The organism is Bradyrhizobium erythrophlei (genome assembly GCF_042430365.1).
Lineage (GTDB): Bacteria > Pseudomonadota > Alphaproteobacteria > Rhizobiales > Xanthobacteraceae > Bradyrhizobium > Bradyrhizobium erythrophlei.
Map to the genome: position 1 here is coordinate 1 of NZ_JBHMET010000032.1, position 57671 is coordinate 57671.

Here is a 57671-nt window from a genome sequence, read left to right on the forward strand (position 1 = left end):
TGCTGTCCTAACGCTCGCTGCAACCATGCTCTGGTTGCGGTAAATGTCCACAGGACCTAGAGCATGATCCGGAAAAGTGTGAAGCGGTTTTCCGAAAAGATCATGCTCAAACAAGAAGCTAAAGCGCGATGACAATTCAACCTAATCTCATCGCGCTTTAGAGGGGAGCGTCTTACGCGCCGTGCGTGGCCGAACGCTCGCTGCTTCGGGCGTCCCGGCCGATGGCCTGTGATGCCGCCGCGTACTTCCTCAGAAGGTGATCGAATAGTATCGATCCAAGTTCGACGCCGTCGCGCTCTCGCAAGGCGACGAGCATCTGCTCGTGCTCCCGCATGGCGTCGCCCCAACGGTCCTGGTCGACGGTGTTGGCCGAGTATCGGAATTGGCGCATGCGCGCGGTGAATCCCGTGTACGTCTCCGTCAAGGCGGGATTGCGCGCAGCTTCGACAATGCTGAGATGGATCGCCTGGTTGAGGCGGAAATAGGCGGGCAGCTCGCGCCGCATGTAGTGGCCATACATTTCGTAATGCAGGCGCTCGATCGCGGCGATTTCCGTATCCGTTATGCGCGCGCAGGCAAGCCGCCCGGCCGCGGCTTCGAGGGCGGCGAGCACTTCAAACATGTTCCGCACGTCCTGTTCGGTGAACCGGCGCACGTGGGCCCCCCGATTGGGCCGCAGCTCGACCAGGCCTTCGGCGGCCAGGACTTTCAAGGCTTCCCGCAGAGGCGTTCGCGACACGCCCAACTCCGCGCAGAGCTCCTTTTCAGGTACGCGTGCGGCCGGCGGCAGCCGTCCCTCGACGATCAAGTCGCGCAGGCGCGACAGCACCTCGCCATGAAGGGTATCGCTCTCGCGCTCCTTCGAATCATGCGCGAAGGGGTCGGAGGCCTCATCATAATGCAAAGTGGTCTGGGCCACGGTCGCGGCGCTCCGGCGGAAGAGTCCCAATTTTATCCTGTCATGAAAGATCGTTCGCGACATTGGACAAGATGGCGAAAATCCGGGCGATTGTCGCGGACTTGTATTCGACTCTTCTGTTCTTCGACGCAGGAATGCATGCAAAGTTTTTGACAGAGCGACGACAGCTCGACGCGAAGGAATTCCAATGAACCGACAGCCCGGCCGGTCCGGGCGGCGTCGATATAGCCATCAAATACCCTGCCGGCAACTGCAGGCAGCTTAGGACACGGAGAGAAAGAGACATGCGGTTGCTGCTTCCTTCCAACTCTTTCACCCGTCCCTTGCATGCGATCGTGGATTTCGTCGCCATTGCGTGCGGCTGGTGGCTCCTTGGGCTGTCGATCCTGACATGCGTCGAGATGCTTGGGCGCAAGGTGTTCGGCTTCAGCCTGCAGGGTGTGGACGAGATAGGCTCCTACACCTTCGCAGCCGTCGGCGCGTTCGGCTTCTCCTACACCCTGATCACGTGCGGACACACCAGGGTCGACTTTCTGCTGTCGCGATTCTCGGAAGCGCAGCGCGCGGTGCTCAACTTTGCCGCCATGCTCACGCTTGCCGTGACGGCGGTGTTCTTCACCTATCGCGCCTACCATGTGCTGATGGAGAGCGTTGACCTCCGCAGCACTGCGGCCAGCCCATTGGGCACGCCGCTCTGGTTGCCGCAATCGATCTGGCTTCTGGGTTACGTCGTGTTCTCCGCAACCGCGCTGGCGGGCGCAGGCTATGCGACCCGGCTGCTGCTGGCGGGCGCCTGGACGAAACTCAACGCGCGCTACGGCCCGCAGACCCTCGAAGAGGAAATCGAAAGTGAATCGACGGTCCATATCGACCGTCGCGCGACAGCCTCCCAGGAGATGAAGTGATGATTGGCGGATTGGATATCTTCATTGGCCTCGCCATCATGCTTGGGCTGATGTTCCTCGGCCTGCATGTCGCGGTGGTGATGTTTGTCGTCGGCCTGCTCGGCGCGGCGGTCTACGTCGGAACGCCGGCGATCGCCGCGGTCGGCGAACAGTTGTGGGGTGCCTCCGACGATTACCTTCTGCTCTCTATCCCGCTCTATATTCTCCTCGGCGAGATCCTCGTTCGCGGCGGCGCCACGGACAAGATGTACTACTCGCTGTCCGACTGGCTCAACCGGCTTCCGGGCGGTCTTCTTCACACCAATATCGGCGCCTCGGCGCTGTTCTCGGCGGTCTCCGGATCATCGGTCGCGACGGCGGCGACGATCTCCACGGTTGCGCTGCCCTCGTTCCGGAATCGCGGTTACGATCAGCGGCTTGTTCTCGGATCGATCGCGGCCGGCGCAAGCCTCGGCAATCTCATTCCGCCGGGCGTCGCTTTCATTATCTACGGCTCGATGACCAACACCTCGGCATCCCGTCTCTACATGGCGGGCGTCATGCCGGGGATCATCATGACGCTGCTGTTCATCCTGACCATTTTGCTGATCAGCTTCTGGCGGCCAGATCTGACGGGCAAGAAGGAAAAGCCCACGCCGCTGCGCGACAAGCTGGCGCGCTCCGTTCATCTCGCCGGCCCGATCGTGATCTTCGGCGTCGTCATGGGCAGCATCTATAGCGGCTGGGCGACCGTCACCGAGAGCGCCGCGCTCGGCGTCATCGTCTCGATCCCGATCGCCGCCCTGTACGGGAAGCTCTCGATCTCACTGCTGCACGATTGCTTCCGCGCCACGATCAGGCTCACGGCTATGACGGCTTTCATCCTGGTGGCCGCGTTGTATCTGAATTTCGTACTCGCGCTGTTGGGCGTTCCGCAATCGCTTGCCTCGCTGGTGAAGTCCCTGCATGTCTCTCCGACCATGCTGCTTTGGGTGCTCGCGGCCATGTATCTGATACTTGGCATCGCGCTCGAGACATTGCCGATGTTGGTCGGCACCGTTCCGGTGGTGTTTCCGCTCGTTGTTGCAGTCGGAATCGATCCGGTCTTCTTTGGTGTCTTCATCGTTCTGATGTGTGAGCTTTCGTTGCTCACGCCGCCGATCGGGATGACCCTGTATGTGATTCAGGGCGTGCGCGGCGAAGGCTCGATCAACGACGTGTTCCAGGGCACATATCCGTTCGTTGCGGCGATGATCGTGATGACCGGCATCCTCATTCATTTTCCCCAGCTCGCGACCTACTTGCCCAACGTGCTGTTCGGCCAGTGAGCGCGGGAGACGATCGATGACAACGCTTCAGAGAGGGATGATTATGCTTCAACGCATCGTGACCGGTCTCGGCGTCGCCGGAGCCGTGGCGCTTGGAATTTCGGCGGCTTCGGCTGCGGAAACCGTCAAACTGCGCGTTGCCGGCAATTTGCTTGCGACGGGCTTGATCCAGCAGAAGAAGGAGCAGCCGTTCTTCGAGAACATGGCGAAGATCACCGGTCTGCCGGTCGAGGTCGATTACAAGTCGCAGGATGTGCTGGGCGTCAAGGATGCAGACGGGTTGCGCGTGCTGAAGTCCGGCTTGTTCGACATCGTGTCGCTGCGACTGGCGCAGGTGTCGCGGGACGAGCCTTTCTTCCTCGGCCTGGATATTGTCGGCCTCAATCCGGATTACGCGATTGCGCGGAAGGTTGTCGACGCCTACCGCGATGCGTTCGACAAGCGTCTGCAGGAGCGCCACGGCGCCAAGCTGCTTGGACTTTGGCCGTTCGGCCCGCAGGTCGTGTTCTGCAAGGTTCCAATCTCCGGCCTGAGCGATCTCAAGAGCAAGAAGGTGCGGGTGTACGACGCCTCGCTTGCCAAGTTCGTCGAGAAGCTTGGTGGCATTCCCGTGACGATCCCGTTCGGCGAGACGCAACAGGCGTTGGAACGTGGCGTGACCGATTGCGCGATCACCGGCCCGAGCTCGGCGAACACCGCGGGGTGGCCGGAGGTCACCTCGCATTTCATGCCGATCGGTTTCCAGATCGCACTGAACGCCTACGGCATGAACCTTAACAAGTGGAAGAGCCTTTCCCCCGAACTGCAGGCTCAGTTCACCCAGGCCTTCCGCGCGCTGGAAGACGACATCTGGACGTACTCCAAGAACATTTTTGACGACGCGGTGCGTTGCAACGTCGGCAAGGACCCGTGTGAGACGGTCAAGAAGTTCAGCATGGTCGAAGTGCAGGTGAAGCCGGAGGATCAAACGCTGATCCGGGAAGCTCTCGTGAACATTTCGCTGCCGACCTGGGCTGAAGTGTGTGACAAGTCGTATCCGGATTGCTCGGCGACCTGGAAGAAGCTTGTCGGTCCGATCGTCGGCGTGAAGTAACTGGCTGCTCGAGATGGCATGGCGACGCGACGCTGAGCTCTGGTCGCTGACGGCGGGTGAACTCGCGCGAGCCTATCGCGCGCGCGAGTTGTCGCCGGTCGAGGTCCTCGAGGCGGTCCTTGGTCGCTGCGAAATCGTCAACCCACAACTCAACGCGATCATCGCTTTCGATGTCGAGGGTGCCCGGCAGGCCGCTCGCGACAGCGAAGGCCGCTGGAGTAAGGGGGAGGAACTTGGCTCCCTCGATGGCGTGCCGCTGACGGTCAAGGACAATATCCCCGTGCGCGGCCTGCCCACGACATGGGGCAGTCGCCTGCTGGCTGGCCAGATGTCCTCGGACGATGAGCTGCCAGTTGCGCGGTTGCGAGCCCAGGGTGCGGTGATTTTCGGCAAGACCAACGTTCCTGAGTTCACGCTGCAAGGCTACACCCACAGCGCTCTGTTCGGGACTACCCGCAATCCCTGGAATCCGCGGTTGACACCGGGGGGCTCGAGCGGCGGCGCAGTCGCAGCGGTGGCGGCGGGACTAGGTCCGTTTGCGATCGGCACCGATGGCGGCGGCTCGATCCGCCGTCCGGCCGGTCACGCCGGGCTGGTCGGACTCAAGCCGTCGATCGGGCGCGTGGCGCGCGTCAACGGCCTGCCGGCGATCCTGCACGACTTCGAGGTGATCGGCCCGATCGCGCGGACGACAGCCGATGTCGCGCTTCTGTTCGCAACGATCGCCGGACCCGACCCGCGGGATCGCGCGTCGCTGGCATTTCCCGACTGGACCAGCCTGATCGCACCGGAGCCGCAACCGCGGCGGATCCTTTATGTGCCGAACTTCGGCGACGCGCCGGTCGATCCGGAAATCGTGGCCCATGTCGCCGAAGCGGCGTCCGAATTCGCGGCGCTCGGCCATTTGGTCGAGCAGGGCGAGGCCCCGTTCGATATCGAGGCTCTCGATCAGGTCTGGTCCGTCATCGGTCCCGCAGGTCTGGCCTGGTTCCTGCGCGGTCATCCGGGCTGGGAGAACCTCGTGCAGCCGGCGTTGCGCCGGGTCGCGGAGCAAGGCGCCGCCTTGAGGGCCGCCGATTACATCGATGCGCTCGACAAGGTGGCGCGCATCCGCGCCGGGTTCGCCGAGACCTTTGCCCGGTTCGATATCATCCTCACGCCGTGCTTCGCAGCGCTGCCGTGGGATGCCGACGTCACGTATCCGGACAGTATTGACGGGAAGCAGGTCGGGCCACGCGGGCATGCCGTGTTCACGGCCTTCGCCAATGCCGGCGGTCTGCCGGGAATCAGCATCCCGTGCCGGCCGTCCCGCCGCGGACTTCCCGTCGCCATCCAGTTGGTAGGCGCGTTCGGGGCGGATGAAGTCCTGCTCGGCCTCGCGGCGCAATATGAACGGGGCCATCCCTGGGCCGACCGTTGGCCATCGCTTGTCCAATCGATATAGGGCATCATGACATTCGATATTCAAAGCGCTGCCTCGATGTTGATCGAGGCACGGTCGACATCCCGACAGATCACGCCGTTCTCGCCGGGCCCGACTACGGCCGACGAATCCTATGCCGTGCAGGATGCGGTTGCCGCGCGCGTCGGCCCGGTCGTGGGTTGGAAGGTCGGGGCGAAGGCGCTGGGCGACACGCCCAACGCTGCGCCGCTGATGGCCGGCCTCGTTCGTGCGAGCCGCGCGGAGTGGCCTTCCTCGGCGTTTCACATGATCGGCATCGAGGCCGAACTCGCCTTCCGCCTCGACCGCGACATCGCGGCGCGCAGCGCACCGGTCTCGCGTGAGGAGGTGTGGGCCTCGATCGGGTCGGTGCATGCGGCGATCGAGGTGGTGGATACGCGTCTCGCCGACTGGAAGAACGCCGATCGCTTGTGGGTGCTCGCCGACAACCAGAGCAATGGAGGTTTTGTCTTTGATCCGCAGGGAGTACGGGCGCGCAACGCGTCGTTCGCCGACGTTCCGGTACGGCTCACTGTCGATGGACGCGCGATCGCCGATCGGCGGGGCGGAAACCCCGCGGGCGATCCGCGCTGGCTCGTCGAATGGCTCGTCAATCACTGCGTGAGATTTCGCGGCGGAATGCGCGCCGGCATGTTCATGACGACCGGATCTTGTACCGGCATGGTGTTTGTCGAGCCGGGCGCTGTCGTGCAGGCGGTCTTCGATGGGATCGGCGTGGCCGAAGCCCGGTTCCCTTGACGGCGGATGAGGCCGGCCGACCCGCAACAAGGTCACCGCGGCTGGCATGAGCGATGCATGATCGCGGGTGATTAGGCGCATCAGACGCCGGAGGCCGCGTGCAAGGCGTTCGAGAATCCGCCCCGTCGGTGAATAAGATATTATATAGAAATCTTATGTATTTCAATGTTTTGTTACAAATTGCATGCAAAATGCAAAAATTTCTTGCGCTTAGGAATAGGTGCACTCATCATGTCCGGAACGCTGGGGCGTGGTGGGGCGATTGTGCATGCACGAGGCGATGCTCGCTGGAAGTCCGTTTTGCCGACGCCGTTGGCGGTCGCAACGGCGAAGGTCAACGCGTTTGCTTGAAGCAGCGCCGCCTGTCGCGGCCGTCGGGTAGGGGCGATCGTCGTGAGTCTCGTTTCCGTCAAGGATCGCCGTCGGGCTGGTGCCGACAAGACGACAAATCTGGGAGACATCGAGACCTTCGCGCGCGTCGTCGCTTCCTCCAGCATGACCGCGGCCGCCTGCGAACTCGGCGTTGCCGTCGGTGTGGTCTCGAAGAGGATTCAGCGCCTCGAAGCAAAGCTTGGTGCGCGCCTGATCGAGCGCACGACCCGCCGGCTCACGTTGACCGAGGCCGGCGCGGGCTTCCACCGGCGGGTGAGCCGGATTCTCGAGGCTTTCGAGGAGGCGATCGAGTTTACCTCGGAGATATCCACCTCGCTTCGCGGCGTCCTGCGTGTCACAGCGCCGGCGTCGTTCGGCCGCGCGCATGTGGCGCCGCACCTGCCGTGCTTTCTGGAGCGCCACCCCTCCCTCGAGATCGAGCTCGACCTCACGGACGACTATGTCGACATTGTCGGACGCGGATTCCATGTCGCGCTGCGCATCGGCGAATTGGCGGATTCCTCGCTGATCTCACGAAAGCTGGCGCCGGTTCATCGTGTCCTGTGCGCCGCGCCATCCTACATCGCGCGCTTCGGCGAGCCGGAAACGATGGCGGACCTCGCCGCGCATAATCTGCTCGCGCCCGATCATCAGGATTGCTGGTCACTGGAAGGACCGGAGGGAGCCGTTACCCTGCCGGTGCGCGGGCGTCTTCGGACGAATTCATGTGAGGCGGTCAGAGAGGCGGTCGTTGCCGGGTTCGGCATTGCGCTGAGGTCGACCTGGGACGTCGGGCCAGAGCTCGCCTCGGGTGCGCTTCGGGTGGTCCTTCCCAGCTACCGGTCGTCTGGCCGCATCGGTCTGTTTGCGCTTTACCCGAGCAGGGAACTCATGCCGGCCAAGACGCGTATGTTCGTCGACTTCGTGACCGGACTGTACGGCCCGCGGCCCTATTGGGACCGGGGCTTGCGTAGCGACGGCGTCGAACGCGCGCCGTGAGCAGCCCCGCTGGGGGCGGCTTTTCGGTTCAAGGCGCAACCTGGGTCCGTCCAGGAGATCATGCCATGCCACGATGTCTGGGGCGTGGGGCGCCGCCGCCTGAAAACAGGCTGTCCTACGCCTCTTTCAATCTCGCGATCGCGTCGCGGACGTTGGGGTCGAGCCCGGCGCCGCCGGCGTCGAGATGGGCGAAGATCTGCTTGCGCATCCGCGGGTCCCAGAACTTCCAGATATGCTCGGAAATTCCCTGCACCGCCCGGTCGTGGCCTTGGCTCTGGAAGAACTTTCCGATCTGGTTCGCCATGTAGATCAGCTTCTCAGGCGACGACGACATAATTGGCCTCCCTGGCGGTCACGGCGGCCGTGACGCGTTCCGGATGCGTGAACACTTCAAATCCGTCCGAGCGCGCGATCGCGGCGAGCGTGATGCCGGCGGCATCCGCCAAGCGTACCGCAAGCGCTGTCGGCGCCGATACTGCGACCAGCAGTGGCGCGCCGATCGCGGCCGTCTTCTGCACCATCTCGACCGAGACGCGGCTGGTCAGCAGCACCATGCCTTCGCTTCTCACGACCTTGTCCTGCGCCAGCGCCCCGGCGAGCTTGTCGAGCGCGTTGTGACGGCCGGCATCCTCGCGCAGCGCGACGATGCCGGCTGCTTTCACCCAGAACGCTGCGGCGTGCATGGCGCGGGTCTGGTGATTGATCTCCTGCAGCGGCGCCACCGCCGCCATCGCGGTCATGATCTCGCGCGGCGCGAAGGATCGGCCGTACGGCACGATCGCGGCCGGCCGAACCGCCTCGGCGATGGATTCGATGCCGCAGATGCCACAGCCGGTGGGACCGGCAATATGTCGCCTCCGCTCGTTGATCAGTTCTGCCTTATCAGGCCTAAGCCACATCCTGAGCTCGATGCCGTCATCGAGCTCGACGATGTCGAGCGTCTCGATCTCGTCGGCCGACTGCACGATGCCTTCGCTCAGGCTGAAGCCGATGGCGAAATCGCTGAGATCTTCCGGCGTGCCCATCATCACGGCGTAGGTGCCGCCATTGTAGGTCAGTGCCAGCGCGGTTTCCTCGGGGATCAGTCGCGCGCCGGCGGTGAAGCGGCCATCGCGCCAGACCTTCCGCTCCGCCTTGTGGACGGGATCGCGCATCGTTACTCCGCTGCTTCCACGACAGGCGCGATGCGGCGGGAGTGGCGCGCCTGCTCGTCATAGGCCTTCTGCCAGTCGCTCGGTCCGTTGGACGGCGAGATCTGCACAGCCGTGACCTTGTACTCCGGACAGTTGGTCGCCCAGTCGGAGAAATCGGTCGTGATGACGTTGGCCTGCGTGTCCGGGTGGTGGAACGTGGTGTAGACCACGCCCGGCGCGACGCGATCGGTGATCTCGGCGCGCAGCGTGGTCTCGCCGGCACGGCTCGCCAGCCGCACCCAGTCGCCGTCGCGCACGCCGCGCTGCTCGGCGTCGTGCGGGTGGATCTCGAGGCGATCCTCGGCATGCCAGACCACATTGTCGGTGCGGCGGGTCTGCGCGCCGACATTGTACTGGCTGAGGATGCGCCCCGTCGTCAGCAGCAGCGGATAGCGCGGGCCGGTGCGCTCGTCGGTCGCGACATATTCGGTGACGATGAACTTGCCCTTGCCGCGCACGAAGCCGCCGATATGCATTATCGGCGTGCCTTCCGGTGCCTTCTCGTTGCAGGGCCACTGCACCGAGCCGAGCTCGTCGAGCTTTGCATACGACACGCCGATGAAGGTCGGCGTCAGTGCCGCGATCTCGTCCATGATCTCGGAGGGATGGCTGTATTTCATGTCAAAGCCCATCGCCCTGGCGAGGCCGATCGTCACTTCCCAGTCGGCTAGCCCATTGCGCGGGGTCATCACCTTGCGCACGCGCTGGATGCGGCGCTCGGCATTGGTGAAGGTGCCGTCCTTCTCCAGGAAGGTCGAGCCGGGCAGGAACACGTGCGCGTAGTTCGCGGTCTCGTTGAGGAAGAGGTCATGGACGATGACGCATTCCATCGACGACAGCGCCGCCACCACGTGCTTGGTGTTGGGGTCGGACTGCAGGATGTCCTCGCCCTGCACGTAGAGCCCCATGAAGGTGCCCTCGATCGCGGCGTCGAACATGTTGGGGATGCGCAGGCCGGGCTCCTTGTTGAGCTTGACGTTCCACATCGCCTCGAACTGGTCGCGCACCGCGTCGCCCGAGATATGGCGATAGCCCGGCAGCTCGTGCGGGAACGAGCCCATGTCGCAGGAGCCCTGCACGTTGTTCTGGCCGCGCAGCGGGTTCACGCCGACGCCGGGCCGGCCGATGTTGCCCGTGACCATCGCGAGGTTGGCGATCGCGATCACGGTGGTCGAGCCCTGGCTGTGCTCGGTGACGCCGAGTCCGTAATAGATCGCGCCGTTGCCGCCGGTGGCGTAGGTCCGTGCCGCCTCGCGCAGGTCCTTCGGGTCGACGCCGGTCATGATCGCAGTCGCCTCCGGGCTGTTCCGGGGATCGGCGACGAAGGCCGCCCATTCCTCGAACTCGCTCCAGTCGCAGCGCTCGCGCACGAAGCCTTCGTTGACGAGGCCTTCGGTGACGATGACATGGGCCAGCGCCGTCAGCACGGCGACGTTGGTGCCGGGCATCAGCGGCAGATGCAGCGCCTTCAGATGCGGCGCCTCGACCATTTCGGTGCGGCGCGGATCGACCACGATCAGCTTTGCGCCCTGGCGCAGCCGCTTCTTCAGCCGCGAGGCGAACACCGGATGCGCCGACGCGGGGTTGGCGCCGATGATCATGACGACGTCGGTCTCTTCCACCGAGTCGAAGTCCTGCGTGCCGGCCGAGGTGCCGAACGTCTGCGACAGGCCGTAGCCGGTCGGGGAGTGGCAGACGCGGGCGCAGGTGTCGACATTGTTATTGCCGAAGCCGGCGCGGATCAGCTTCTGTACCAGATAGGTCTCTTCATTGGTGCAGCGGGACGAGGTGATGCCGCCGACCGCGTCGCGGCCGTATTTCTGCTGGATGCCTTTGAACTTGGTGGCTGCGAAGTTGAACGCATCGTCCCACGACACCTCCTGCCAGGGATCCTCGATCCGCTCGCGGATCATCGGTTTTAGGATGCGTTCCTTGTGGGTGGCATAGCCCCAGGCGAAGCGGCCCTTGACGCAGGAATGGCCGCGATTGGCCTTGCCGTCCTTGTACGGCACCATGCGCACCACTTCCTCGCCGCGCATCTCCGCCTTAAAGGCGCAGCCGACGCCGCAATAGGCGCAGGTGGTGACGACCGAATGCTCGGGCTGGCCGATCTCGATCACGGATTTTTCCGTCAGCGTCGCGGTCGGGCAGGCCTGCACGCAGGCGCCGCAGGAGACGCATTCGGAGCCGAGGAAGCTCTCGCTCATGCCGGGCGAGACGCGGCTGTCGAAGCCGCGGCCGGCAATGGTCAGCGCGAAGGTGCCCTGCACCTCCTCGCAGGCGCGGACGCAGCGCGAGCAGACGATGCACTTCGAGGGATCGTAGGTGAAATACGGGTTGGACTCGTCCTTCGGCATCCAATTGTCGTTGGTGCAGCCATTCGACTTGGCGAAAACATGGTTCTCGCCCTCATAGCCGTAGCGGACGTCGCGCAGGCCGACCGCGCCGGCCATGTCCTGTAATTCGCAGTCGCCGTTCGCAGCGCAGGTCAGGCAGTCCAGCGGATGGTCGGAGATGTAGAGCTCCATCACGCCTTTGCGCAGCTTCTTCAATCGCTCGGTCTGGGTGTGCACGACGAGGCCTTGCATCACCGGCGTGGTGCAGGAAGCGGGCGTGCCGGCGCGGCCCTCGATCTCGACCAGGCAGAGGCGGCAGGAGCCGAACGCGTCGACCATGTCGGTCGCGCAGAGTTTCGGGATCTGCGTGCCGGCGTCCATCGCCGCACGCATGATCGAGGTACCCTCCGGCACCGTGATGCTCTGCCCGTCGATGGTCAGCGTGACCATCGTCTCGGATTTGGATTTGGGCGTGCCGAAATCGATTTCCTGGATCAGCGACATCGTGATCTCCTCTATTCCGCGGCCTGTAGCGTGGCCGGTGCCGGGCCAAAATCTTCCCGGAAATGTTTCAAGGCGCTCAGCACGGGGTAGGGCGTGAAGCCGCCGAGTGCGCAGAGCGAGCCGAATTTCATGGTGTTGCAGAGGTCCTCGACCACGGCGAGGTTCTCGGCGACGCGCTCGCCGTTGATGATCTTGCTGATGGTCTCGACGCCGCGCGTCGAGCCGATCCGGCACGGCGTGCATTTGCCGCAGGATTCGACCGCGCAGAATTCCATCGCGAAGCGAGCCTGTTTCGCCATGTCGACGCTGTCGTCGAACACCACGATGCCGCCATGGCCGATCAGGCCGTCGCGCGCGGCAAAGGCTTCATAGTCGAACGGTGTGTCGAACAGCGCGCGGGGGAAATAGGCGCCGAGCGGCCCTCCGACCTGCGCCGCACGCACCGGCCGTCCGGTGAACGTGCCGCCGCCGATCTCGTCGACGAGCTCGCCGAGCGTGACGCCGAATGCGGTCTCGAACAGGCCGCCATACCTGATGTTACCGGCGAGCTGGATCGGCATCGTGCCGCGCGAGCGGCCCATGCCGAAATCGGCATAGGCCTTGGCGCCATTGTCGAGGATGAACGGGATCGCCGCGAACGACAGCACGTTGTTGATCACGGTCGGCCGGCCGAACAGGCCCTTGTGCGCCGGCAGCGGCGGCTTGGCGCGCACGATGCCGCGGCGGCCTTCGAGGCTTTCGAGTAGCGAGGTCTCTTCGCCGCAGACATAGGCGCCGGCGCCGACGCGCACTTCGAGATCGAAGGAGTGCACGGAGCCGCCTACACGGCTGCCGAGGTAGCCCGCGCGCTTCGCAGCCCCGATCGCCGCGTTCATGGTTTCGACCGCGTGCGGATATTCCGAGCGGATGTAGATGTAGCCCTTGGTCGCGCCGACCGTGAGGCCCGCTATCGTCATGCCCTCGATCACCACGAAGGGATCGCCTTCCATGATCATGCGATCGGCAAAGGTGCCGCTGTCGCCCTCGTCGGCGTTGCAGACGATGTATTTTCGATCGGCCTGCGCCTGCGCGACCGTCTTCCACTTGATGCCGGTGGGGAAGCCGGCGCCGCCGCGGCCGCGGAGGCCTGAGGTAGTGACGTCGGCAAGGATTGTGTCTGCCGTTAGCGTCAGCGCCCGCTCGAGGCCCCTGTAGCCGCCATGCGCGCGATAGTCCTCGACCGAGCGCGGATCGACCACGCCGCAGCGGGCGAAGGTGAGGCGGGTCTGGCGCTTCAGCCAGGGGATTTCGTCCGCGACGCCAAGCCGCAACGGATGCGGGCCGCCATTGCCGATTGCGTCGAGCAGGGAAGGGACGTCAGCCAGGCTCACCGGGCCATAGGCCACGCGGCCCTGCGCGGTCGCGACCTCAATCATCGGCTCCAGCCAATAGAGCCCGCGCGAGCCGGTCCTGACGATCTCGATCGGCACGCCGCGCTCCGCGGCCGTCAACTCCAAAGCGGCAGCGACATTATCGGCGCCGACTGCGATCGCGCCGGCATCGCGCGGAACGAAGATTCGCATCGTCATCGTTGCGCCTCCGCGACCAGCGCGTCGATGCGCGCTTCGTCGAGCCGGCCGACCACGCGGCCGTCCAGCATCGCCGACGGCGCGGTGGCACACAGGCCGAGGCAGTAGATCGGCTCCAGCGTTACGCGCTCGTCGGCCGGGGTGTTGCCAAGCGAGATCCCGAGCTTTGCTTCGACGCGCGCGGCCAGCGCATCGCCGCCGGCGGCCTGGCAGGCCTCGGCGCGGCACAGCTTCAGCACATGGCGTCCGGCGGGCTCCTTGCGGAAGTCATGGTAGAAGGTGAAGACGCCGTGGACCTCGGCGCGCGACAGGCGCAGCGCGGACGCGACCATCGGGATCGCAGGCTCCGGCACATAGCCGAACGCCTCCTGCAACGCATGCAGGATCACCAGCGTGGCGCCTTCGAGCTCGGCATGTTCGGCGATGATTTCGGCGCCGCGCGCCTCGCTCCAGGGTTCGTAAACCGACGTCATCCGCGCCCTCAAAATCCGTTTCCTCGACTCCCGGTAAGAGAGTTGGAATCCTTCGAAACATCAATAAAGCTGTCTCATGCGGCGATTGCGAAACGCGATTAATAGCCTTGCGCAATCGGATGATTTGAGATCGCAATAATCGCCTGAAATCACCGGCTTCCGGTGCGCTTTGGGGTTAGGGATCGCGCCGCGGTCGTGATATTTGTGACGGTTCCGGGACACCGTTTTTGCGATGGGGTTTGCCACTTGATCGACAAGCTTGAACTTCTGCTGGCGCTGGCCAAGGAGCGGCATTTCGGACGGGCGGCCGAGGCCTGCGGCGTCACCCAGCCGACCATGTCGACCAGCCTCAAGCAGCTCGAGGAAATCCTCGGCGTCATGCTGGTGCAGCGCGGCTCGCGCTTTCAGGGCTTCACGCCGGAGGGCGAGCGCACGCTCGACTGGGCGCGGCGGATCGTCGGCGACGCGCGGGCGATGAAGCAGGAGATCAACAGCCTCAAGGACAAGCTGTCGGGCGAAATCCGCATCGCGGCGATCCCGACCGTGCTCGGCATGGTGGCGTCGCTGACGACGCCGTTCCGCGCGCGCCATCCGGACGTGCGCTTCCGCATCCAGTCCTGCACCTCGGCCGACGTGCTCGGCCTGCTCGAAAACCTCGAGGTCGATGCCGGGCTGACCTATATCGAGAACGAGCCGATCGGCAAGGTGCGCACCATCCCGCTCTACAACGAGAGCTATCGCCTGCTGACGTCGCCAGACGGCATGTTCGGCGACCGCAAGCAGGTGACCTGGAAGGAGGTCGGGACGGTGCCGCTGTGCCTGCTGACCCCCGATATGCAGAACCGCCGCATCATCGATCGCGCGCTGACCTCGGTCGGCGCCGAGGCGACGCCGACGCTGACGTCGAATTCGCTGCTCGTGCTCTATACCCATGTCAAGACCGGCCGCTGGGCCAGCGTGATGCCGGCCAAGCTCGCGGAAACGCTCGGCCTTGCGGATGCCGTGCGCAGCATTCCGATCGTGGACCCGGTCGTGAACTACAGCATCGGCATGGTGATCCCGCAGCGCGATCCGATGACGCCGTTGATCGCGGCCCTGGTGCAAGTCGCGCGCGAAGTCGCGCCGACGCTGGAGGCGCCGTAGTCCTGAGGTGGCGAGGGGTTACGCCGCCGCCGCGAGCTTTGCCTGCATCGTTCGCGGATCGCGCGGCAGCGTGACGCGCACGACGGTGCCGACGCCGAGCCGTGAGCGGAGCCGCATCGTGCCGCCGTGCAGACTGGTCAGCGAGCGTGCGATTGCAAGCCCGAGGCCGGAGCCCTGGTAGGTCTTGGTGAGCTGGCTCTCGACCTGCTCGAACGGCTTTCCGAGCCGTCGCAGCGACTCCGGGGCGATGCCGATGCCGCTGTCGGCGATCAGGAGCACGATTGAATCGTTCACCATCTGGCCGCGCACCAGCACCCGGCCGCCGTCCGGCGTGAACTTCACCGCGTTGGAGAGCAGGTTGACGATGATCTGCTTGACCGCGCGGCGGTCGGCCACCGCGGAGATCGTGGTCTCGATGTCCGACTCCAGCGACAGGCTCTTGTCCTCGGCGCGGCCCGAGACCACCTTGAGCGATTCCGCGAGGATGCCGGAGAGGTCGAGCGGCTCCATGTCGAACTTCATGCGGCCGGCCTCGATCTTCGACATGTCGAGGATGTCGTTGATCACCTCGAGCAGGTATTTCCCCGATGTCAGGATGTCGTGGCAATATTCCTCGTACTTGTCCGAGCCGAGCGTGCCGAACAGGCCGCTGCCCATGATCTCGGAGAAGCCGATGATGGCGTTGAGCGGCGTGCGCAGCTCGTGACTCATATTGGCGAGGAACTTGGACTTCGCCGCATTGGCTTCCTCGGCGCGGGTCTTTTCCTGCGAGTATTTCTGGGCGAGGTCGGCGAGCTCGCCCGCCTGCCGCTCGAGCTCGGTCTGCGAGCGCTTGAGGTCGGCCACCGAGGCGCGCAGGCGCAGGTCGTTGTCGACCAGCTTCTGCTCGTGCTCCTTGATGCGGGTGATGTCGGTGCCGACCGAGACGTAGCCGCCGTCCTTGGTGCGGCGCTCGCTGATGTGCAGCCAGCTGCCGTCGTCGAGCTGGGCCTCGAAGGTGCGCGCGCCCGGCGTTGGCACGCCGCTCTCGTGCAGGCGGGTGCGGACCTCCGGCATGCTGCCGACCTCGATCACCGTCTCGTAGGAGGTGCCGGGGGCGACGGCGGAGTCCGGCAGCTTGTGCAGGCGCTGGAAATGCGAGTTGCAGAGCACGAGGCGATCCTCGGCGTCCCAGAGCACGAAGGCCTCGGGGATGGTCTCGATCGCGTCGCGCAGGCGCAGATCGGCTTCCACCGACTTCTCGGCGAGGCTCTTCTGCTCGGTGATGTCGACGGCGATCCCGATCAGATGCATGCCGCCATCGGCCGCCGCCTGGCTCAGCTCGCAGCGCACGCGCAGCCAGATCCAGTGCCCGTCGACATGTTGCATGCGGAAGCTCTGGTCGATCTGGGTGATCTTGCCGGAGATCAGCTCGTCGGCGATGTCGAACAGGTTGATATCGTCGGAATTCACTAGCGCGTTGACCTCGCCGAAGGTGAGGAGGTCGTTGCGCGAGTCGAGGCCGAGCAATGTGAACATCGACTGCGACCAGAAGATCCGGCCGCGCGACAGGTCCCAGTCCCACAATCCGCAGCGGCCGCGGTTGAGCGCGGTGTCGATGCGGCCGCGCACGGCGTCGTTGATCAGGTCGCCCTCGCGGGCGCGGGTCGATTGCCAGTGGAAGGCGAAGCCGAGGATCAGGACCACAAAGCTCGTGGTCGCCGACAGCGTCACCGAGAGCGCTGCGTCCGATCCCCAGATCGGCTCGTTGATCTCCTGGATGACGATGATCTGGCCCGGCAGCGACTTGACGAGCCGCGAGATCGCCAGCGCGCCGCTGCCGTTCGGCAGCGTCATGTCGCTGACCACGCCCTGCTGGCCGGGTGCAGCGAGCAGTTGCGCGGTGGAGATGACGTCGAGGATGCGATCGCTCTCGCCGAGGCCGTCGATCGGCATGCGCGCCAGCACACGATGGTCGGCGCCGGTGACGATGACGTGGCGGCCGAACGCGATGCCCCAAGACGGGATCAAATCGGGCAGCAGCTCCTGCATGCGCTCGATATTGTTGAGCCGATCGCGGCGCACCGAGGTGATGCGATCGAGGCGTTCGGCCAGCATGTCGGACAGCGCGGCAAGGTCGCGCTTCATCGCACCGCGCTTCTGGCGGTTCTGGTCGACCACCTGGACGAAGGCGCCGAGGCAGATGGTGATGAGGAAGGCGATGATCAGGGTAGGCACCGCGCGGCGCAGTGCGGGCTCGGCCGTCAGGAGCCGGTGATAGGCCGGTTTTGCGATCGACTGCGCCAATCCTTTGATCGAATCGGATTGGACGCATGCGTTCGCCGCATGCGCGCGCGCCATGCCCTAGACCCCCGCCTCAAGCTGATTTTTACACGGTTCGGAAGAACCCCACGTCGCTTCCGAATCAACGTGATTTGAATCCAGTTTTTCCGGGCTGTCGAGAGTCAACGATTCGTTAATACGAAATAAATCTTGCCCACCACGGAATCAGCGCGCGCAAAATGAGTCCGAAACAGGAACGGTCCCGTAGAACTACGCGCGCGGCGGTTCTGCGTGACTGATGACCCGCTTGATGGTCGGGAAGGCACGGCGCAGCGCGCGCTCGATCTCATCGACGCTGTCGTGCACCTTGATCACGCTCATCGACGGCGCGGCGCGGCAATGGAAGTTGACGATCTCGCCGGCGTCGGTGTCGCGGACGCGCACATTGTGAATGTCATGGATCGCGCCGTCGGCGGCGAAACGGGTCAGCGCGGCCTTGATGGTCTCGACGCGGTCGGGCGCGGCGTCGGTGCCCCACGGCAATTCCGGCTGGAGCGGCTCGATATGGGTGTCGACCTCGACGTCCTCGCCGAAATCCTCGCGGATCGCGTGTTCGAGGTTGTGGGCGATGGTGTGCGCAGCGGCCAGGTCCATCTCGCCGTCGACCTCGAGGTCGATGCCGACGATCAGCTTGCCGCCGAGATCGTGCACGGTGACGTGATGGATGGCGAGGCCGGAATTGCGCGCGATCACCATGATGCGCTCGCGCACGGTCTCGTTGTCGCGCGCCACCGGGACCGCGGTGAAGGTGAGGTCGGCGTCGCCGAGCGCCTTGGTCACGGCGGCCTGCGCCTTGCGCTTGATCTCCTCGACCCGGTCGATCGGGTAGGTGCGCGGCACTTTTGCGATCGCGTCGATGAAGTGGGTCGGCCCGACCATGCGCACGCGCAGGCGGTCGACACCGACCACGCCTGATACCGCCTTGATTGCGGCGGTGGCCTTTTCTTGCGCGCCCTCCGGCGCCCGGTCGAGCAGCGTCTCGACGGTCTCGCGCGCCATCCGCAAGCCGAGCAGCGCGATCATGACGGCGACCGCAATGGCGGCAGCCGCGTCGCCCCACCAGAAACCGAGGCCGGCCAGGATCAGTCCGACGATGACGGCCGCCGAGCCCATCACGTCGGAGGCGAAGTGCAGGGCGTCGGCGGCGAGCGCCTGACTCTTGGTCTCGCGCGCCGCGCGGTGCAGCGCCCGCGCACGCCACAGGTTCACGATAATATCGACCACCAGCACGACAAACGGGATGGCGGAGATCGACGGCGGCGGCGATCCGTCGCGCAGTCGGCTGTAGGCCTCGACCAGGATACCGCCGGCGAGCACGTAAAGCAGGGCGATGATGCCGAGCGCCGAGACGCTTTCGAGCTTGCCGTGGCCATAGTGATGTTCGGCATCCGCCGGCTGGTCCGACACCCGCACCACCGCCCAGGTGATGATGGTTGCCACCAGGTCGATCGCGCTGTGCAGCGCCTCCGAGATCAGCGCCAGCGAGCCGATCGCAACGCCCACGACGAATTTGGCCGCGGCCATGCCGCCGCTGGCAAAGATCGAGATCGCTGCGACCGAGGTCTTGGTGTTGGATGCGCTCATGGGCGGCGGTTTATCAGGGCGTCGGTGAACATCAAGTGTTACTCGCAACACGCAATCGCCACTCACTTGCAACAGCAAACTTGTTGCGAACTATTCCGAATCCAGGACATGCACTGCGCAAGTTCACCAGCCTCATTCAGATGCGGATCCACGTTCTCGCGGCGCATTTCGCCCGAGCTTTGCAAAATCATTCGCCCCGAAAAGAAGAGGGCGCAGGGAATGCCGGGTGCGCGCTGCACCCGCGGTCTCGTGTGCAAATGGAGAAAGAAACGCACACGAGCATACAGGTTCAGCGGGAGACACTCCGGCATTCCCTGCGCGATGGTTTTACGGCTTATACGTGCTCTCCCCGGCGAGACCGGGCTTGTTTGTCACCGTCTTCGCAAAGACGTTTCGCGTTCTTGCGAGGAGACACAACCACTGGGGCGTCAGGACCACACGACTTCACCGTCCGCTGCATCGCGCGCTCGTCTGTCGCGCATTCCGCGGTCACCGCATCCCACCGCAACACTCGTGACGATCGCGAAGCGCCCCTCGATCGGGTGAGACGGGGGATTTATACACCGATTTGTATTTCTGAAAAATAGAAATATTTTTCCGGCGAGGGCTTGACGGGTTTTTGCTGATTTGCCCGTCGTGTCGAATTGGCAACACTCTTCGCCACAGCGACCCACGCCGTGGGATGGGTAGAGCGGCTTGTCCGCCGAATCTGCGCGCTACTTCAGCCTCAGGCTGGTGCAGTACCACGATTGTTCGCTGCTTCTCCACCCGACCCTCAGGCCGGATTCCATGCAATCGTTGTAGCTCGTCATCAGTCCAGCCGCCGGGCGGCGGTTTAGCAGTCCGCCTGTTAACTTCAAGCTCTGTTCAGAAGCCGCAATCGCCACTCACTTGCTGGAGCCGGTTTGGTGCGAATTGTTCTGAGTCTCACGCGCAATGCAGCAACCGCGCGATGCGGATGAGGACGCCGACGCGCTGGCGCGCCAGCACTCTCGACAAGACCTACTGCGCGCTGAACGGCACGGACGCGCGAGCGCGATAAGTCCAGAGCCCGAAGCTACCGCCGATGCCGCTACGCTCGCCGCCGACGGCGATCTGCGCGCCGTTGTCGAACCTGGCGGTCAGCCCGCCGGATGCGCGCGCCGACCAGCCGGAGAGCACAAGGTTGGCCGGCAACGCCGCTGTCGCCGCGGCTACGGCGCCCGCGCTGTCGTTGTTGAAGTAATAGTCGCCATAGAGGCCGGCATAGGGCGTGAACACGGCGGTGGCGGTCCATGCCAGCGGATAGGACAGCTTGACGCCGCCGCTGGCGCGGCCGGTCGAGAAGTCGCGCGCGCCTTGCTGGGTGCCAAGGCTATCGGTGTAGGCGCTCTCGCGCTCCCACAGCGCATAGACGCGCGCCGAAGGCTCGATCAGCACGCCGTGACTGGCGTAGGTGCCGGTCAGGCCGCTCGTGACCAGCCAGCGGTTGCCGCCGAACGAGCCCGCAGCGGTGCCCGCCGTGCCGTCATATCCGATGCCCGAATAGGCAACCGCGGCATCGAAGCGAATGTCCTGCGTCACCTTCCAGCCGACATAGGATCCAACGGTCCAGCCATCGCCTTTCAGGCGGCCCGTCAAAGCGTCCGAACGATAGTCGAAGGTCTCGTAGCCGCCGAGCACGCCGACCAGGAAGTTCGGCGTGAATTTGCGCGTCAGGCCCGCCAGCAGGTTGACCTGGTTGCCATAGAGCACGGTGGCGCCAGGCACCGCATTGAGGTTGCCCCAGCGGTCGAGCGTCGCCCCACGCACTTCGGCCCAACCCAGCCATTCCCTGGGGTCGGCGATACGGCGTGACTGGGCCTTGGTGGGGCCGGCATAGGCCAATGCGCCGAACGCGTCGTCGATGCGTGTCGGCGACGCTTGAGACGCAAATCCACGCCCTCCCGCAAACGACCCGTTGGTGTCGAAGGGATCGGTGGGGCGGGGGGCCGTATCCGACGCGCGCGCGTCGGGATCGGCCGCGAAATTGAACCGGACGCCGTTACCGCTCGGGCTGATAAAGCCGCCGCTTCCGCCAAAACCTTCGCCGATCGCACTATCGACCGCGCCGGATATTGCCTGTCCCGAAACCTGCGCCGCTATCGGAGTGACCAGCACCTGCAGCGCGCGCAGCTTGAGACTGTCCGCGGCCGTGTTGACGGTCTGGACCAACGCCGCCGACGTGCTGGCGACGAAACTGCTGTCGCCGCCATAGACCGCGGTGATGGAATGATTGCCTGTTGCCAGCGACGAGGTGGCGAAGGTCGCGACACCACCTGCCAGCGTGACGATGCCGAGCACGGTACTGCCGTCGCTGAAGGTGACGCTCCCCGTTGGCGTCGCACCGGAAACGGTTGCCGTGAATGCGACGCTCTGGCCTGCGCTGCTCGGATTCTGCGAAGACACGACCGTCGTGGTTGTCGCGGTCTTGACGGGTGCCACGTTGACGCTGGCCGCACCGGTGATTGCCGGCGTCACCGTATCGGTGGCCGTAATCGTCCGCGAACCTGACGTGTTGAGCGTGACGGAGAATGTCCCGACGCCATTGGTCAGTGTCGCGTTGGCCGGCAACACGGCCGCTCCGTCGCTGCTGGTGAAATGCACCGTACCGGTGTAGCCGGTCACCGTGGTGTTTGCGGCATCGAGCGCGGTGACCGTCAAATTGAAGGCGACCCCGGTTGTCGCCGACGCCGGTGCTGAAACGACGAAATGCGCTGCCGCGTTGGAAGTCACGTTGACGTTGGCCGCACCGGTGATTGCCGGCGTCACCGTATCGGTGGCCGTAATCGTCCGCGAACCTGACGTGTTGAGCGTGACGGAGAATGTCCCGACGCCATTGGTCAGTGTCGCGTTGGCCGGCAACACGGCCGCTCCGTCGCTGCTGGTGAAATGCACCGTGCCGGCATAGCCGGTCGCAACACCGTTGGAGGCGTCCAGCGCCGTGACGGTGATATTGAACGCCGTTCCAGCCGTCGCCGCCGCTGGCGCCGAAACCGAGAAATGCGTGGCCGGAGCCGCGGTAACGGTTAGCGACGAGTTCGCGGTGTCGTTGGCGTTGTTCGGGTCCGAGGAAGTTGAGGAGACCGTCGCGGTATTTGTGATCGCTGAGCCGGCTGGCGCGGCAGCGTTGACCTGGGCCACCAGCGTGAAGGTCGCGGAGGCGCCCGGCGCAAGACTGGCAAGCGACGCGGTCACTGCTCCGGTGCCGCCGACCGCGGGCGTCGATGCGCTGAAGACAGGACCAGTTGTCTGGCTGAAGCTGACGAACGTCGTATTGGGCGGCAGGACGTCGGTCAGCTGCGCATTCGCGGCATTGCTCGGCCCGGCGTTGTTCACCGTGATGGTGTAAGTCGCGTTCTGGCCGTGCTGGACACTGGCGGGGCCTACCTTCGTCACCGAAAGGTCCGCAGGTGGCGTGGTAACTGTCAGCGACGAAGTCGAACTGTTATTGGAGTTGATCGGGTCCGTGGTGGTGGTTGAGACCGTCGCGGTGTTGCTGATCGTTGTGCCGCCTGGCGTGCTAGCGGCCACCTGGGCCACCAGCGTGAACGTCGCGGAGCCGCCAGACGCGAGACTGGCAATCGTCGCCGTCACCGTTCCGGTGCCGCCGATCGGCGGCACCAACGCGGACCAGCCGCCCGGAATCGAGAAGCTGACGAATGTCATGCCGGCCGGTAGCGTGTCGGTCAGCGACACGCTGGCAGCCGCGATCGGTCCGGCGTTGCTCACCGTGATGGTATAAGTCGCGTTCTGGCCGTGCAGGACGCTGGCGGGACCTACCTTGGTCACCGCGAGGTCGGCGACTGGTGCGGTAACCGTCAGCGACGAAGATGAGCTGTTATTGGCGGCGTTCGGGTCGGCGGTCGTGGAGGAGACCGTCGCGGTATTGGTGATCGTGGAGCCAGCAGTTGCGGCAGGGGCGACCTGGGCCACCAGCGTGAAGGTCGCCGTGCCGCCAGACGCGAAACTGGCAATCGACGCCGTCACCGATCCGGTACCCCCGATCGGAGGCGTGATCGCGCTCCAACCGCCCGGAATAGAGAAGCTGACGAATGTCGTGCCAGCCGGCAGCGCGTCGGCCAGAGACACGTTGGCGGCGGCGCTCGGCCCGTTATTGGTGACCGTGATGGTGTAAGTTGCATTTTGGCCCTGCAGCACGCTGGCGGGTCCCGACTTGGTTACCGAGAGGTCGGCTGACGAACTGACTGAAATCGTGCCTGACTGGCCGGTGATCGATGACGACACGGTGTCGGTCGCGGTAACGGTCTGCGAACCGGAGGTGTTCAGGGTCGCCGAGAACGTATGCACGCCGGCATCGGCGGGCGTGAAAAAGTAGTTTGTCGGCAGGATCGCTGATCCGTCGGTGCTCGTGAAATGCACCGTGCCCGTGTAGCCGGTATCGACGGCGTTTCCCGCGTCCAGGGCGGTGACGGTCAAGGTGAATGAAGCCCCGGTGGTCGCTGACGCCGGTGCTGAGACCTGAAAATGCGTCGCCGGGCCAGCCCAGGCAACCGATGGCAAGAGCATCGCCGCGCCCGCCGCGGCGAGAACGCCGAGCGCAAGCCAAATTTTCCTGAAGATCAACGAGGGCCCCCGCCACTAATTCCACGGACGACAGTAGAGGAGGTTGTCGCGCGATCAATATCGGCCGGCGCGATTCACGATGCCGATCGACAGCCTGTGGCGAAGGAGCAACAAGATTCCATTGTGGGTTGTGTTCGCGGATTCTTCGCTACAGCGTCACCACGATCTTGCCGAGGTGCTTGTTGGCTTCCATGTGCGCGAACGCCGCGCCGATGTCAGCGAATTTGTAGACCTTGTCGATCGGCAGCTGCAGCTTGCGTGCCTCGACTGCGGGCCAGATGTCCTTCCGGACCTCGTCGAAGATCTCGCGGATCTCCTCGATGGTGCGGGTGCGGAAGGTGACGCCGATATAGTGGATGCGGCGTGCCGCGTGCAGGTCGAAGTTGAAATCGGCATGGGTGCCGCCGAGCCGGCCGACATTGACGATGCGGCCCTTGACCTTGGTCGCTGCAAGATTCTGGTTGGCGACCTTGCCGGAGACCTGATCGACGATGAGGTCGACGCCTTGCCCGTCGGTCGCCTTCAGCACCTGATCGACCCAGCCCGGATCGGAGGAATCGATCGCGAGATCGGCGCCGAATTCCTTCAGCCGTCCGCGCCGCATCGCGTCAGTCGACGAGCCGATCACGAGCTTCGCGCCCTTCAGTTTTGCAATTTGCATCGCCATCAGGCCGACGCCGGAGCTAGCGCCCTGGATCAGCACGCTCTGGCCCGGCTGCAGCGCGCCGTTGGTGACGACGGCGTTGTGCATGGTGGCGAGTGCGACGGGCAGCGTCGCGGCCTCGTCGAAGTTCATGTTCGAGGGCGCGCGGAACAGCCGGCCATGGTCGGCGAGCGTATATTCCGCAAACGCTGCGCCACCGGAGCCCATGATCCTGTCGCCGACCTCGACGCCCTTGGCATCCGGGCCGAGCTCGGCGACTTCGCCGGCCCATTCCATGCCGAGCACGGTGCCGACGCCGCCGGCGGAGCCATGGGCATGGCCCTTGGTCATGCCGAGGTCGGCGCGGTTGAGGCCGCAGGCGTGGACCTTGACCAGCACCTGCGTGCCCTTCGGTGAGGGCTTTGCGACGTCGGTGATCTCGGCGCCGTTGGCGCCGTATACATAGGCTTTCATGGCTCTTCTCTTTTCCTTCACCGCGTGCGTTGACGCGACTATTCCGCAGCCTGCCGCTTGGCGCCGGACATCATGCCTTCGAGCCGCTCGCGGATGATCGCTTCCGCTTCGCGGACGATGCGCGAGATCAATTCGCCGCAGGACGGGATGTCATGGATCAGGCCTTGCACCTGGCCGGCCGACCAGATGCCTTCATCGGCGTCGCCGGTGGCGTAGACCATCTTGCCACGGGCGCCGGCGACGAGCTCGCGGACGTCCTCGAACTTCGCGCCTTCCTTCTCCATCGCCACCACCTTGGTCGAGATCGCGTTCTTGGCGACGCGCGAGGTGTTGCGCATGGTGCGGAAGATCAATTCGGTCTCGCGTTCGTCATTGGCGACGATGCGTTCCTTCACGAGCTGGTGGATCGGGCTTTCCTTGGTGCACATGAAGCGGGTGCCCATGTTGATGCCGTCGGCGCCAAGCGCGAGCGCGGCGACGAGGCCGCGGGCATCGCCGAAGCCGCCGGAGGCGATCATCGGGATCTTCACCTTGTCTGCGGCAGCGGGGATCAGGATCAGGCCGGGGGTATCGTCCTCGCCGGGATGGCCGGCGCACTCAAAGCCGTCGATCGAGATCGCGTCGACGCCCATCCGCTCGGCGGACAGCGCGTGGCGGACGCTGGTGCATTTGTGCAGCACCTTGACGCCGTGCTTTTTGAACTCGTCGACATGCTCCTGCGGCTTGTTGCCGGCGGTTTCGACGATCTTGATGCCGCTCTCGATGATCGCCTGGCGGTATTCGGCATAGGGCGGCGGCTTGATCGCGGGCAGGATGGTGAGATTCACGCCGAACGGCTTGTCGGTCAACTCGCGGCAGCGTGCGATTTCCTTGCGCAGATCGTCCGGCGTCGGCTGGGTCAGCGCCGTGATCATGCCGAGTGCGCCGGCATTGGCAACGGCCGCGACCAGCTCCGCGCGCCCGACCCATTGCATGCCGCCCTGCACGATCGGGTGGTCGACGCCGAACATTTCGGTGAAACGTGTCTTGATCATTCTGCCCTCGGGTTTCCGCTCGAATTTTCCGTGACGCGGACGGCCGCTCACGGTCTGTTTTGGATTTCGAGCGGCAGGATGCCGCCCGGCCCGGCAAAAGTCTACCGGGCAGGGGCGGCAGGCCCATGCGGAAATCGAGGGGATGGTCTCGAATGGGCCGGTCCGCGATCAATGACAGATCGCGTTTCGCGCGAAGCAGACGCCAGTTCGCGTCAGGAAGACGTTTCGAAACAAGAGACTCGCGCTCGCTTCCGATTCAATCAGAACCGACAGGTTCTACGTCACTGCAAGTGGAGCACCTTCCGGCGTGCCGGATCCGTCTGCCGCGATGCTCTTATTCAGTTTCTGATTGACGATCTGCACCGTACGGTCGATTTCGGCATTGGGTACGCCAAGCTGATGCGAAATCAGCTTCACCAGCAGGTCGACGCGCTCGATGGAAGGCGCGCCACCAGCGACCGCCCGGGCCGCCGACGAGGGTTTGAGCAGGCTTTCCGCCGCTTTGGCATATTTCGCGAAAGGGACCTGATCGGCGGGATCCGCGCCCAGACGCTGGGCGATGGCATCGACATGGCCATAGATCGACTGCGAGAGATTGATATCGCCGTGCACCGCGTCGCGGATCGATTGCGGCTCCTGCGGCGTGATGCAGCGGTAATTCCCCGTCAACAGCATCGACCATTTGGCCAGAGGGACGAACATCGAATCGAACACCTTGAGCTTCACCGGAACGTCCTGGCCATCCAGCTTCACCGCGTCGATGTCGGCTTCCAGCTCCCGAAGCAGCAAGTTATGTTTGTCGTCTGCAAATGGCGCGGCCTTGAAGTTGGTCGGCAAGCCGACATGAAGAACATTCGCCGCCTCTTCCGGCGGACGAAAGGCCTGCGGATCGGGGGAGCAGAGCGACACCAGGCCCGGCTCGAACCGTTCCCATACCGCTGCATTGGTATAGGCCTCCTCCAGATCCATGTTCGCCAGCGCCGGGATCCGTTTGAGATAGGGCAAGGGCGGCATGTTCATGATCGAAAGGCAAGGCAGCTTCGCCTCGGCGATCTTGATCATCAGAGCCCGGATCGCGTCGTTGGCGTATTGCGGTTCCTGCATCGCAAGGCCAACCAGATCATAGCGGGACGGATCGACGTCGGCGGGCTCGACGGCGTCCAAGATCCCGGGCAGGTCGCGCGAGAAGATCGACCGGTGGGTCGCCTCATCACGCAGCTTGATGCGAACTTCGGTGCCGTCGCGATTGATGAGGTCTGCCGTCTGCTTCCGGCAAACCAGGGTCGCGTTGTGACCCGCCATCAAAAGCTTTGTCGCCAGCAATGAGCCGTACGAGGCTCCAAGGATCAGAACGTTACGGGCCATGCGCCCTCCCACAGATGATGTTCTCCGGCGCGCACGACGCCGGCGCAGATTTCAGAGCGCCGGCTTTGCGACAGGAGCTAAGCCGAAAATTGCGGTGCGACGCCGTCTTCCCTGGGAGTGCAACTCCAAAGATGTCGGCGGGGTTCGAAGCGACCGGTCAGGCGGCGAACACCGTGGCGGTGCTCGTTGCCTCCGCGTCGAACGCCGTCGCGATGTCGCGCATGCTGACAACGCCGATCAGGCTGTAATTGTCGATGACAGGCACGTGACGAATGTGGTGCTTGTTCATGAGATGACGGACGTGATCGAGCGTATCGGTCGAGGTGCAGGAGACGAGCTGCTGCACGGCAACGAACTGCGACACTCGCATGTTGGCGCCGGCTCCGCCGTACTGGGCGATCGCGCGCACCACGTCGCGCTCGGTGAACATGCCGACGGCGGTGTTGCCCTCGGTGCGGACGACATCCTTGACCACGAGCGCGCTGATATTGCTCGCGCGCATCAGTTGAGCGGCGACGGCCACGGTCTCGTTCATGCGAACCGTTGCGACGCGGGCGGCTTTCTTGCGCAGGATATCTCCGACTTGCATGGCAACCTCCTTGGGGTCTGCGATGAAGCAAGTCTGGTATACATAATACCAATTGTCAACACGGGTGTTGGAAAAGCGTGCGATAAAAATCTGCGAAAATAGACAGGCTTGCTGACGTTATGGATGGTTTTTGACGAGCGCGATGTCCGGCCGAGCAACATGCTACGACGGGTCTTGTATCTGGCATCCCTGGACTGAATAAAAAAATGGAGGCGCACCGAGGTGCGCCTCCACAGTCCAGGGAGAAAGGGCTTGAGCGGTCAGGCGGTCTCGGCGCTGGCCGCCGTCTCGGCTTCGGCTGCCGCCTCATTGCCGAGGATGAAGGCCCGCCGTAGCGGCTTGATCACGAACAGCGCCATCAAGGCCGCGGTGGCGTTCAGCCCGACCGCGACCACGAACACGGCCTGCCAGCCGTAATTCGCGGCAATGAGGCTCGCTGCGGGGACGAGCAGGGAGGCGGTGCCCTTCGCGGTGTAGAGCATGCCGTTGTTGGTGGTGGCGAACTTCGATCCGAAGGTGTCGCCGCAGGTCGCCGGAAACAGGCTGTAGATCTCGCCGAACACGCCGAAATACACCGCCGTCGCCAGCACGAACACCAGCGGGTTGTGGCCGTAGGTCGACAGCGTCAGCAGCATCAGCGCGGCGGTGCCGAAGGCGATGAACATCGTGTGCTCGCGGCCGATCGTGTCGGAGACCCAGCCAAAGAACGGCCGTCCGAAGCCGTCGAAGATGCGGTCGAGCGAAATCGCGAATGTCAGTGCCGCCATCTGGAAGCCGGCGAGGGTGACCGGCGTGTTGGCGATCTTGTAGTCATGCGCGATCGGTGCGATCTGCGCCGCCGTCATCAGGCCGCCGGCGGCGACCATCACGAACACCAGGTACATCACCCAGAAGATCGGGCTGCGCAGCACCTGCGGCGGCGTGAAATCGATCTTGGTCTGCGGCAGATTGAGCTGCTTCTTCCTCGGCGGCGTCGAGACATCAGGCGGGCGGATGAAGAAGGCGAGCACGAACACGATCAGGCCCTGGCCGATGCCGAAGTCGAGGAAGGCGGCCTGATAGCCGCTTGCGGCGATCATGCTGGCGATCGGCACCACGGTGATCGCAGCACCCGCGCCGAAGCCGGCCGCGGTGGCGCCGGCGGCAAGGCCGCGGCGATCCGGAAACCATTTCAGCGCATTGCCGACACAGGTGCCGTACACCGCGCCGGCGCCGATGCCGCCGATCACGGCGGCGGCGTAGAGCAAAGTGAGGCTATCGGCGTAGGAATTGAGGACCCAGGAGAGGGCGATCATGACGCCGCCGAACATGACGACGATTCGGGGGCCGTATTTGTCGACGAACCAGGCCTCCACCGGCACCAGCCAGGTCTCGGTCACGACGAAGATCGTGAAGGCGAGCTGGATCGCGGCGCGGCCCCAGTGATGCGAGGCGTCGATCGGGTCGACGAACAGCGTCCAGCCATATTGGAGGTTCGCGATCATCGCCATGCAGACGATGCCCATGGCGAGCTGGAGCCAGCGGAAGCCGCTGGAGACAGGTACTGCAGGCGTCGCCGCCGTATTGCTGGAAACCATCAACTCCTCCCAAACGCGCTCTTTCAGTTGTGACCGGGTGTCGCAAATGTTGCGACTTATCGTCGCTAGCGTCGGGCGGATGTTGGTATACGATATCCCAGAAAGCAAGCGCGTTCTTGGGGTGCACTGCAGCAAAATGAATGCGCCGCGCGGTTCCATTTGGATCAGGGTTCCACATGCCCAATGAGAAACGCCCGGCTTGCGGCCGGGCGTTTCGCTTTCGGAATGTGCCGCTGGGCTCAGGCGGTCGCGGTCGATTTGGCGACCACGACCTTGCGCCACGGCTTGAGCAGCGCAATCGCGAGCAGCGAGGCCAGGAGGTTGGCGCCGGCGGCGATGAGGAACACGTTGTCCCAATGGCCCGACGATTGCTGCATGTAGTTCGCGATCGGCACCAAGAGCGCGGCCGTGCCTTTTGCGGTGTAGAGCATGCCGGCATTGGTGGTCGCGAATTTGGCGCCGAACGTGTCGGTGCAGGTCGAGGGGAACAGCGAGTAGATCTCGCCCCAGGCGAAGAACACGAAGCCCGAGAGCAGCACGAACCAGACCGGATCGTGACCGAGCAAATAGAGCGCGTAGATGCCGAGGCCTTCCATGCCGAAGGCGATGAACATCGTGTTCTCGCGGCCGATCATGTCGGAGATCCAGCCGAAGAACGGACGCGTCAGACCGTTGAGAACGCGGTCGATGGTGGCCGCGAAGGTCACAGCCGTCATCGTCACCGCCATCAGCGTGACCGGCACGTTGTCGACCTTCCAGTCGACTGCGATCGGCTTCAGGTTCGCCGTCACCATCAAGCCGCCGGCGCCGACGATCACGAACATGAAGTACATCAGCCAGAAAATCGGCTGCCGCAGCACTTCGGTCGGCTGATAGTTGCGTCGGGTCTGGATGACGTTGGCATTCTGCACGACGGCCGGCACTTGTCCGGCCTTCGGCGCCAGGAGGAAGAAGGCGAGTAGCACGATGATGATGCCCTGGCCGAGACCGAAATAGAGGAAGGTGGTCTGGAAGCCGGAGTCCTTGATCATCGCCTGGATCGGCGCAACCGTCAGCGCCGAGCCTGCGCCGAAGCCAGCGGCCGTGATGCCGGCGGCAAGGCCGCGCTTGTCGGGAAACCATTTCAGCGCGTTGCCGACGCAGGTGCCGTAGACGCCGCCGGCGCCGATGCCCGCGATGATCATGCCGAGATAGTAGCCGTTGAGCGTGGTCACTTTGGCGTTGATCGCCCAGCCGATCGCGCAGAGCACGCCGCCGACGAGCACCACGATGCGCGGGCCGTATTTGTCGACGAACCAGCCTTCGACCGGCACGAGCCAGGTCTCGAACAGCACGAAGAGCGTGAATGCCCACTGGATCGACGCGCGATCCCACCCGAAGGTCTTCTGGATGTCGGGGACGAAGAACGTCCATCCGTATTGGTAGTTTGCGATCATCACCATTGCGGCGACGCCGATCACAAGTTGTGTCCACCGGTAGGTGTCGCTGACACGGGCGGCTGTCGGGGCCGTTGTTGCCTGAACCATTTCCGTCATTGCTCCTCCCAACGCGCGCTTATCTCATTCTCGTTTTGGCACGCGAGGGCCATCTTGGTATTCGATATGCCAAGGTTCAAGCTGTCACAACGCAAACGTGCGCTTATGCCGCAGACGCCTGAATCGGCCGCGCGCGGAGACTAGTTCAATGCACAAAAAAATGGCCCCGAAATTCGGGGCCATTGGTCGAAGGTTGAATATGGATCGGCGCTGCGGGCGGGGCAGTGAGCCGCGAATGCGGGATTTCGGACCGGCTCAGAGGCCGAAACGCGGCAGGTCGCCGTTGCGGTTCGAGATCTCCGCGCTCTTCATCAGCAGGCGGTCGATCGAGGCCAGCAGGCGGGCGAACAGGGTGGCGTTCGGCGCAAGCGCGATAGCAGCAGTCTTGGACATTGATGTCCCCTTTCCTGGAGGCCAGCAACGTGCCGGCTCATCATCTGGGAACAATCTATGTATACCAGATGCCACGAACAATGCATTTGTTTGCATAGCAGCATACGCGACTGTGCAACGCAGCAAATTGGGTTCATTGGCATCCCAGATAGCAAAAGCCGCCGGAATCCGGCGGCTTTCGTCTGTGGTCCTGGCCTTGACGGTTCGCGGCGACGGCGTCAGGCCCCGCAGCTCATCGCGTCCAGTCCTCGCCGGCGCACAACGTCCCCATGCACCCGCGGACGTTCAGGCTGCCCGAGGAGAGCAGGGTCACCGAGCTTGTGTAGGTCTTCCCGTCATCGGCGTTGTAGATCTGGCCGGACCACTTGTTGGGGCCGTCCGCCTGCATGTTGATGAAGAGCGAGATGCCGATGACCGGCCGGTTTCGCAGCGCCGGGTTGGCATTCTTGTCGTCGAGCTGCCGCTTGCCGGTCGCCTTGTCGATCGGATCCTTCAGCCAAACGACGCGGCCACACAGCGCGCTGCCGCAGCGGCTAACCTTGATCTTGGCGTCGCCGGACTGGGTGAGCCAGACGCCCGCCGGATCGTTCGCCTTCGCCGCCTGGACGTTGCTGCTCAGAATCGGGATGTAGGCCAGCGCCACGATCAGGCGGCGTGTCAGGTGAGCGCGGACCAATCGCTTCAGGGCCGCAGGTTTGCCGTCGTGATCGCAGGGGATCGCCAGTGTTCGCTCTCAGCGTGAAAAATTTCATGATAAACATTAAATAAATCACGTTCCGGGTTGAGTCAACAGCGCTCTCAGGGCATGATGCGGCGGGCCGGAAATGGCCTGCATTGGCAATGAGTTCTTGGATGGCTGGGATGGGGAATTCGGTTCTTGAGCGGCGCCAGCTCTGGTTTCGCCGGCTCGATCGGGCGTTCTGGGTGATCTGGGCGGCGTTCCCGGTGACGATGTGGCTCGCCTACCGCGCCAATACGACGGCCTCCGTCACGATCGCCGAGAGCCTCAACGGCGAACAGGCGAAGTGCGCCAGCATCGTCGTCAACCCGCTCACCATGTCGGGCCCCGGCAAGGCGCTGTTCTGGACGCTGTTTACGTTTCAGCTCTCGTTCTATCCGGTGCTGATCGGCATCCTTCACCGCATGGTGCATCGATTCGCGAGCGGGCGGATCTTCGTGTCGGAGACGTTGCAGGGAGTCTGGTGGATGGGGATCATCCTGGTGGTCTGGCCTTTCGTCGACACCATCACGACCAATGCGGTGGCCTACACCTTGCACCAGATCGGCGACGTCAAATACTTCCTGCCGTCCTACAATGTCGACGTCGGCACCATCGCGGGCGGGGTTTTCCTGATGGCGCTGAAGTTCGTCATCGAGCACGCGATCCTGCTGCAGTCCGAAAACGAGCTGACGATCTGAGGTGGATGCTGGTGCCGATCGTGGTGAACCTCGATGTCATGCTCGCAAAGCGGAAGCGCCGCCTCGGAGACCTCGCGGACGCCATCGGCATTTCCATTCAGAACCTCTCGATCCTGAAAACCGGCAAGGCGCGGGCGATGCGCTTCTCGACGCTATCGGCGATCTGCCGCGAACTGGACTGCCAGCCGGGCGATATCCTGGAATATGTCGCGGGCGATGAGGCCGGCGACGCGGATGGCGGTGAGGGTGGCTGATCCGGCGAGCGACTGATCGTGGAGCATCGCCGTGAGGCTGGCCGAGACATGTTTGTTGCAGAGAGCGATTGTTCGTGCGCCACAGAAGTGTTGATGTCCCCGCGCATCATCCATATTCCGCGACGCCAAGCGGCTGGCGTTGACGCCCGAGCGTATTACCGCCATATACGGCGCATGAATAAGCTTCTGTCAGCCGCATTGACCACCACCGCGACCGCTTACGGCGGACCGCCTGCTGGCTGCGCGCGCTAGAGACAAGCGTACTTCACCCAGAAAAGGCCCCGCCGGCGACGGACGGGGCCTTTTCTGGTTTTTGATGGTCCCGTCCGCGCTTTTTCCCATCACGAGGAACATAGCCATGGACGATCTCGACCACAGAAATCTCGGCGTGCAGCTCAAACTCTGGCACCTTCAGGAAGATGCGCCGGGCATGGTGTTCTGGCATCCGCGGGGCTACGCGGTCTACCGGGTGCTGGAGGACTATGTCCGGCGCAAGATGCGCCGCGCCGGCTACGCTGAGGTCCGGACGCCACAGCTATTGCCAAAGCAGCTCTGGGGCCGCAGCGGCCACTGGGACAAGTTCGGCGAGCACATGTTCCGGGTCGACGACGGCGAAGCGGCGATGGCGTTGAAACCGATGTCGTGCCCGTGTCACGTGCAGATATTCAACAAGGGGCTGCGCTCGTGGCGGGAGCTTCCGATCCGCTATGCGGAGTTCGGCGCCTGCCACCGTAACGAGCCTTCCGGTTCGCTGCACGGCATCATGCGGACGCGCGCCTTCGAACAGGACGACGCGCATGTGTTCTGCCGCGAGCAGGACGTCGAGGGCGAAGTCGCATGCTTCATCGCCCTGCTGGATGAAGTCTACCGCGACCTCGGCTTTCCCGACTACGAGGTGGCGCTCGCGACGCGACCGGCGGTTCGTGCCGGCGACGATGCGACCTGGGACTGGTCGGAGGCGAAGCTTGGCGATGCGGCACGCCGCTGCGGTATCGCGCCCAAGATCAATCCCGGCGAAGGTGCGTTCTACGGGCCGAAGCTGGAATTCGCGCTGCGCGACCGGCTGGGACGATCCTGGCAGTGTGGCACCGTGCAGCTCGATGGCGTGCTGCCGCAGCGGCTCGAGGCGTCCTACATCGCCGCCGACGGCAGCCGCGCGAGGCCTCTGATGATCCACCACGCCATCTTCGGATCGCTCGGCCGCATGATCGCGATCCTGCTCGAGCACCATGGCGGCGTGCTTCCGTTCTGGCTGTCACCGGACCAGGTCGCGGTCGCGCCGATCTCGCAAGACCAGGCCGGATACGGCGCGGACGTTGTGGCGGCGTTCGAGGATGCCGGAATCCGGGCCGTTGCCTATGACGGCGCCGATACCCTTTCGCGGCGCATCGTGGCAGCGCATGACATGGCGGTGCCGGTGATGGCTATCGTCGGCGGGCGCGAGATGAGGGACGGCCGGGTGAGCCTGCGCGAGCGCGACGGCTCACAGGCCGACGTTCCGCTGGCTGAGGCGGTGTTTCGCCTGCAGGCGAGGGCCCGGCCGGGCGCCCTTGTGGCTGAAGCGCTGTAAAACGCGCTTCAGGCGCGAGCCGCTTCATCCACTCCAACAAAAAAGGCCGCCGAAACCGGCGGCCTTTCGTGCTGTTCGGATGGTGACGCTTATTCCGCCGTCTGCTTGCTCGGCGGATCGAGGGCGCCGGAGTTGTGGATCTCGGCGACCTGGTGGTCGGAGAAGCCGAGCACCTGACGCAGGATCTCGTCGGTGTGCTCGCCGAGCAGCGGCGAGCGGGTGACCTCACTCGGTGAGTCCGACAGCTTGATCGGGTTGGCTGACTGCTATTGATAATTCAGGTGTGCAAAAGGAGAATGATCGGGCGTTTCCTATGTCAGGCCGATCGGCCTGGCCGTTTAAATACATACTTTCTGAGTGGCTCGCGCGTCCGCTCAAGACGGACCGCTTTTCAAACGGGGGCTTTCATGCGGATTAAGATAGGCGTTCTCCTTTTGCTCTTCTCAGCTCATGCCGCGTCGGCGCTCACTGACACGGAACGGCAAATAATGGTCGAGCGGGCAAAGTCAGGGGAAATCGCAGGCGGCGCGTACAAGATCGAGATCAAGCCGCAGTACGCGGCCGACCTCAAGAAGAGGTCGCTATTTGTTGAGGAAAGTGGAGGCAAAGCGTTCGTAAATCGCGATCTGGATCCGGCTTGGCAAGACTGCATGAGCAAGGCCGGTGCGGCATGGATGGTGAATCTTGTCGCGGGGTACACACCTGCCGGTTCGCTCGTTTCCTCCACTATCGACCTGACGGATCTTCCAAAGGTTGGCGATTGCAATAAGGATTGGCATCAGACGCTCTATCAGGCGGCCGTAGACATTCGATTCGACGCAATATCGGCAGACGTCAAGGTCGGCGATCAACTCGTGAGGGACTACGTTGACCTTATATTTGGCAGCATCAACACCGATGTCGTTCAACTAGAAAAGGATGGCAAAGTAATAAAAGCGGACGTCAAGGACTTGAAGGGGGGCATGAAAACCCTTCAGGGACAGGTCACGCAGCTAACGGGAGATCACAACAAACTTGCCAAGCTTGTTATTGATGCGAACAAGAAGCAGGCCGAGGCTGCGCAGGTTGCCGCGCAACATGAACGCATCGCTGCCGGTGTTTCAACGGTTCAGCTTCTTGGCCGAATCGTTCTCAGAAATAACCCTGACGCACAGTATAAGCTCACAACTGGTGTAAAGAGCGTGGGTGCGATCGCCGATGCGGTGGTAGAATTAGGTCGCAATGGCGTAACGGATGCTGCCAAGATTCTGCTCAGCGGCAACATAGCAAATGCGGCACTTTCTATCGTGGGGCTCTTTGGACCGGGCGGTCAAGATCCAACCATAGCGCTGCTGCAGTCGGGCTTCGCTTCCGTGAGGGCGGATATTCACCAGCTCGAGTCTGAAATGAACGATAGATTCGATCGTGTCGATCGCGCTCTCGATACGATATATTCATCAATGCAGACTCGGTTCGACGAGATCACCGACCGGTTGGATGTGTTCAACACTCGGCTGAACAGCCTCTCAATCGGTCAGAAGCAGGAATACGATCTGTCGATCTCAGCGTTCCAGGCGTTGTTGAAACAACAGTACAAAGTGCAGATTCAGACCTGCCGGAACCCGGAGGCACCGAAATATTTGACCTACGGCGATTTTGCACAGTGCCTCACGGTCATCTCGTTGTACGGAACCGACGATGCAGCGAATGATGTCTTTACGGGAGCCGTGTTTTTTGATCCAAATCTGCAGCCGGAACAGGCGGCAGACAGGCTGGACACTCTCGATCCAGACTACTTGCGGGGCTTTTTAGCAGCCTCGCTCAAGAACCAAAGCGCGTCAGTGGGAGAGCCTGGATCATCTGCAATCCAGGCTGCGAGCCCGAGCCCGATGGGCTGGTCGGGGGCAGTCGACACCTATCTTGCGGTCCGGGGTATTGCACCAAAGCTGAAGAGCGCCAAAAAGATCAAGCTATCGGCGCTCACAGGTGAATCGCTCAAGCGGCTTCAAGACACTGGAAACAAGCTCTTCGGCAGCGTGGTCGCTCTCCGAAGGTATGGTGCACCTGTCGCCATGGATATCTACATGCGGGACGCAAAAGCGGCGGCTAAGCCATTAGCCAAAGCCATTGTAGCGCACCTGGCGGAGAGCAACCTCGGGGTCGTGGAGACTGGCGACTACCGTAAAAACACCCACGTATTCTTCAACGACGGAAACGATATCGACTTCGACCTGTATCGAGGCTCGGCCCAGTACGTGACGGCCGGTCCTGATAAGGGAAATCTCGTCACGAAAGTCTCGGTTCAACATCGCCACGTTGTTTCCGGTAAGCAGGCAACCGCGGGCAACGTCGCTTGGCTCCAGAAAGCCATGGACGACGCTTTGCATGACGACACTAGCTTTGGTTTAGGGACATATGAGTCACCTGTCGTCACGCCCGCCGATGAAGTGAAGGCGGCCGTCAAGCAGGCAAACGCTACCTATCTGAGCAAGGTGAAGATGACGGAATGGCCGGCGCAGGCAATCTCGGCCCTTCAGACAAGCTTTGCGGATTACGCCGGGACAGAGGAACTTAAAACCGCGTGTTCGAAAATGGCCGAGAGCAAACATTACCTCGACGCTCTGGCTACACTCTACCGAAGCCGAATCGATCTCACCAAGGGATGGCCAACTGAGTTGCAGGCGCTTCCGATCGGCACCGCTGATGACGCGACCTGCGGCGACCTCGCAAAGTTCGTCTCGCAAGCCGGTCCTGTTGAGGCCAAAGACGGACTTGCCGTGGACGTTCTGGCAGGTGTTATTGCCGACCGGGTCAGCGCCCGCCTAGCGAAGCTGCGGCAAGAATACGCTGCTGCGCCCATGGACGACAGTAAGCTCCCTGAAATCGAGCTACGCTTGCAGCGCATTCAGCGCTGTCTCAAAAATGCGGACAATCCTGTGTGTCCCTAGCAGGGCAAAACAGAAAGGCCGCCGAAACCGGCGGCCTTTCGTGCTGTTCGGATGGCGATGCTTACTCCGCCGCCTGCTTGCGCGGCGGATCGAGCGCGCCGGAGTCGTGGATCTCGGCGACCTGGTGATCGCTGAAGCCGAGCACCTGGCGCAGGATCTCGTCGGTGTGCTCGCCGAGCAGCGGGGAACGCGTCACCTCGCTCGGGGAGTCCGACAGCTTGATCGGGTTGCCGACCGAGATGTACTTGCCGCGGGTCGGGTGATCGACCTCGACCACGGTGCCGGTCGCGCGCAGCGACTGGTCTTCCGCGATCTCCTTCATTGACAGGATCGGGCCGCAGGGGATGTCGTCCTTGTTGAGGATCTCCATCGCCTCGAACTTGGTCTTGGTCATCGTCCATTGTTCGATGCGGCCGAAGATCTCGTTCAGGCGCGGCAGGCGGGCCGGCGGCTTGGCGTAGTTCGGATCGGTCTTCCAGGTCGGCTCGCCGATCACGTCGCAGATCTTCTCCCAGACCTGCGCCTGGGTGATGAAGTAGATGTAGGCGTTCGGGTCGGTCTCCCAGCCCTTGCACTTCAGGATGCGGCCGGGCTGGCCGCCGCCGGAATCGTTGCCGGCGCGCGGCACGGCGTCGCCGAACGGAATGCCTTCGCCGAACTGGCTGTATTCCTTCAGCGGCCCATGGGCGAGGCGCTGCTGGTCGCGCAGCTTGACGCGCGCCAGATTGAGCACGCCGTCCTGCATCGCAGCGCTGACCTTCTGGCCCTTGCCGGTCCTGGTGCGCTGGTGGAGCGCGGCCAGGATGCCGATCGCGAGATGCAACCCGGTGCCGGTGTCGCCGATCTGCGCGCCGGTGACGAGCGGCAGGCCATCGCGGAAGCCGGTGGTCGAGGCGGCGCCGCCGGTGCACTGCGCGACGTTCTCGTAGACCTTGCAGTCCTCATACGGGCCGGGACCAAAACCCTTGATCGAGGCGACGATCATCTTCGGGTTGATGGCGTGGATCTTCTCCCAGGGGAAGCCCATGCGGTCGAGCACGCCGGGGCCGAAATTCTCCACCAATATGTCGCAGTTCTTGATCAGCGCGGTCAGCACCTCCTTGCCCTTCGGGTTCTTGGTGTCGAGCGTGATCGAGCGCTTGTTGTGGTTGAGCATGGTGAAATACAGGCTGTCCACGTTCGGGACGTCCTGCAACTGGCCACGCGTGATGTCGCCGACGCCGGGGCGCTCGACCTTGATCACGTCGGCGCCGAACCAGGCCAGCAATTGCGTGCAGGTCGGACCCGACTGGACGTGGGTGAAATCGAGAATGCGAACGCCCGTAAGCGCCTTTGTCATCGTCTTTGCTCCGTACTCAATTTGCCCCTGCACCCGCAGGGAGGTGTGGGTTAAGGGGACTAAAGCGCGAATTGCGCTTTAGCACTTTGCTTGAGCATGATCTCCGCGCAAACGCTTTGCGTTTGTCGCGAGGAAAACCGCTTCACACTTTTCCGGATCATGCTTTACTTCTTCTTCAGAACGCTCTGAGGATTGAGGTTGCCGATGCGGCCGCTCTCCGAGCCCGCCGCCGGGTCGATCACGGCGTTGATCAGCGTCGGCTTGCCGGAATCCATCGCCGCGTTGACCGCGCGCTTCAGCTCGTCGGGCGAGGTGGCATTCACGCCGACGCCGCCGAAGGCTTCCATCATCTTGTCGTAACGCGCGCCCTTGACGAACACCGTGGTCGCCGGATCGGAATTGGCGTTGTTGACATCGGTGCCGCGATAGATGCCGTCATTGTTGAAGATCACGACGCAGATCGGCAAATTGTAGCGGCAGATGGTCTCGATCTCCATGCCGGAGAAGCCGAAGGCGCTGTCGCCCTCGACCGCGAGCACGGGATTGCCGGTCTCGAGCGCAGCTGCGATCGCCTGGCCCATGCCGATGCCCATCACGCCCCAAGTGCCGACGTCGAGCCGCTTGCGCGGCTTGTACATGTCGATGACGCCGCGGGCGAGGTCGAGCGTGTTGGCGCCCTCGTTGACGAGGATCGCGTCGGGGCGCTCCTTGATGACATTCTTCAGGACGCCAAGCGCGCCGTGATAATCCATCGGCGACTTGTTGTTCATGAGCTTCGGCGCCATCTTGGCGACGTTCTCTTCACGCTTGGTTGCGACAGCCTTGGTCCAGTCCGCCGGGGGCGCCGACCAGCCGGCGCCCATCACCTGGTTGAACGCGGAGACGCAGGAGCCGATGTCGCCGACGACAGGCGCGACGATCTCGACGTTGGAGTCCATTTCCTTCGGCTCGATGTCGACCTGGATGAACTTCTTCGGCGCTTCGCCCCAGGTCTTGCCCTTGCCGTGCGACAACAGCCAGTTCAGCCGCGCGCCGATCAGCATCACGACATCGGATTCCTTCAGCACCGTCGAGCGCGCCGCGCCGCCGCATTGCGGATGGGTGTCCGCCAGCAGGCCCTTGGCCATGCTCATCGGCAGGAAGGGGATGCCGCTCTTCTCGACGAAGCTCTTGATCTCCTCGTCGGCCTGCGCATAGGCCGCGCCCTTGCCGAGGATGATCAGCGGACGCTTCGCGCCCTTCAGCACATCGAGCGCGCGCTTGACCGAGGCAGGCGAGGGGATCTGCGCGGGAGCCGCGTCAATCACCTTGACCAGCGACTTCTGGCCGGCATCCGCATTCATCACCTGCCCGAACAGCTTGGCCGGCAGGTCGAGATAGACGCCGCCCGGACGGCCCGACACCGCGGCGCGGATCGCGCGCGCGAGGCCGATGCCGATGTCCTGGGCGTGCAGCACACGATAGGCCGCCTTGCACAGCGGCTTGGCGATCGCGAGCTGATCCATCTCTTCATAGTCGCCCTGCTGGAGGTCGACGATCTCGCGCTCGGAGGAGCCCGAGATCAGGATCATCGGGTAGCAGTTGGTGGTGGCGTGGGCGAGCGCCGTGAGACCATTGAGGAAGCCGGGCGCGGAGACGGTGAGGCAGACGCCGGGCTTCTTGGTGAGGAAGCCCGCGATGCCCGCCGCATAGCCGGCGTTCTGCTCGTGGCGGAAAGAGATCACGCGAATACCGGCTGCCTGGGCCATGCGGCCCAGATCCGTGATCGGGATACCCGGCACATTATAGATGGTGTTGATGCCGTTGAGTTTCAGCGCATCGATGACGAGGTGAAAGCCATCGGTGAGCTCTTGCTCGGTGCCCGGTGCCTCGGACTTCGCAGCGGTATTCAGCATGGGCTTCGTCTCCCTGATCGTTCTTGGTTCGGACGATCAGATCGTCCGAAGTGCGTGGTTAAGTGAACAGTTCCTGGCCGTGCGCCTCGACATAGGCGGCAAGGCCAAGCGTGTGATCCCGCGAGCGCTTTTCGGCGAGCTCGGTGTCGCGCGCCTCCAGCGCCTCGATGATCGCGAGATGCTCGGGCAGCGAGGTCGCGGTGCGGTCCTTGCGTCCGATCGTGAGCTGGCGATAGCCGCGCACGTGGAGCAGCAGATCGTTGGTCAGGTCGACCAGGACAGGCGATTCCGAGAGCGCGATCAGCGCCTGGTGGAACGCGATGTTGGCCTTCGAATATTCCTCGACGTGATCCTGCGGCAGGCGATCGGCGTTAAAGTCTTTAAAGAAATCGCGCAGCGCCGTGATGTCCTTCTTGCGCGCGGTGGTGGTGATCAGGCGCGCGGCCATGCTCTCGAGCGCGGCCCAGGCGCGGATCATATCGACGATCTCCGCCTTGGTGCGGCGGACCACCACGATGCCGCGGCGTGGCACGGTTTTCACGAAGCCGTCCTGCTCGAGCATCGCGATCGCTTCGCGGATCGGGGTACGGCTGACGCCGAGACGCTCGGACAGCGCACGTTCGTCGAGCATCACGGGCTCCGGCGTCGCGTAGATGTCCATCTTCAGAATCGCTTCCTTCAAGGCCTCGTAGGCCTTGTTCTTGAAGCTCGTCTCCGGAGCGATCCGGACGATGGCGATATCCGTGTCAGCCATGGCAGGCGACGCCTTGATCGGTTTTGGTTCGGGCACGACTCGTCTCCTCCTCTTGGAGACGTCTTCTTAGCAGAAGAAACTGCTGAAGGTTTTTGGCATGCCAAATACCACGATGTCAAGATGCCATTGATTTCGGCATGTCTGGGCACTCAACCGTCTTGACAATCGCGTCTCTGGCATACCAAATGCCATCAAATTTGTCCCAGGAGGAAGCCAATGTCAAATTCAAAGGATGCGGTCCGCAAAGTTCTCGATGCGGTCAAGGCAGACAAGCGCACGAACCTGACGGCGCCGGAAGGCAAGGTGGTGTGCGACGCCTACGGCATCCCGGTGCCGAAGGAAGGGGTCGCCAAATCGGCGGCCGAGGCCGCGCGGATCGCGTCCGACATGGGCTTCCCGGTCGTGATGAAGATCGTCTCGCCGGACATTCTGCACAAGACGGAGGCTGGCGGCGTCGTGGTCGGCGTCAAGAGCGCCGCGGAGGCCGAGAAGAGCTACGAGACGATTCTCGCCAACGCCAGGAAGTACAAGGCCGATGCCAAGATCGAGGGCATCCAGGTGCAGCAGATGCTGGGCGGCGGCACCGAGGTGATCATCGGTTCCATCACCGACGGCTCGTTCGGCAAGCTGGTCGCCTTCGGCCTCGGGGGCGTGCTGGTCGAAGTCCTCAAGGACATCACCTTCCGCCTCGCGCCCGCCACCCGGGAAGACGCGCTCTCGATGCTCGACGGCATCCAGGCCCATGAGATGCTGAAGGGCGTGCGCGGCGGCGATCCGGTCAACCGCGAGGCGCTGGCCGACGTCATCGTCAAGGTCTCGCAGCTCGTCAGCGATTTCCCCGAGATCGTCGAGCTCGACCTCAACCCCGTCTTCGCCACCAAGGCCAATGCGATCGCAGCCGACGTCCGCATCGTCGTCGACTTCAACTACAAGCCGCGCCCGGCGCCGCGTCCGACCGAGGAAATCGTAGCCGCGATGAGCCGCATCATGCAGCCGAAGGGCGTTGCCGTGATCGGTGCCTCTGCCGAGGACGGCAAGATCGGCAACTCCGTGATGAAGAACCTCATCAACGGCGGCTACAAGGGCGAGATCTACCCGATCCACCCGAAGGCGGACGAGATCCTCGGCTACAAGGCCTACAAGAGCGTCAAGGACGTCCCCGGCGTGATCGACACCGCTGTCTTCGCGATCCCCGCGAAGTTCGTCGCGGGCGCGCTCGCCGAATGCGGCGAGAAGAAAATCCCCGGCGCGGTGCTGATCCCGTCGGGCTTTGCCGAAGCCGGCGCGCCTGAATTGCAGGCCGAGATCGTCGAGGTCGGCAAGAAGTACAACATCCGCCTGATGGGGCCGAACATCTACGGCTTCTACTATACACCGGCCAATCTCTGCGCGACCTTCTGCACCGCCTACGACGTCAAGGGCCACGCGGCGCTGTCGTCGCAGTCCGGCGGCATCGGCATGGCGATCATCGGCTTCTCGCGCTCGGCGAAGATGGGCGTGTCGGCGATCGTCGGCCTCGGCAACAAGTCCGATATCGACGAGGACGATCTGCTCGCCTTCTTCGAGCAGGACCCGAACACCAATCTGATCGCGCAGCACTGCGAAGACCTGAAGGACGGCCGCGCCTTTGCGGAAGCCGCCAAGCGCGTCTCCAAGAAGAAGCCGGTCGTCGTGCTCAAGGCCGGCCGCACCTCGGCCGGCGCCAAGGCGGCCTCGTCGCACACCGGCGCGCTCGCCGGCAACGACAAGATCTATGAGGACGTGTTCAAGCAGTCCGGCGTGATCCGCGCCCGCAGCCTGCGGCAACTGCTCGAGTTCGCCCGCGGCGTGCCGGTGCTGCCGACGCCGAAGGGCGAGAACGTGCTGATTATCACCGGTGCCGGCGGTTCAGGCGTGCTGCTGTCGGACTCCGTCGTCGACAACGGACTGTCGCTGATGCAGATGCCGCCGGATCTCGATGCGGCGTTCCGCAAATTCATCCCGCCGTTCGGCGCGGCCGGAAATCCTGTGGATATCACTGGTGGCGAGCCGCCGATCACCTACGTCAACACCGTGAAGCTCGGCCTGTCGGACGATCGCATCCACGCGCTGATCCTCGGCTACTGGCACACCATCGTCACCCCGCCGATGGTGTTCGCCCGCAACATGGTCGAGGTGAAGAAGGAGATGGAGGCCAAGGGCTTCGTCAAGCCGATGGTCGCCTCGCTCGCCGGCGACGTCGAGGTCGAGGAAGCCGCCGAATATCTCTACCAGCACGGCATTCCGGCCTATGCCTATTCGACCGAGCTGCCGGTCGAGGTGCTGGGCGCCAAGTACAAATGGGCCCGCGGCGCGGGCCTGCTCTGATCCGTCAACAAAAATGCCGCTCCGGATGTGCTCCGGGGCGGTATTTTCCACCATGCGGGAAAGTTTGGGGTTGGGCGCCAATAGTCTGATAGGCTGATATATGCAGGTCGCGATGAGGAAAACCGTGATCCGCCGCAAGGCCGTCGAGCCGAAATCCAGTGCAGAGCATGACGCCGAGCCCCGCGACGGCGGGGTGCAGTCGGTCGATCGCGCGCTATCCATCATCGAGACGCTGGCCGAGGACGACGAGGGCTATCGCCTGAGCGACCTCGCGGTGCGCACCGGGCTGTCGACCTCGACCGTGCATCGCCTGCTGGCGACCCTGGAAAACCGCCGCTTCGTGCAGTTCAACCGCGCCGATTCCAGATGGCATGTCGGCGCGCGCGCCTTCACCGTCGGCGCGACCTTCGCCCGCCGCCGCAATTTCTCGGCACAGGCGGTGCCTTATTTGCGCAAGCTGCGCGACCTGACGCGGGAGACCGCGAATCTCGCCGTCGTCGACGACGAGTTCATCATCGTGCTGACCCGCATGGAGAGCCGCGAGATCATGCGCTCGCTGACCAAGGTCGGCGGCCGCGCCGCGATGGTCACATCCGGCGTGGGCAAGGCGGTGCTCGCGACCTATTCGAACGACGATGTCAGCGCCATCATCCAGCATCACGGCATGCCGCGCATGACCGAAAAGTCGATCGTGCGGCCGAGCGACCTGTTCAAGGAGCTCGAGAAGATCCGCCGCCAGGGCTACGCCATCGACGACGAGGAGGCCAGCATGGGCCTGCGCTGCATCGCCGCCGTCGTCTACAACGATTGCGCCGAGCCGCTTGCCGCGATTTCGGTCTCCGGCATGACCAGCCGCCTGACCGACGATCGGCTGCCGTCGCTCGGGCAGACCGTACGCGAGGTGGCCGCCGAGCTGACGGCCGCGCTGGGCGGCGTGATGCCCGGGGCGAAGTCGGAGCATGATCCGGAAAAAGCGGTTTTCCCTCGCGACAAACGCGGATGACGACCTCGAGCTCTGGGCGGACCTCAATCAGCCGGTCGGTGGCTGGCCGGTGTAAACAGCCAATTGAGCGTTGAAAGCCCGCTTGTAGGCGGGCCGTGCTTCGCCGCGGGCGACATAGCCGGCCAGGTTCGGATATTCGTCCAGGATGCCCGAAGCTTTCAGCCTGAGCAGCACCGACACCATCATCAGGTCGCCCGCGCTGAACGCACCATCGAGCCAGTCGGCACTGCCAAGGCGAGCGGCAAGTTGCTTCAGCCGGTCGCGGACGCGATCCGCGACCAGAGGCAGGCGCTCCTTGCTCCAGGGCTTATCGCCCTCCAGAAGCCTGGCGGTTGCGAGTTCAAGGATTGGTGGTTCCACCGTGTTGAGCGCGGCAAACATCCATGTGATCGCGCGCGCCCGCGCATTGGCATCGTCCGGCAGCAGGCCCACATGGCGCTCGGCGATATGGAACACGATCGCCCCTGTCTCGAACAAGGCGAGATCGCCTTCTTCGTAGGTCGGAATCTGGCCGAACGGATGAAGCGCCAGATGCGCGGGTTCCTTCATCGCACGAAACGACACAAGGCGAACCTCGTAGGGTTGGCTCACTTCTTCGAGCGCCCAGCGAACGCGCGTATCGCGCGCCAGTCCCTTGCCGCCATCGGGTGATCGTTCAAAGGCGGTAATGATGATCGTCATCGTGCGACTTCTCCCTGGCGAACATCATCGGCCGCGGGGCTGGCAGGCTGTCAAGGCAAACCCTGGTCTCATCGCGCTTCAGCCCGGCGTTGCCCGCGGCGGTGGCTGCGGTGGCGGCATGGTGGTCTTGAAGCTCGGCCGCGCCGCGTGCCGCTCGTAGTAGCGTGTCAGATGCGTCGCCGCGGCAACCGCCGTTGCACCTTCCGGAGCCAGTTGCACCCGATGCAGGATCGGCATCAGATTGATGTCGGCGAAAGTGTAGTGATCGGCGACCAGATAGCCGGTTCCTGCGACCGCCTTGTCGAGGACATCGATCTGCTTGTGGAGCGCGGGCATGATTGCGTCGATCGCTGCGCGGTCAGGTTCGCCATTGGTTGTCTTCGGGGCGATATAGGCGAACAGATAGGTCCGGATCAGGGTCTGGTCCATCAGCGTATTGACCAGCGAGACCCATTGCTCCGTCAGCGCGGCGAGCCGCGGATCGGCCGGAAACAAATAAGGGGCAGGGAAGCTGCGGTCGAGATAGGTGGCGATGGCCTTGGATTCGAACAGCTCGAACTCGCCATGGCGCAGCACCGGCATTTTTCCAAACGGATGGATCGCGCAGATCTCCGGCGCACGCAGCGGCCGCTCCGTCAGCACATAGTCTATTCCCTTTTCCTCACACAGCATGCGCACGGCGTGTGTGTAGGTCGAGCGGGCGGAGCCGATGATTTCCGGAACGGTCATGGATGTCTCCCGTGTCGTCAGCGCGCAATCGTCTCGATCCGGTCGATGGCGGATGTCCAGCCGACCCCGTGACGGTCGCATGTGTCCTTGCTCTCGAAACGCTCCTGCAGCAGCACGAGCCGCGTGCCGCCGGGCGCCGCCTCGAGCGTCAGCAGGACCTCGCTTTCATGGCCGCGCGTCCCGTTTTCACCTTCCCAGGCCCAGGTGAAGGCGAGGCGGTGCGGCGGTTCGACGATGCGATAGACCCCGCTGGTCGCAACCAGTTCACCGTCGGGCCGGCGCATGGTGGTGCGCCAGCGGCCGCCGGGCCGCACATCGAGCGCGTCGACCGCAGCCTGATAGCCGTCGGGCGCCCACCATTTGAGCAACTGCGCGGGCTCGATCCAGAGCGCGAACAGGGTTTCGGGCGGCGCGGCGATCAATCGTTCGATCCGCAGCGTGGTGTCGACGTCGTTCATGACTTCCTTCGCCTCGGGGTTTGCGCGGCTGCCACCGCTTCCATGCGGTCCAGCGCTGCGGACCAATGCTGCCGCTGCCGCGCCAGCCAGTTCTCCATCGGCGCCAGCGCGTTGGCGCGCACGCGGACATAGCGCCATTGCCGCTCGACGCGGCGCTCGATCAATCCCGCCGCCTCGAGCACCTGCAGATGCCGCGTGATCGCCGGCGTGCTGATGTCAAAGGGCGCGGCGACCTCGCCGACGCTGAGCTCGCCACGGGCGAGCAGCCGATCGATGATGGCGCGCCGCGTCGGATCGGCGAGGGCCCCGAACAGATTGTCGAGCTGCGGCGGCTGTGCGGCCGACATCGCGAATGTCTCTAGTTAATTAACAGAGATGTTAAATAACACGAGTGTTAAATAGTGTCAACGTTGGGGCGAAACAGGTGAGGCTTGCCTTCACCAGCCGGTCGCGGTCTGGCTGCGACACGACAGGGGCGGTTGAGCGGGGCAGGGCGGCGCCGGCCGGATTCGTCGAAACCAGCGCAGGCTTTGCTGCGCATTTGCGCAGGTTCCAGGTATCGAACCCTGGCCTCCGCGCGGCCCCCGAAGCCAGCTTGTCTTTTACGTCTGATGTGCTACTGATATGTTAGCGAGGCGATGGAGGAGGCCGCGATGGAGTTGGCAGCGACCCGGATGACCGAACGCCAGCGCAAATATCGCGCGACCTACCGCGAGCGCGTGGTCGGCTGGTATAATGGCTGGCTGCACGTCGTGCTGATCTACACGATCGGCTTCACGGCGCTTTACGTCTATCTGGCCAATGTGCACGACGTGAGATGGTGGGAATGCATCACCATTCCGGTGGTGTTCCTGATCGCGAACTTCTTCGAATGGGCGGTGCACCGCTTTGTCATGCACCGGCCGTCGAACGTGCCGCTGCTGCGCGCGGTCTACAGCCGCCACACGCTGATGCACCACCAGTTCTTCACCGAGGAGGAGATGCGCTTCGCCGACCATCACGACTGGCGCGTCACGTTTTTCCCGCCCTATGCGCTCGTGGTGTTCACGTTGATGTCGATCCCGCCGGCGATCGTCGCGGGCATCGTGATCTCGGCCAATACCGGCTGGCTGCTGATCACCACGACGACGTCGATGTACCTGATCTACGAGTTCATGCACTTCTGCTGCCACGTCGAGGAAAACGCCTTCGTGCGCAACATGCCGTTCGTCAACACCATCCGCCGGCACCATACCGCCCATCACAACCAGTCGATCATGATGGAGCGGAACATGAACCTGACCTTCCCGGTGATGGACTATCTGTTCGGCACCTCCGACCTCAACCGCGGCCTGCTCGGCCACGTCTTCAACGGCTACAGCACCCGCTACGTGAAGACCGACATGCGCCGCACGGCACGGACGCCGCGCGTCGGCAACGCCACCGTTCCCGCGGAGTGACTATCGGTGCCGCAGCTTGAACCAAATCTCGTCGCGCTTGCCTGGTTCGGCCTGCTGTGGAGCATCTGCTGCATCGGCTTCTTGCAGCTTGCCGGGATGTACCCGCTGCGCGAGCGCGCGGTCGTGCCGGTGATCGTGACGACCGCATTGTGGCTCGCGCTGTTCGTCGGCACGCTGGCGTTCGCCTCGGTTGAATTGCGCTGGACCACCATCGTCGTCGTGGGCGGTGTGCTGTTCCTGTTCCTGCCGGCGCTGTTCCAGGCGCTGCCCGAGCGCTGGCGGGACGGACGGTTGGGACTGCGGGCTTCCGGCTGCGCCATGGTCGTGGCGCTTGCCTTGCTCGCGCGCGTCGCGGCGCCGTCCTTTCATACGTGGTTCGCTTAAGGGGAGGTCTCGATGCCAAGCCACATCAAATTCCTGTTGTCGCTGGCCTGCCTTGCGACGGCCGCCTGCGGGTACGTCTTCATGGTCTATCTCGGACAGAGCGGGCCGAGCTACGCGGTTGCGTTCCTCGGCGTGTTTGCGACGGTTTCGATGTGGATATTCCCCGAGGTCGTGAAGAAGGACCTCAAGGCGCGTTCGCCGGGATCCTGAGACGGTGCTGCAGCGTAGGGAGGATCCGATGGCGAGATACACCGGAGACCGCACCATCGACGGCATTTCCGTGCTGGTCGACGGCCAGCCGTTGTCGCCGCACTACGACCAGCTCCGTCTCACCGAGCACGGCTTCGAGTGGAGCTATGAAGGACCCGAGCCGGCGCAACTGGCGTTCGCGCTGCTCTATGACCATCTGAAGGACGCCGGCGCCGCCAGGGCGCTGCACGAGAGCTTCATGCGGCGGGTCGTCGCCAATTTCGACAATGAATGGGAGCTGAGCTCGGTCGATCTCGACGAGGCGGTCGCGGCGCTGCGGGCCGTACGGGCGGCGTGACCACGAAAATCATTCTCCTGGCAAAGAACCCTGTGACATGAGCCTGACCTGTCGCGCGGCGGTGCTGCATCAAAGCGGAGCGCCGCTGTCCGTCGAGCGCATATCGATCGCGCAGCCTGCGCCGACCGACGTCGTGGTGAAGATGCGCGCCGCCGGCCTCTGCCACACCGATCTCGAGGTGATCGACGGATCGCTGCGCTATCCCTTGCCGATGATCCTCGGACATGAGGCGGCCGGAATCGTGGAGGAGGTCGGCAGCGCGGTCGGCGACGTCAAGGTCGGCGATCACGTCATCCTGTCGTGGAATCCGCATTGCGGGCACTGCTTCCAGTGCGACCGCGCCCAGCCGATCCTGTGCGAGACTTATCTCGCCCGCGGTGCCGAAGGCGTGCATTTCGACGGCGCGTCGAAGGCGTGGCTCGCGACCGGCGGACGCCTCACGCACCTGATGTTCCTCGGCGCGTTCTCGGAATATGTCGTGTTGCCGGCGCAACAGGCGATCGTCGTGCCGAAGGACATTCCGTTCGATCGCGCCTGCCTGATCGGCTGTGGCGTCATGACCGGGGTCGGCGCGGCGCTGAACGTGGCCGACATCGGCCATGGCGACACCGTGATGGTGATCGGCTGCGGCGCGGTCGGGCTCGCGGCGGTGCAGGGGGCGCGGCTTGCCGGCGCCGGCGCGATCATCGCGGTCGACCTCGACGACGCGAAGCTTGCGCTGGCGCGACATCTTGGTGCGACGCTCGCGATCAACGCGACACGCGAGGACCCGGTCGAGATCGCAAAGGACGCGACACAAGGGCGGGGCGCCGACGTGATTTTGGAATCCGCCGGCCATCCGCTGGCGTTCCGGCAGACCGCCGAAGCGGTGCGGCCGGGCGGCGAGGTGATCTGGCTTGGCAAGATCGACGTCACGCGCGACGTCAGCTTCCGCTGGGGCGCGTTGATGGGCGAGAAGCGGTTTCGCCGCTCGAGCTATGGTGGGGCGCGGCCGCGGCGCGACTTTCCCTTGCTGGCGCAGGCCTATCTTGATGGCCGGCTCAAGCTCGACGAGCTGATCACCGGCCGCTGCGGCCTCGACGGCATCAATGACGGCTTCGATGCCTTGCGGCGCGGGCAGTCGATCCGTACTGTGGTCGCGCTCTGAACGCCCCTACAGCGTCGAGCGCGCAAAGCTTTCGATGTAGTTGATCAGATTGTCGGAGGCCGTGCCGGCCGCGTCAACGCGGCGTTCGACGATCGCTTCCGCAACTTCCGCATGCAGCCGCGCCGCGAGCGGCAGGTCGGCCGCTTCCTTGTAATGCTGGTACCAGAAACGGCGCGACAGGCCGTGCATCAGGCCCATCGCGCGGGTGGCGAACTCGTTGCGCGAGGCCGCGGAGACCAGCGTGTTGAACTGGTGATCTAGCCGCATGAACAACAGGTCGTCGGATTTCTCTGCGGCGCGCCGCATGCCGGCGGCGATCTCGGAGAACTGCGCGCGCTGCTCGCTGGTGGCGCGCTCGGCGGCGCTGCGCGCCATCAATCGCTCCAGTTCGCGCCGCACCTCCAGCAGGCGGAGCTGGGCGCGGAGGTCGATCTCGGACACCAGCACGCCGCGGCGGGCCAGGATGTTGACGAGCCCGTCGCGCGACAATCGCTGCAGGGCTTCGCGGATCGGTGTGCGGCCGATGCCGAGCCGCTTGGCGAGAACGAGCTCGGACAGCGCAGTGCCGGGCGGCAGCTGCAGCGTCACGATCAGCTCTTCCAGCTCGGCGTAGGCGCGGTCGGTGAGCGTGACGTCGCTCTGCAGCAGCGGGACCTGCTTGGTCGCGCGCGGCTTGTCGCCGGCCGAGGACGGTTTTCGTGCGCCCTGGCGGCTTCCCGCGGGGCGAGCGCGCGCAGTGCCGGATCGTTTGTTCGAATCTGCCATTGAGGATGATGTGTGCTGCTGTGCAGCAGATATCTCACACCTCGGATGGCGCTGACAAGGCCGGTCGATATGCGCAAGCCGAATCGATTTGCGCATACCCAAAGGGTTGGCTGTCAGTGCGAGATGCTCTCCAGCGTCCGGCCGCGGGTTTCCTCGCCGAGCAACAGCACGGCGAGCGCCGCCACCACGAATGCGCCGGCGCCCAGCGCGAAGACGCCGCCCTGTCCGGCGGCCGGCAGGATCACCCCGATCACATAGGGGCCGATCAACGATCCGATGCGGCCGACCGCGGAGGCGAAGCCGGTTCCGGTCGCGCGGACATGGGTCGGATAAAGTTCGGGCGTATAGGCGTAGAGCGCCGACCACATCCCGAACAGGAAGAACTGCATGCAGAGGCCGGCGATGATGAGCTGGGTCTGGTCCGCCGCCGAGCCGTAGAAGTAGCAGGCGGTGGCGCCGCACAACAGGTTCATCGCGAGCGTCGCCTTGCGGCCCCAGGATTCGACGAGCCATGCCGAGACCAGGAAGCCCGGAATGCCCGCGAGCGAAATCAGGATGGTGTAGAATACCGATTTGGTGACCGGGAATCCCTTGGCCTGCAGCAGTGCGCCGAGCCATGTGGTCAGGCCGTAGAAGCCGAGCAGCGCGAAGAACCACAACGTCCACAGCATCGTGGTGCGCCTGGCATAGATGCCCGAAAACAGCGTCCTCAAACCCGTGACCTCGGACACCGGGGCGGCGACCTGGCGCACGACCGGCGGCAATTCGCCGGTTTGCAGGCGATTGCGCACCTTGGTCTCGATCATGCGCACGGTCGCTTCGGCGCGCTGCGAATAGCCGTGCGCGGCGAGCCAGCGCGGCGATTCCGGGACGTAGCGCCGCACCACGAGCACGAAGACGGCCGGGATCGCCTGCAGGATGAAGACCCAGCGCCAGTCCGCGGCCTGGAGCACGACATAGGTCACCAGGCCCGAGGCGATGAAGCCGAGCGGCCAAAAGCCCTCGAGGAAGGCGATGTAGCGGCCGCGGTTCTTGGCCGGCATGATCTCCGACACCATCGACTGCGCGACCGGAAACTCCATGCCCATTCCGAAGCCGAGCAGGAGGCGCGATGCGCCGAGCGCGGTCGCTGTGGTGGAGAGACCGCAGCACAGGCTGCCCAGTCCCCAGAAGATCATGCTGACCTGGAACACGCGCGCCCGGCCGAACCGGTCGGCGAGCAGGCCGGCGGAGGCGGCGCCCACGAACATGCCGAGAAAGCTCATGCTGGAGAGCAGCCCGGCCTCCGCCGTCGACAGGCCGAAGGTCTGGCGGATCGAGCCGAGCACGAAGGTCAGCGCCGCCAGATCCATGCTGTCGAAAAACCAGGCGGTGGCGATGATCCCGAAGATCAGCCGCTGGTACGACGTCAGCGGCAGGCGCTCGAGCCTTGCTGCGATGTCGGCGACCTGCTGCGCTTCCGCGGTTCGCGCCACGGCGGCGGGAGCCAGGCTCCCGGCGGACGTGGAGAAGTCGGAAATGGTCATCGTCGTGTCCTCCCAAGGCGAATTTGAGCGGGCTCTTGCCGGCCCCTTTTATTAAAATGTCACACAGATGGCAGTGATATGTCAATTGCTGACGAGTAGCGTAACGAGGCGCGAGCGGCGAGGGCCGATTAACGACGCCGATAAAATCGAAACTTTTCCGATAATTAGGCTTTAACGGGAGCCCGATTATCTGCCTGTTGGCGGCACACGTGCGACGCGCCCGGACGGCGCCCGACGTTGTGTCCTCCAAGGAGGCGCATACCCATCATGTCAGTTCAGCTCGATTCAGATTTCGCAAGCGACGATCGCGCCAGGGCGGAGATCGGCGCGGCGGTGAGATATCTGCTCAGGGATGCGACCGGCAGCGCGCGCGACGAGATCGTCCGGGCGATCACCGAGATGGTTCGCGAGGTCGCGAGCGGACCGCTCGCACCCGAATTGCCGTCAAAGCAGCCGCCCGTCAGCGGCGTGATCTACAAGGACTTCGTGATCGACGCTTACCGGCGCGATGCGGATCGGTGGCGCGCAACGATCCGCCGGTCGAACGGCAAGAAGATCCGGATCGTCGCCCCGCCATCGGTGCGCGACGAAGTGACGACCACGGCCGACGCGATCACGGCCGAGAAGGCGGTCGAGTTTGCCAAGAAGGCGATCGACGCCGGCGAGGTGATTTGATCCGCCGCCGACGCGGCCGTTCCGCCCACCGGGAAAGGCATTGCCAGCCGTCCGCGACAGGAAATTAGGTCTGGCGGCGAGCGCCCGGACATCGGTATATCCATCCATCGCTGTCCATGCTGCGGCGCTTCGAGGGACGATGTCCTCGATCCAACGATGGGGAACGCCATGCCGTCCGAACTCCGCTCACCCCGTCTCGCGGTCCTGATCGACGCCGACAATGCCTCCGCACGGATCGCCGACGGGTTGTTCGAGGAGATCGCCAAGATCGGCGAGGCCAGCGTTCGCCGCATCTATGGCGACTTCTCCAACCCGCGGTCGAAGGGCTGGGCCGACATCCTGTCGAAGCATGCGATCATTCCCCAGCAGCAGTTCGCCTATACGACTGGAAAGAACGCCTCCGACATCACGCTGGTCATTGACGCGATGGACCTGCTGCACAGCGGCCGGTTCGACGGCTTCTGCCTGGTGTCGTCGGACAGCGACTTCACCCGGCTCGCCGCGCGTATCCGCGAGCACGGCGTCGATGTGTTCGGGTTCGGCGAGCAGAAGACGCCGGAAAGCTTTCGCCAGGCCTGCCGACGGTTCGTCTATACCGAGAACCTGCGTGGCGGCACGGCGAACAACCGCGATGCCGCTGCAGGCCCGAAGCCGTTGCAGTCTCCCGATGCCGCGACCCCGGTCATCAAGAACGTGATCACCCAGATGGAGAGCGAGGATGGCTGGGTCGCGCTTGGCGAAGTCGGACGTCGGCTCGACAACCTCGCATCCGATTTCGATCCGCGGACCTATGGCTTCCGCAAGCTGAGCGACCTCGTGCGCAAGACGAACGCGTTCGAGATCGATCAGCCGAAAGGCGGGACGATGCGGATTCGTATCAAGCCGGCAGCGGGTCCGTCGCCAAGGAGGCGCGCCTCCCGCAAACCTGCGGGGCGGGGCGTCGAAACGCAGTGATGGGTTTCCACCCGACGACGATGCCAAGCGGTTGAATTTACGCGCCTTTCCTAACTCCCTTCCATCCAGCGGGAAAGAAAATCGCGCGCGTTGAGATCGCGTCGCGGCGCCGCGAGTATCGCAGCCAGAGCCAACATGGTTGAGCGAGGCGCGATATGGCGAAGATGCGGGCGATCGATGCGGCGGTGCGGATCCTCGAGAAGGAAGGCGTGACGACTGCGTTCGGCGTGCCGGGCGCGGCGATCAATCCGCTGTACTCGGCGCTGAAGCTGCGCGGCTCGATTAATCACATCCTGGCGCGCCATGTCGAGGGCGCCTCGCACATGGCCGAGGGCTATACCCGCGCCAAGGCCGGCAATATCGGCGTCTGCATCGGCACCTCGGGGCCGGCCGGCACCGACATGATCACCGGGCTCTACTCGGCGATCGCGGATTCGATTCCGATCCTCTGCATCACCGGGCAGGCGCCGCGGGCGCGGCTCTACAAGGAGGACTTTCAGGCGATCGACATCGAATCGATCGCCAAGCCGGTGACGAAATGGGCGGTGACCGTGCGGGAGCCGGGCCTCGTGCCGCGCGTGTTCAGCCAGGCGTTCCACATCATGCGCTCGGGCCGCCCCGGACCGGTGCTGATCGACCTGCCGCTCGACGTACAGCTTGCCGAGATCGAGTTCGACGACACCACCTATGCGCCGCTCCCGGTCTACAAGCCCGCGGCGACGCGCCAGCAGATCGAGCAGGCGCTGGAGATGCTCAACGCCGCCGAGCGGCCACTGATCGTCGCCGGCGGCGGCGTCATCAATGCCGATGCCTCCGACCTCCTGGTCGCCTTCGCCGAGACCGTCAACGTGCCTGTCGTGCCGACGCTGATGGGGTGGGGCGCGATCCCCGACGATCACGTGCTGATGGCCGGCATGGTGGGCTTGCAGACCAGCCACCGCTACGGCAACGCCACCATGCTGCAATCCGACTTCGTGCTCGGCATCGGCAACCGCTGGGCCAACCGCCACACCGGCTCGGTCGAGACCTACACCAAGGGCCGCAAGTTCGTGCATGTCGACATCGAACCGACCCAGATCGGTCGCGTCTTCAATCCCGATCTCGGCATCGTCTCCGACGCCAAGGCAGCGCTCGAGCTGTTCGTCGCGGTCGCCAAGGAATGGCGCAAGGCGGGCAAACTGAAGGAGCGGCAAGCCTGGCCGGCGGCGTGCCAGGACCGCAAGCGCACCATGCTGCGCAAGAGCCATTTCGACGACATGCCGATCAAGCCGCAGCGCGTCTATCAGGAGATGAACCGTGCGTTCGGCCGCGACACCACCTATGTCAGCGTGATCGGTCTGTCGCAGATCGCCGGCGCGCAATTCTTGGGCGTCTACGGTCCGCGCAACTGGATCAATGCCGGGCAGGCCGGCCCGCTCGGCTGGACCTTGCCGGCGGCGCTCGGCGTGCGCGCGGCCGATCCGTCACGCGAGATCGTGGCGCTGTCGGGCGATTACGACTTCCAGTTCCTGATCGAGGAGCTCGCGGTCGGCGCGCAGTTCAAGCTGCCCTACATCCACGTCGTCGTGAACAATTCCTATCTCGGGCTGATCCGCCAGGCGCAGCGCGGCTTCGACATGGACTATCACGTCCAGCTCTCGTTCGAGAACATCAACGCGCCCGAGCTCGGCGTCTACGGCGTCGATCACGTCGCGGTCGCCGAAGGCCTCGGCTGCAAGGCGATCCGCGTCACCGATCCCAATCACGCGGCCGCGGCGTTCGAGACCGCGCGCGAGCTGATGGCCGAGTTCCAGGTGCCTGTCGTGGTCGAGTTCATCATGGAGCGCGTCACCAACATCGCGATGGGCACCGAGATCGACAACATCGTCGAGTTCGAGGAGGTCCTCGATTTGCCGCTCGACGATACGCCGGCGGTGGGCGCGCGCCAGGGCGGCGCGTTGCAGCCGGCGGAGTGAGGAGAGACCATTATGCCGAAGTTTGCCGCCAATCTCACCATGCTGTTCGGCGAGCTGCCGTTCATCGATCGCTTCGCCGCCGCCAAGGCCGCGGGTTTTTCCGGTGTCGAGTATCTGTTCCCCTATGACTTCGACAAGGCCGAGCTGCGCGAGCAGCTCGACGAGCACGGCCTGACCCAGGTGCTGCACAATCTGCCCGCCGGCAACTGGGCGGGCGGCGAACGCGGCATCGCGATCCTGCCCGACCGCGTCGACGAATTCCGTGACGGCGTCCTGAAGGCGATCGACTACGCCAAGGCGCTGGACTGCCGGCAGCTCAACTGCCTCGTCGGCATCGCGCCTGGCGATGCCGACGTCCGCGAGCTGAACGAGGTGCTGGTGGGCAATCTCCGCTTCGCCGCGGATGCCCTGGCGCGCGAGCGGATCAGGCTTCTGATCGAGCCGATCAACACCATCGACATTCCCGGCTTCTTCCTCAACCGCACCGAGCAGGCGGTGCAGATCATCGCCGACGTGCGCTCGAGCAACCTGTTCGTGCAGTACGACATCTACCACATGCAGATCATGGAGGGGGACATCGCACGCAGCCTGCAGCGCCATCTCGCGCGGATCGCGCATGTGCAGCTTGCCGACAACCCCGGCCGCAACGAGCCGGGCACCGGCGAGATCAACTATCCCTTCCTGTTCCGCCATCTCGACGCGATCGGCTATCGCGGTTGGGTCGGATGCGAATACAAGCCGCGCACCTCGACGGTCGAAGGCCTCGGCTGGCACGCCGCGCAGACGTTTGAGACGTGATTGGAATCTTCGTTTGCTTGAACCGCTCGAGCCACGCACGCGCTTCACCTCTCCCGCTTGCGGGGGAGGTCGGATCGCATCCTTGGATGCGATCCGGGTGGGGCTTGTCTCCACACAAAGAGCGTCGTTCGTGGCGATACCCCCACCCCAACCCTCCCCCGCAGGCGGGAGAGGGAGCGCACCGCCGCCTTGGCAGGCAACGTGACCTCCTCGCACTTTGAAGGAAACTACAGCATGATCGATATCGGTTTCATCGGCCTCGGCACCATGGGCCGTCCCATGGCAGCGCATCTCCAGGCCGCCGGCCATCGCCTGTTCCTGCATGACGTCAATCCTGTTTCGACCGAGCTGGTCGCCGGTGGCGGCATTGCCTGCAAATCGGCGAGGGAGGTCGCGCAGGAGGCCGACGCCGTGATCGTCATGGTGCCGGATACCCCGCATGTCGAGGCCGTGCTGTTCGGCAAGGACGGCGTCGCCGAGGGAATTTCGAAGGGCAAGATCGTGGCCGACATGAGCTCGATCTCGCCGCTCGCGACCAAGGAATTCGCAAAGAAGATCGAAGCGCTCGGCGCCGACTATCTCGACGCACCGGTGTCGGGCGGCGAGGTCGGCGCCAAGGCGGCAAGCCTGACCATCATGGTCGGCGGTCCCGAACGCGCCTTCAACACCATGAAGCCGGTATTCGAGAAGATGGGGAAGAACGTCACTCATGTCGGCGGCAATGGCGACGGCCAGACCACCAAGGTCGCCAACCAGATCATCGTCGCGCTGACGATCGAGGCGGTCGGCGAGGCACTATTGTTCGCCTCCAAGGCCGGCGCCGATCCGGCGCTGGTGCGACAGGCACTGATGGGCGGCTTCGCCTCGTCGCGCATCCTCGAGGTGCATGGCGAGCGCATGGTGAAGCGCAACTTCGATCCCGGCTTCCGCATCGAGTTGCACCAGAAGGATCTCAACCTCGCGCTCGAAGGCG

49 protein-coding genes and 1 pseudogene (1 of these 50 running past the window's edge) are annotated in these 57671 nt (G+C 64.0%); 23 read left to right on the forward strand and 27 right to left on the reverse strand.

What is annotated here, in order from left to right; translation table 11 throughout:
- Window positions 1-172 precede the first annotated feature (172 nt).
- Window positions 173-919, reverse strand: coding sequence for a GntR family transcriptional regulator (locus tag ACFFWD_RS04420; RefSeq protein WP_376961832.1), 747 nt, complete (start codon window positions 917-919; stop codon window positions 173-175).
- Window positions 920-1203: 284 nt separating this feature from the next.
- Here ACFFWD_RS04420 and ACFFWD_RS04425 point away from each other — a divergent pair, with 284 nt between their 5' ends.
- The 6 genes from ACFFWD_RS04425 to ACFFWD_RS04450 all read left to right on the forward strand — a co-directional run bounded on the left by ACFFWD_RS04425 (window position 1204) and on the right by ACFFWD_RS04450 (window position 7795).
- Window positions 1204-1824, forward strand: a complete 621-nt coding sequence (locus ACFFWD_RS04425; protein ID WP_376961834.1) for a TRAP transporter small permease subunit — start codon at window positions 1204-1206, stop codon at window positions 1822-1824.
- On the forward strand, window positions 1824-3131 hold the full coding sequence (locus tag ACFFWD_RS04430) for a TRAP transporter large permease (protein WP_376961837.1): 1308 nt from the start codon (window positions 1824-1826) through the stop codon (window positions 3129-3131). The genes ACFFWD_RS04425 and ACFFWD_RS04430 overlap by 1 nt, the downstream gene beginning before the upstream one ends.
- Before the next feature lie 43 nt (window positions 3132-3174).
- Window positions 3175-4224 (forward strand): TRAP transporter substrate-binding protein, encoded by a 1050-nt coding sequence (locus ACFFWD_RS04435; protein WP_376961839.1) that lies wholly within the window; start codon window positions 3175-3177, stop codon window positions 4222-4224.
- A 13-nt stretch (window positions 4225-4237) separates the two neighbouring features.
- Window positions 4238-5668, forward strand: coding sequence for an amidase (locus ACFFWD_RS04440; protein ID WP_376961842.1), 1431 nt, complete (start codon window positions 4238-4240; stop codon window positions 5666-5668).
- Window positions 5669-5674: 6 nt separating this feature from the next.
- The gene (locus tag ACFFWD_RS04445; RefSeq protein ID WP_376961844.1) at window positions 5675-6424 is read left to right on the forward strand and encodes a 2-keto-4-pentenoate hydratase; all 750 of its coding nucleotides are present in this window, start codon (window positions 5675-5677) and stop codon (window positions 6422-6424) included.
- 393 nt (window positions 6425-6817) lie between these two features.
- Window positions 6818-7795 (forward strand): LysR family transcriptional regulator, encoded by a 978-nt coding sequence (locus ACFFWD_RS04450; protein ID WP_376961846.1) that lies wholly within the window; start codon window positions 6818-6820, stop codon window positions 7793-7795.
- 115 nt (window positions 7796-7910) lie between these two features.
- Here the strand turns inward: ACFFWD_RS04450 and ACFFWD_RS04455 are convergent, their stop codons facing one another.
- The 5 genes from ACFFWD_RS04455 to ACFFWD_RS04475 are packed head-to-tail and all read right to left on the reverse strand — an operon-like array spanning window position 7911 to window position 13869.
- Window positions 7911-8129 (reverse strand): formate dehydrogenase subunit delta, encoded by a 219-nt coding sequence (locus ACFFWD_RS04455; RefSeq protein ID WP_376961849.1) that lies wholly within the window; start codon window positions 8127-8129, stop codon window positions 7911-7913.
- The gene (gene fdhD, locus ACFFWD_RS04460; protein WP_376961852.1) at window positions 8113-8949 is read right to left on the reverse strand and encodes a formate dehydrogenase accessory sulfurtransferase FdhD; all 837 of its coding nucleotides are present in this window, start codon (window positions 8947-8949) and stop codon (window positions 8113-8115) included. Before fdhD ends, ACFFWD_RS04455 begins: the two co-directional genes overlap by 17 nt.
- A 2-nt stretch (window positions 8950-8951) precedes the next feature.
- On the reverse strand, window positions 8952-11828 hold the full coding sequence (gene fdhF / locus ACFFWD_RS04465; protein WP_376961854.1) for a formate dehydrogenase subunit alpha: 2877 nt from the start codon (window positions 11826-11828) through the stop codon (window positions 8952-8954).
- An 11-nt stretch (window positions 11829-11839) separates the two neighbouring features.
- Entirely contained in the window at window positions 11840-13396 is a 1557-nt protein-coding gene (locus tag ACFFWD_RS04470) for a formate dehydrogenase beta subunit (protein ID WP_376961856.1), read from the reverse strand.
- Entirely contained in the window at window positions 13393-13869 is a 477-nt protein-coding gene (locus tag ACFFWD_RS04475) for a formate dehydrogenase subunit gamma (protein ID WP_376961858.1), read from the reverse strand. The genes ACFFWD_RS04470 and ACFFWD_RS04475 overlap by 4 nt, the downstream gene beginning before the upstream one ends.
- Before the next feature lie 246 nt (window positions 13870-14115).
- On the opposite strand from ACFFWD_RS04475, the gene ACFFWD_RS04480 reads away from it, so the two are divergent.
- On the forward strand, window positions 14116-15012 hold the full coding sequence (locus tag ACFFWD_RS04480; protein ID WP_376961859.1) for a LysR family transcriptional regulator: 897 nt from the start codon (window positions 14116-14118) through the stop codon (window positions 15010-15012).
- An 18-nt stretch (window positions 15013-15030) separates the two neighbouring features.
- On the opposite strand, the gene ACFFWD_RS04485 is transcribed toward ACFFWD_RS04480, so the two are convergent.
- From ACFFWD_RS04485 to ACFFWD_RS04535, 11 genes are all read right to left on the reverse strand, one after another.
- Window positions 15031-17352 (reverse strand): sensor histidine kinase, encoded by a 2322-nt coding sequence (locus ACFFWD_RS04485; RefSeq protein ID WP_376961862.1) that lies wholly within the window; start codon window positions 17350-17352, stop codon window positions 15031-15033.
- Window positions 17353-17544: 192 nt separating this feature from the next.
- The gene (locus tag ACFFWD_RS04490; RefSeq protein ID WP_376961864.1) at window positions 17545-18918 is read right to left on the reverse strand and encodes a cation-efflux pump; all 1374 of its coding nucleotides are present in this window, start codon (window positions 18916-18918) and stop codon (window positions 17545-17547) included.
- Between the two features lie 1002 nt (window positions 18919-19920).
- A complete protein-coding gene (locus ACFFWD_RS04495) occupies window positions 19921-23523 on the reverse strand; it encodes an Ig-like domain repeat protein (RefSeq protein WP_376961866.1) in 3603 nt (1200 codons plus the stop codon).
- Window positions 23524-23671: 148 nt separating this feature from the next.
- On the reverse strand, window positions 23672-24640 hold the full coding sequence (locus ACFFWD_RS04500) for a zinc-binding dehydrogenase (protein ID WP_376961868.1): 969 nt from the start codon (window positions 24638-24640) through the stop codon (window positions 23672-23674).
- 38 nt (window positions 24641-24678) lie between these two features.
- Window positions 24679-25674, reverse strand: coding sequence for an NAD(P)H-dependent flavin oxidoreductase (locus tag ACFFWD_RS04505; protein ID WP_376961870.1), 996 nt, complete (start codon window positions 25672-25674; stop codon window positions 24679-24681).
- A gap of 276 nt (window positions 25675-25950) precedes the next feature.
- Window positions 25951-27039: a ketopantoate reductase family protein gene (locus ACFFWD_RS04510; protein WP_376961939.1), complete on the reverse strand. Its 1089-nt coding sequence runs from the start codon at window positions 27037-27039 to the stop codon at window positions 25951-25953.
- A gap of 157 nt (window positions 27040-27196) precedes the next feature.
- Window positions 27197-27628: a CBS domain-containing protein gene (locus tag ACFFWD_RS04515; RefSeq protein ID WP_376961872.1), complete on the reverse strand. Its 432-nt coding sequence runs from the start codon at window positions 27626-27628 to the stop codon at window positions 27197-27199.
- 260 nt (window positions 27629-27888) lie between these two features.
- On the reverse strand, window positions 27889-29205 hold the full coding sequence (gene oxlT / locus ACFFWD_RS04520; RefSeq protein WP_376961874.1) for an oxalate/formate MFS antiporter: 1317 nt from the start codon (window positions 29203-29205) through the stop codon (window positions 27889-27891).
- A 239-nt stretch (window positions 29206-29444) separates the two neighbouring features.
- Window positions 29445-30740, reverse strand: coding sequence for an oxalate/formate MFS antiporter (gene oxlT / locus ACFFWD_RS04525; RefSeq protein ID WP_376961876.1), 1296 nt, complete (start codon window positions 30738-30740; stop codon window positions 29445-29447).
- A gap of 255 nt (window positions 30741-30995) precedes the next feature.
- Window positions 30996-31133: a hypothetical protein gene (locus ACFFWD_RS04530; RefSeq protein WP_376961878.1), complete on the reverse strand. Its 138-nt coding sequence runs from the start codon at window positions 31131-31133 to the stop codon at window positions 30996-30998.
- 232 nt (window positions 31134-31365) lie between these two features.
- Window positions 31366-31782 (reverse strand): DUF2147 domain-containing protein, encoded by a 417-nt coding sequence (locus ACFFWD_RS04535; RefSeq protein ID WP_376961941.1) that lies wholly within the window; start codon window positions 31780-31782, stop codon window positions 31366-31368.
- Window positions 31783-31994: 212 nt separating this feature from the next.
- Here ACFFWD_RS04535 and ACFFWD_RS04540 point away from each other — a divergent pair, with 212 nt between their 5' ends.
- The 3 genes from ACFFWD_RS04540 to thrS all read left to right on the forward strand — a co-directional run bounded on the left by ACFFWD_RS04540 (window position 31995) and on the right by thrS (window position 34376).
- Window positions 31995-32552, forward strand: coding sequence for a hypothetical protein (locus ACFFWD_RS04540; protein ID WP_376961880.1), 558 nt, complete (start codon window positions 31995-31997; stop codon window positions 32550-32552).
- An 11-nt stretch (window positions 32553-32563) separates the two neighbouring features.
- A complete protein-coding gene (locus ACFFWD_RS04545) occupies window positions 32564-32806 on the forward strand; it encodes a helix-turn-helix domain-containing protein (RefSeq protein ID WP_376961943.1) in 243 nt (80 codons plus the stop codon).
- 358 nt (window positions 32807-33164) lie between these two features.
- Complete coding sequence (gene thrS, locus ACFFWD_RS04550; protein ID WP_376961882.1) at window positions 33165-34376, forward strand: threonine--tRNA ligase; 1212 nt, start codon at window positions 33165-33167, stop codon at window positions 34374-34376.
- A gap of 89 nt (window positions 34377-34465) precedes the next feature.
- On the opposite strand, the pseudogene ACFFWD_RS04555 reads toward thrS, so the two are convergent.
- Window positions 34466-34633 (reverse strand): annotated as a pseudogene (locus tag ACFFWD_RS04555) (formyl-CoA transferase); the annotation flags it as partial.
- A gap of 150 nt (window positions 34634-34783) precedes the next feature.
- Between ACFFWD_RS04555 and ACFFWD_RS04560 the strand changes: the two are divergent.
- Window positions 34784-37303 (forward strand): hypothetical protein, encoded by a 2520-nt coding sequence (locus ACFFWD_RS04560; protein ID WP_376961884.1) that lies wholly within the window; start codon window positions 34784-34786, stop codon window positions 37301-37303.
- Between the two features lie 61 nt (window positions 37304-37364).
- On the opposite strand, the gene frc is transcribed toward ACFFWD_RS04560, so the two are convergent.
- The 3 genes from frc to ACFFWD_RS04575 form a co-directional block, all read right to left on the reverse strand.
- The gene (gene frc, locus ACFFWD_RS04565; protein WP_376961886.1) at window positions 37365-38642 is read right to left on the reverse strand and encodes a formyl-CoA transferase; all 1278 of its coding nucleotides are present in this window, start codon (window positions 38640-38642) and stop codon (window positions 37365-37367) included.
- A 164-nt stretch (window positions 38643-38806) separates the two neighbouring features.
- Window positions 38807-40537 (reverse strand): oxalyl-CoA decarboxylase, encoded by a 1731-nt coding sequence (oxc, locus tag ACFFWD_RS04570; RefSeq protein WP_376961888.1) that lies wholly within the window; start codon window positions 40535-40537, stop codon window positions 38807-38809.
- A 58-nt stretch (window positions 40538-40595) separates the two neighbouring features.
- Window positions 40596-41291, reverse strand: coding sequence for a GntR family transcriptional regulator (locus ACFFWD_RS04575; protein ID WP_376961945.1), 696 nt, complete (start codon window positions 41289-41291; stop codon window positions 40596-40598).
- A 216-nt stretch (window positions 41292-41507) separates the two neighbouring features.
- On the opposite strand from ACFFWD_RS04575, the gene ACFFWD_RS04580 reads away from it, so the two are divergent.
- Window positions 41508-43637: an acetate--CoA ligase family protein gene (locus ACFFWD_RS04580; RefSeq protein ID WP_376961890.1), complete on the forward strand. Its 2130-nt coding sequence runs from the start codon at window positions 41508-41510 to the stop codon at window positions 43635-43637.
- A gap of 112 nt (window positions 43638-43749) precedes the next feature.
- Window positions 43750-44640: an IclR family transcriptional regulator gene (locus ACFFWD_RS04585; RefSeq protein WP_376961892.1), complete on the forward strand. Its 891-nt coding sequence runs from the start codon at window positions 43750-43752 to the stop codon at window positions 44638-44640.
- Between the two features lie 27 nt (window positions 44641-44667).
- On the opposite strand, the gene ACFFWD_RS04590 is transcribed toward ACFFWD_RS04585, so the two are convergent.
- From ACFFWD_RS04590 to ACFFWD_RS04605, 4 genes are all read right to left on the reverse strand, one after another.
- Window positions 44668-45321 (reverse strand): glutathione S-transferase family protein, encoded by a 654-nt coding sequence (locus ACFFWD_RS04590; RefSeq protein ID WP_376961894.1) that lies wholly within the window; start codon window positions 45319-45321, stop codon window positions 44668-44670.
- A 78-nt stretch (window positions 45322-45399) separates the two neighbouring features.
- A complete protein-coding gene (locus tag ACFFWD_RS04595; protein ID WP_376961896.1) occupies window positions 45400-46050 on the reverse strand; it encodes a glutathione S-transferase family protein in 651 nt (216 codons plus the stop codon).
- Window positions 46051-46067: 17 nt separating this feature from the next.
- Window positions 46068-46508, reverse strand: coding sequence for an SRPBCC family protein (locus ACFFWD_RS04600; RefSeq protein WP_376961898.1), 441 nt, complete (start codon window positions 46506-46508; stop codon window positions 46068-46070).
- The gene (locus ACFFWD_RS04605; protein ID WP_376961900.1) at window positions 46505-46855 is read right to left on the reverse strand and encodes an ArsR/SmtB family transcription factor; all 351 of its coding nucleotides are present in this window, start codon (window positions 46853-46855) and stop codon (window positions 46505-46507) included. Before ACFFWD_RS04605 ends, ACFFWD_RS04600 begins: the two co-directional genes overlap by 4 nt.
- A gap of 306 nt (window positions 46856-47161) precedes the next feature.
- Between ACFFWD_RS04605 and ACFFWD_RS04610 the strand changes: the two genes are divergently transcribed.
- From ACFFWD_RS04610 to ACFFWD_RS04630, 5 genes are read left to right on the forward strand one after another with little or no spacing between them, the layout of a single operon-like run.
- Window positions 47162-47947, forward strand: coding sequence for a sterol desaturase family protein (locus tag ACFFWD_RS04610; RefSeq protein WP_376961902.1), 786 nt, complete (start codon window positions 47162-47164; stop codon window positions 47945-47947).
- A 6-nt stretch (window positions 47948-47953) separates the two neighbouring features.
- Window positions 47954-48331 (forward strand): hypothetical protein, encoded by a 378-nt coding sequence (locus ACFFWD_RS04615; protein WP_376961904.1) that lies wholly within the window; start codon window positions 47954-47956, stop codon window positions 48329-48331.
- 12 nt (window positions 48332-48343) lie between these two features.
- Complete coding sequence (locus ACFFWD_RS04620; protein WP_376961907.1) at window positions 48344-48541, forward strand: hypothetical protein; 198 nt, start codon at window positions 48344-48346, stop codon at window positions 48539-48541.
- A 28-nt stretch (window positions 48542-48569) separates the two neighbouring features.
- Window positions 48570-48878, forward strand: coding sequence for a DUF6166 domain-containing protein (locus tag ACFFWD_RS04625; protein ID WP_376961909.1), 309 nt, complete (start codon window positions 48570-48572; stop codon window positions 48876-48878).
- Window positions 48879-48915: 37 nt separating this feature from the next.
- Window positions 48916-50025 (forward strand): Zn-dependent alcohol dehydrogenase, encoded by a 1110-nt coding sequence (locus tag ACFFWD_RS04630; protein ID WP_376961911.1) that lies wholly within the window; start codon window positions 48916-48918, stop codon window positions 50023-50025.
- Window positions 50026-50031: 6 nt separating this feature from the next.
- Here the strand turns inward: ACFFWD_RS04630 and ACFFWD_RS04635 are convergent, their stop codons facing one another.
- Entirely contained in the window at window positions 50032-50790 is a 759-nt protein-coding gene (locus ACFFWD_RS04635; RefSeq protein WP_376961913.1) for a GntR family transcriptional regulator, read from the reverse strand.
- A gap of 113 nt (window positions 50791-50903) precedes the next feature.
- Window positions 50904-52316 (reverse strand): MFS transporter, encoded by a 1413-nt coding sequence (locus tag ACFFWD_RS04640; RefSeq protein WP_376961915.1) that lies wholly within the window; start codon window positions 52314-52316, stop codon window positions 50904-50906.
- Between the two features lie 267 nt (window positions 52317-52583).
- On the opposite strand from ACFFWD_RS04640, the gene ACFFWD_RS04645 reads away from it, so the two are divergent.
- The 5 genes from ACFFWD_RS04645 to ACFFWD_RS04665 all read left to right on the forward strand — a co-directional run.
- Window positions 52584-52991: a hypothetical protein gene (locus tag ACFFWD_RS04645; RefSeq protein WP_376961917.1), complete on the forward strand. Its 408-nt coding sequence runs from the start codon at window positions 52584-52586 to the stop codon at window positions 52989-52991.
- A 168-nt stretch (window positions 52992-53159) separates the two neighbouring features.
- Window positions 53160-53945 (forward strand): NYN domain-containing protein, encoded by a 786-nt coding sequence (locus ACFFWD_RS04650; RefSeq protein ID WP_376961919.1) that lies wholly within the window; start codon window positions 53160-53162, stop codon window positions 53943-53945.
- Between the two features lie 155 nt (window positions 53946-54100).
- Window positions 54101-55900, forward strand: a complete 1800-nt coding sequence (gene gcl / locus ACFFWD_RS04655; protein ID WP_376961921.1) for a glyoxylate carboligase — start codon at window positions 54101-54103, stop codon at window positions 55898-55900.
- Window positions 55901-55912: 12 nt separating this feature from the next.
- The gene (gene hyi, locus ACFFWD_RS04660) at window positions 55913-56698 is read left to right on the forward strand and encodes a hydroxypyruvate isomerase (protein ID WP_376961923.1); all 786 of its coding nucleotides are present in this window, start codon (window positions 55913-55915) and stop codon (window positions 56696-56698) included.
- Between the two features lie 234 nt (window positions 56699-56932).
- Window positions 56933-57671 carry the 5' portion of a 2-hydroxy-3-oxopropionate reductase gene (locus ACFFWD_RS04665; protein WP_376961925.1) on the forward strand. Its footprint extends 149 nt past the window's final position, so only the first 739 of its 888 coding nucleotides appear in the window; its start codon is at window positions 56933-56935; its stop codon lies off the right edge, out of view.

Bases quoted from the DNA above. Each gene is read 5' to 3' on its own strand.
- oxlT (WP_376961874.1), bottom strand. From the start codon at position 29,205: ATGGTTTCCAGCAATACGGCGGCGACGCCTGCAGTACCTGTCTCCAGC.
- ACFFWD_RS04640 (WP_376961915.1), bottom strand. From the start codon at position 52,316: ATGACCATTTCCGACTTCTCCACGTCCGCCGGGAGCCTGGCTCCCGCC.
- frc (WP_376961886.1), bottom strand. From the start codon at position 38,642: ATGACAAAGGCGCTTACGGGCGTTCGCATTCTCGATTTCACCCACGTC.
- ACFFWD_RS04620 (WP_376961907.1), top strand. From the start codon at position 48,344: ATGCCAAGCCACATCAAATTCCTGTTGTCGCTGGCCTGCCTTGCGACG.
- ACFFWD_RS04515 (WP_376961872.1), bottom strand. From the start codon at position 27,628: ATGCAAGTCGGAGATATCCTGCGCAAGAAAGCCGCCCGCGTCGCAACG.
- ACFFWD_RS04630 (WP_376961911.1), top strand. From the start codon at position 48,916: ATGAGCCTGACCTGTCGCGCGGCGGTGCTGCATCAAAGCGGAGCGCCG.
- ACFFWD_RS04470 (WP_376961856.1), bottom strand. From the start codon at position 13,396: ATGACGATGCGAATCTTCGTTCCGCGCGATGCCGGCGCGATCGCAGTC.
- ACFFWD_RS04490 (WP_376961864.1), bottom strand. From the start codon at position 18,918: ATGAGCGCATCCAACACCAAGACCTCGGTCGCAGCGATCTCGATCTTT.
- ACFFWD_RS04635 (WP_376961913.1), bottom strand. From the start codon at position 50,790: ATGGCAGATTCGAACAAACGATCCGGCACTGCGCGCGCTCGCCCCGCG.
- ACFFWD_RS04530 (WP_376961878.1), bottom strand. From the start codon at position 31,133: ATGTCCAAGACTGCTGCTATCGCGCTTGCGCCGAACGCCACCCTGTTC.
- ACFFWD_RS04510 (WP_376961939.1), bottom strand. From the start codon at position 27,039: ATGGCCCGTAACGTTCTGATCCTTGGAGCCTCGTACGGCTCATTGCTG.
- ACFFWD_RS04600 (WP_376961898.1), bottom strand. From the start codon at position 46,508: ATGAACGACGTCGACACCACGCTGCGGATCGAACGATTGATCGCCGCG.
- thrS (WP_376961882.1), top strand. From the start codon at position 33,165: ATGGACGATCTCGACCACAGAAATCTCGGCGTGCAGCTCAAACTCTGG.
- ACFFWD_RS04505 (WP_376961870.1), bottom strand. From the start codon at position 25,674: ATGATCAAGACACGTTTCACCGAAATGTTCGGCGTCGACCACCCGATC.
- ACFFWD_RS04500 (WP_376961868.1), bottom strand. From the start codon at position 24,640: ATGAAAGCCTATGTATACGGCGCCAACGGCGCCGAGATCACCGACGTC.
- fdhD (WP_376961852.1), bottom strand. From the start codon at position 8,949: ATGCGCGATCCCGTCCACAAGGCGGAGCGGAAGGTCTGGCGCGATGGC.
- ACFFWD_RS04645 (WP_376961917.1), top strand. From the start codon at position 52,584: ATGTCAGTTCAGCTCGATTCAGATTTCGCAAGCGACGATCGCGCCAGG.
- hyi (WP_376961923.1), top strand. From the start codon at position 55,913: ATGCCGAAGTTTGCCGCCAATCTCACCATGCTGTTCGGCGAGCTGCCG.
- gcl (WP_376961921.1), top strand. From the start codon at position 54,101: ATGGCGAAGATGCGGGCGATCGATGCGGCGGTGCGGATCCTCGAGAAG.
- ACFFWD_RS04650 (WP_376961919.1), top strand. From the start codon at position 53,160: ATGCCGTCCGAACTCCGCTCACCCCGTCTCGCGGTCCTGATCGACGCC.
- ACFFWD_RS04625 (WP_376961909.1), top strand. From the start codon at position 48,570: ATGGCGAGATACACCGGAGACCGCACCATCGACGGCATTTCCGTGCTG.
- fdhF (WP_376961854.1), bottom strand. From the start codon at position 11,828: ATGTCGCTGATCCAGGAAATCGATTTCGGCACGCCCAAATCCAAATCC.
- ACFFWD_RS04580 (WP_376961890.1), top strand. From the start codon at position 41,508: ATGTCAAATTCAAAGGATGCGGTCCGCAAAGTTCTCGATGCGGTCAAG.
- ACFFWD_RS04445 (WP_376961844.1), top strand. From the start codon at position 5,675: ATGACATTCGATATTCAAAGCGCTGCCTCGATGTTGATCGAGGCACGG.
- ACFFWD_RS04440 (WP_376961842.1), top strand. From the start codon at position 4,238: ATGGCATGGCGACGCGACGCTGAGCTCTGGTCGCTGACGGCGGGTGAA.
- ACFFWD_RS04605 (WP_376961900.1), bottom strand. From the start codon at position 46,855: ATGTCGGCCGCACAGCCGCCGCAGCTCGACAATCTGTTCGGGGCCCTC.
- ACFFWD_RS04590 (WP_376961894.1), bottom strand. From the start codon at position 45,321: ATGACGATCATCATTACCGCCTTTGAACGATCACCCGATGGCGGCAAG.
- ACFFWD_RS04475 (WP_376961858.1), bottom strand. From the start codon at position 13,869: ATGACGTCGGTTTACGAACCCTGGAGCGAGGCGCGCGGCGCCGAAATC.
- ACFFWD_RS04540 (WP_376961880.1), top strand. From the start codon at position 31,995: ATGGGGAATTCGGTTCTTGAGCGGCGCCAGCTCTGGTTTCGCCGGCTC.
- ACFFWD_RS04425 (WP_376961834.1), top strand. From the start codon at position 1,204: ATGCGGTTGCTGCTTCCTTCCAACTCTTTCACCCGTCCCTTGCATGCG.
- ACFFWD_RS04455 (WP_376961849.1), bottom strand. From the start codon at position 8,129: ATGTCGTCGTCGCCTGAGAAGCTGATCTACATGGCGAACCAGATCGGA.
- ACFFWD_RS04585 (WP_376961892.1), top strand. From the start codon at position 43,750: ATGAGGAAAACCGTGATCCGCCGCAAGGCCGTCGAGCCGAAATCCAGT.
- oxlT (WP_376961876.1), bottom strand. From the start codon at position 30,740: ATGACGGAAATGGTTCAGGCAACAACGGCCCCGACAGCCGCCCGTGTC.
- ACFFWD_RS04610 (WP_376961902.1), top strand. From the start codon at position 47,162: ATGGAGTTGGCAGCGACCCGGATGACCGAACGCCAGCGCAAATATCGC.
- ACFFWD_RS04575 (WP_376961945.1), bottom strand. From the start codon at position 41,291: ATGGCTGACACGGATATCGCCATCGTCCGGATCGCTCCGGAGACGAGC.
- ACFFWD_RS04595 (WP_376961896.1), bottom strand. From the start codon at position 46,050: ATGACCGTTCCGGAAATCATCGGCTCCGCCCGCTCGACCTACACACAC.
- ACFFWD_RS04560 (WP_376961884.1), top strand. From the start codon at position 34,784: ATGCGGATTAAGATAGGCGTTCTCCTTTTGCTCTTCTCAGCTCATGCC.
- oxc (WP_376961888.1), bottom strand. From the start codon at position 40,537: ATGCTGAATACCGCTGCGAAGTCCGAGGCACCGGGCACCGAGCAAGAG.
- ACFFWD_RS04430 (WP_376961837.1), top strand. From the start codon at position 1,824: ATGATTGGCGGATTGGATATCTTCATTGGCCTCGCCATCATGCTTGGG.
- ACFFWD_RS04485 (WP_376961862.1), bottom strand. From the start codon at position 17,352: ATGGCGCGCGCGCATGCGGCGAACGCATGCGTCCAATCCGATTCGATC.
- ACFFWD_RS04435 (WP_376961839.1), top strand. From the start codon at position 3,175: ATGCTTCAACGCATCGTGACCGGTCTCGGCGTCGCCGGAGCCGTGGCG.